Below are 56,202 nucleotides of genomic sequence, written 5' to 3'. Positions count from 1 at the left end.
AATGGCCGGCATGGTGGTGACGCGGCAACGGCCATCCACGGCGAGTGGCGTGATGTTCATGCTGCTGGAAGACGAGTTCGGGCTCGCGAATCTCGTCGTGTACACGCCGCTTCAGGAGCGCCGGCGCGAACTCGTCCGTGGCACGCCCTTCGTCATCGTTCGCGGCCGCATCGATAACGAGCAGAGCGGCTTCCCGAACATCATCGCAGAGGAGTTCCATGCCTGCCCATTACCAGGGCATATTGAGAAGATGGATTCGCACGATTTCGGTTAGGCGAGCCGAACGCGTGATCGACCGCCCGGTTCCTAGAGCATCTCCGCCATCACGTCGGCAATGACTCCTACCGCGTGCTCGATCGTTGCGGCATCCGCGGCAGTGAAGTTCATCCGCAGGGTCGCCGCACCCTCCTCTTCGTTCACGTAGAAGTACCGCCCCGGCACAAAGGCGACGCCGTGTTCGAGCACGCGTCGCTGGAGTTCTACGGCATCGAACCCCTTCGGTCCTTCGACCCAGACGAACATGCCGCCTTCCGGGTGGGACCAGGTGAAGTCTTCAGGCATATGGCGTTCGAGTGCATCGAGCATCGCCAGTTGGCGGGGCGCGTAAAGCTCGATGATCCTGGGAAGCTGCCGATCGAGATATCCGCCGGTCAGGTATTCGGCTGCCAGCGCCTGCGCGAGCGTGTTCGTATGGAGGTCGACGCCCTGCCGGGCCGTCACGAGCCAGCGTTGGATGAACTCAGGGGCGATGCAAACCCCGATCCGTAGCCCGGGCGCGAACGTCTTTGAGAGCGTGGTTGAATAGACCACGTGCTCCGGCGCGAGCGACTTGATCGGGGGGACGCGTTCGCCCGAGTAACGGAGGTCGCTGTAAGGGTCGTCCTCCAGCAGGAGGGTGTCGTGACGTTTCAGGATGTCGGCCACCTGTTTCCGCCGCGCCAGCGAAAGCGTGCGGCCCGTGGGGTTCTGGAATGTCGGGACGAGGTACACCAGCTTCACGCGCTGGCCCGAAAGGACACGCTCAAGCGATTCGGGAATGAGCCCGCCGTCGTCTGTCTCGATTTCGAGGTAGTGCGGTTCGTACGGGTTGAATGCCTGGAGAGCGCCGAGATAAGTCGGTGCTTCCACTGCGACATAATCACCGGGTGAAATGAGGATCTTCCCGATCCCGTCGAGCAGGCTCTGCGAGCCGCTCATGATCAGGACACCGTCAGCGGTGGTGGTCACGCCGCGGGCGGCCAGGTGAGGGACGAGCGCTTCGCGGAGCGGGCCCCAGCCCTCGCTGGCGTCGTACTGGAGGGCTTTGCTCCCGTACTTGCCGAGGACGGCACCCATGAGCTCTTCCATGATCTCCAGCGGGAAGCTCTCGGCGGCCGGAAGGCCCCCGGCCAGTGAAATCATCCCGGGGGACGAAGCGACCTTCAGGATTTCTCGGATGACGCTCGCCTCCATCAGGCGAGTACGGTCGGCAAGCAGCTGTTGGTAGTCCATGCAGCCAAAGCATAGCCGTGGAATGCACTGCTAAACGAGTGTCGAGGCGAACACCTGCCAGGCGAGGGCGGACTTCGCCGTGAGGCTGAGGAAGATGTAGACAGATTCTCCGAACAGGTAGTTCCGCCACGGCCCGATGCGCCGGTACTGCAACCACATGTTGAGGGCGAAACAGTTGAAGAAGATGAAAAGCGAGACGAATATCCCGTAGACGAAAGCTGGAGGCTCGGCAGCGAGCCCCGGGCTCCAGACGTAGATGCCGACCGCCAGCCAGGGGACCGCGCCAAAGAGGCATCCGAACCAGAACATCAGCCAGTTCGGGCGGCCAGGCTGCTCGTAGTGTTCCATCGCGAGCCCAAAGAGGATCATGGCGGCGTTCGCTGCGAACAGTCCGATGAGCGCCGCGATCTCGCTGATCCCGGTGAGCATCGCGATGAGGACGATCATCACCGAGGCGCTCACCGAGTACTCCACCCAGCGGGCATAGTTCCGCTGCTCGCGGAGGTTCGCCACGTACCAGCCGTAGAACGGCCCGGCGACCAGCCAGTGCGCGGCCGCGGAGATGAACACGAACGCCGCCACGCCCAGGGCGATGCGGACATCGAACAGGTGGCGGAGTGCGCTCTCGGTGCCAGGCGGCCCCTCCATGAATGTGCTTGTCACGGGGAGGACGAAGCCGTTTGCGAGCAGGAGGATGACGATACCCTGCCCGGCGTGGAGGAGGCCCATCAGAGCGTTGTACCGGCGCAGACGTTTCGCCTGGGCCTCGGTGACCGGGATGGTGCGATTCAAAGGGGGTTCTCCCGTGGTGGTGATACAGGTACGAAGCCACCGAAGCTTACGATCAGTCGCGGCGCTTGTTCGGAGTGCCTTTCGCCGGCTGCGGCCCGTCGTACGCCTGGGCGAACCAGCCGCCGCCGACGAGGTCGTGGTAGACGGTGAGTTTGCGGCCGTTTTCGAGTTCGACAGCGAAGTAGCGGCGGGCGATCTCTTCGCGCCACCACTCGTCGTCGATCCGCCAGCTATCCTGGATAGCGCGGACGCGCTGGAAGCGGCCCTGGACAACGACAGCGTCCGGCTCGCCATGTGCATTTGCTTCCACCGCGGCCGGTTTCGGCTGGTTCAGGAGCCGTAGGCCACCAGTGCCACCTGCCGTTCCGGGATTCTCGACCATGGTTGGACCTCCACGACGCGGTAGACCTGTGGTTCGCCGGCTCGCGTGTTCAGTTGTTCGATTGCGTCGTCGAGTTCGCGCTGGCGACGCGGGCCGAGCTGCCAGAGGTTTCCCTGGTGGGCGTATTCGCTGCAGAGGCCGGAGAGCGCAACGCCCAGGCCGACGGCTGCGGAATCGAGTGCGAGTCGTTCGATCTTCCCGCGGAGGACGAAGACCATCCGGCGCACATCGCTTGTGGGTTCGCGAAAGACCACCCGCCGGGTGACCTGCTCGCCGCTCTCCAGTGCGAGCCACCAATCGACCCGCCGGACCGTCTGTCCGCGTACATCCGCATGCCCGAGAGCCCGCTGGAGGAGTGCCTCGGTGCCCGCCACCAGTGGTTCGCTGGTGGCGGCGGGAGCCGGCAGTTCGATCTCCTCGGTCACGCGTATTTCTTCCCGCTCCGGGACAATGCGCGAGTGGTCTTCTCCCCGCGCGAGGCCCCTTGCCCGCGTGCCATCTGCCCCGAACTGCGCCTGCATCGCCGAAATGGGTATCTCTGCCACCTGGCCCAGCCACTCCAGCCCAAATAGCCGCAGCCGCAGGTGCATAACCGGGTCCACAGGCAACACATCCACGGGTGCCGTTGCGAGAAACTCCCGCTCGCTCCCGCCCGGTACAAGCGTCCAATTTCGGATTGTGGATTGTGGATTGACGATTGATTTCGCGGCGCGCAGGTTGCTCCCTCGTTCCCGAGCCTGGGGAAGGGGGCCTGGAGGTGAGGGCTTGAGCGCTGCCACATGGGCTGCGAACACGCTCCTTGCTGCGCCCAGGTGCACCGGCAGGCGGGTGCGCGCGGCAATGCTCTCCTGGAACTGCTCCAGGTACTCCTCGTCACTGAGGCCCGCCAGGCGGGGGAGGCCGCGGACTTCGAAGTGCAGGTGCCCCGGGCCCACGGATTCGACCAGCGGGCTGCGGTCGCGAACGAGTTCGGCGAGGACCTGGGCTTCGGCGCGCGCAAACCCCTCCTGCAGCGGGAGGAAGACGGCGTCCGAACAGAGCGCCAGCGCCCGGCGGAGCGTCGTCCCCACGGTGACGCCGGCAGCCGCGGCTTCGGGCGAACAGGCGGTCACTGCCGCGTGCTCTTCCGGGGCGCCGCCAACCACCACCGGGCGTTTCGCCAGCTCGGGATGTTCGCGGCGGGCCAGTGCCACGAGGAAGTTCGGCACGATGAGGCAGGCCACATCCATGGGATCTGGGAGTATAGAACAAACGTTCTATAATGTGGAGAGCCATAACGTGAAGATTGCCGCCCACCACACCGCTCCCCTCTACGATTGGACAATGCACAACGCCGAGTTCAACGATGCCAGGTGAAGGCGCCGAAGCCATGGTTCTCACCACGAGTGGCACTTCAGTCCAGCGGCGGGGACGCCGCCAGCGCTCCGGCAATCTCCCGGTGTTCGCCGTCCTCTTCAGGCATCGGTCCAAGCCCCGCGGCTTCCAGCGTCGCCTTGAACGAGGCGATCGCCACTTCGATCTGGCCGTCGTCGGGGACCTTCGTGGTCAGTGCCTGGAGCGCGATGTTCGGGACAAACATCGCATGTACGAACCAGTTCCCGCCAAAGCGCGCGCCGATGCGAAGGATCTCATAGCTGATGCCTGCGACGATCGGCATAAAGACGATTCGTGAGGCCGTCCGGACGATGAGCCCCTTGTCGACGAGCAGGTCGAAGATGAAGAAGGTGATGAGGGCCACGAAGACGACGACGAGGAGGAAGCTCGTGCCGCAGCGCGTGTGCTCCTTCGGGAACGGGCGAATCTCGGAGACGATGAGCGGTTTCCGCGCCTCGTAGGCGTGGATGGTCATGTGTTCGGCGCCGTGGTACTGGAAGACGCGGCGGATATCCGGCACGAGGCCAATCAGCCAGATGTAGCCCACGAACAAGACGAGCCGCACGACGCCTTCGACCGCGACGATCACGATGCGGTGGGCGTCGACCATCTCGAGCAGGTTCGCGAGCAGGATCGGCCCGGCGAAGAAGATCCCGACCACGAACACGAGTGCCAATGCCATCGTCCCGAAGAACACCTTCTCCGGGAACTCGGCCGGCTCGCCGTTCTCGTCCGTGTCTTCTTCGAAGGCGATGCGCGAGGAGTAGTTCAGCGCGCGCATACCGAGGGCCATCGTTTCCCAGAGGACCACGACGCCCCGCATCAGCGGGATGCGGCGCGAGCGCCCGGTGTAGATTCCGCCGAGCTTCTCGGAGTGCGTGACGATGTGGCCCTTCGGGTGGCGGACTGCCACGGCCATGTGCTCGGGCCCGCGGATCATGACACCTTCGATGACGGCCTGGCCACCGAAGTAGACGTTCGCCGGTGGGGCCGGTGGGTTTGCTGCCGCCATGAATCCGCCTAACGTGGGCCGCCTCCCGCATGGAGGGGCCTTCTTGTTGAACTGCCATTGTCGTCAGTTTGCGCCTTCGCGGCCAGTTCATGGTGAGGACGCTTCACCTGGCAGGTGAAGATCTGCTAACACTCCGATCGCAGACTGTTGCAATACCGTTAATGCTCAGGAGTCAGTCTTCCGCAGGTGCAACACGTCATCCCAGGACGCCGAGTGCGAAAACTGCCCTGGAAAGAGTGGGTGCTATTCCTGGCGTTCGTTTCACCGAACCTGGTCCTGCTCGTGCTTTTCACCTACAAGCCACTCCTCGAAACATTCCGTCTTTCGTTCTACAACTGGGACTTGATTTCGCCCACCAAGACGTGGGTTGGGATGGACAACTACACCGACTATTTCTCGGACGAAACTGACCGCTACATCATTCGCAACACGTTTGTATTCACTTTCGCGACCGTTTGCTCGACGCTGGTGTTCGGGTTGATGCTTGCTCTCCTGCTGAACCGGAGGCTCCGGGGCAGGGACGCTGCGCGCACGGTGCTCTTTGCGCCCTACGTGGTCAGCGGGGCGGCCATCGGCATCGTCTGGCTCTTCGTCTTCGATCCGCGTTTCGGGCTGGTCGCAGCAATCCTCGATCGGCTCGGAATCGCATCGCCGAACTGGTACAACGACCCGAACTACGCCATGCCGATGGTCATCATCGTCTACACGTGGCGGAACCTTGGCTACGCGGTCGTCGTGTACCTCGCCGGGCTCCAGACAATCCCGCGCGAACTGTACGAGGCCGCCCGGGTCGATGGCGCCGGGTCGTTCACACGGTTCCGCCGGATCACCCTGCCGCATCTCTCTCCAGTCACGTTCTTCTTGCTGGTCACAAGCATCCTGGGTTCGATGCAGGCGTTCGACATCATCCGGGTGATGACTCAGGGCGGCCCGCTCGACTCCACCAAGACGATGGTCTACCAGGTTTACGAGCAGGGATTCGTGAACTATCGCGTAGGGGCAGCGTCGACCGTGGCCACGGTGCTGTTCGTCTTCCTGCTCGTTGTAACGGTGCTGCAGGTGCGGTTCCTCGAACGACGGGTGCACTACTCATGAGGGTCGAGTGATGACAGTGATCAACCGGCAGCCGCTTCCCGCCGGCGCCGCCCGCTCTCGCCGGATGCCCTGGCAGTCGTGGCTGGGATTAGCGGTGCAGTACGCGCTGGTGGCCGGCGTCGTCCTCCTGATCTGCGCCCCGCTCTTCTGGATGCTGACGGCATCGGTGAAGACTCGCCAGGAGATCTATACGCTCCCAATTTCCTGGCTTCCGGAGACGTACGCCTGGGAGAACTTCAGACAGGCGTGGACCGCCGTGCCGTTCGAGCGTTACTTCGTGAACAGCATCGTCACGACGTCGCTCGGGAGTCTTTTGAAGGTAACCAACGGGGTGCTGACTGCCTACGCGCTGGTGTTCCTCGACTTCCCGAAGAAGAACCTGATCTTCCTGGGCATCCTCGCCGCGCTGATGGTGCCGGAACAGGTCACGCTCATCCCCAACTACGTCCTGGTCTCGGAACTCGGCTGGGTAAACAGCTACCAGGGGATCATCATCCCGGGCGGGGGCGTTGCCTTCGGCACGTTCCTTATGCGCCAGCACTTCCTCACCCTCCCGCGCGAGGTCATCGAGGCCGCGCGGATGGATGGTGCGGGCAATTTGCGGATGCTCTGGAGCGTCGTCCTTCCGATGTCGCGGCCGACGCTGGTCGCATTTGTTCTCATCACGGTGGTGGAGAAGTGGAACGACTACGTCTGGCCGCTGCTCATCGCTACAGATGACACGGTGCGCACGCTGCCCCTCGGTCTGCAGCAGTTGCAGAACTCGGAGGGCCAAACGCAGTGGGGCGTGGTGATGGCGGGAGCGGTGCTCGTCATTGTGCCGGTCCTGGCGCTCTTTGTGTGGGCCCAGAGGCACATCGTGGAAGGCCTGACGGCCGGGTCCGTGAAGGGGTGATTCCCGCCCTGGTGGCGGTGCACAGGCAATTCGAAACAGGGGAACGGAGTACTTTCATGTCCAAACTCACGAGAAGGCACCTCCTCGGCATGGCCGGCGGAGCTGCGGCTTTGGGCCTCGTCGGCTGCGGCGGCGATGACGATGACGACACCACCGGCGGGGACCCGGCGACCACCGGGCCAGCTTCGACGGCCGGCAATTCGGCCAGCCCGGCGACGACCACGAAGTTCGGCGGCGTGAAGCCGGCCGCCCAGATCACCTTCTGGAGCGTCCATCCGGCCAATTCCAAGGCTGTGGAAGAAGAGCTGATCAAGCGCTTCGAGGCCAAGAACCCGGACATTAAGGTCAAACTCGAAACCGCCGGCGCCAACTACGCCGAAGTGTCCCAGAAGTTCAATGCCGGCCTGGCAGCGAAACAGATCCCCGACGTCGTCATGCTCTCCGATGTCTGGTGGTTCAAGTACTTCCTCGCCAAGACGATCACGCCGATGGATGACCTCTTGAAGGAGCTTAAAGTCGAGACGGCGGACTATCAGGACACGCTCTTCAAGGACTATCAGTACGACGGAAAACAGTGGGCCATGCCGTTCGCCCGTTCCACGCCCCTCTTCTACTACAACAAGCAGAAGTGGTCGGCGGCCGGCCTCCCGGATCGCGGCCCGAAAACGTGGGACGAGATGGATGAGTGGGGAGCGAAGCTCCAGGCCAAAGCCGGTGCAAACGAGTACGCCTTCACCCACGTGAAGGGTGACAGCTACGCCGCATGGACCTTTCAAGGCATCATCTGGCAGTTTGGTGGCCGCTACAGCGATGAGCAGTTCAAGATGCTCCTCGATTCTCAACAGGCGATCGACGCCGGCAACTACGTCCGGAGCCAGGTCTTTTCGAAGAAGTACGCGAACGTGACTGCGAACAGCGAGACAGCTGACTTCGTCGCCGGTACCACGGCCTCGATGCTGTCGTCCACGGGCGGCCTCGCCGGCGTCCTCCGGGACGCGAAATTCGAAGTGGGGACCGCCTTCTACCCGGAGAAGACGAAGTTCGGCTGTCCGACGGGCGGCGCCGGGCTCGGCATCCCTGAGGCTGTCCCGGACGCCAACAAGGTCGCGGCGATGACCTTCATCAAGTTCATCACCGAGCCCGAAAACACCGCCTACTACTCCCAGAACGTGGGTTACATGCCGGTGCGGAAGTCGGCGGTCACCGGGCCGATGGCCGAGTTCCTCAAGTCGAAGCCTCAGTTCAAGACAGCCATCGACCAGCTCGCAAAAACTCAGCCGCAGGACTCCGCGCGCGTCTACATCCCCGGCGGCGACGCCATCCTTGGCAAGGGCCTTGAGCGCATGATCCTCAACAACGAAGACGCCAAGAACGTCTGGCCCGACGTGAAGAAGGAGCTCGAAAAGGCCTATGAGAACGATGTGAAGCCGAAGCTGAAGGCCTGACCTTCGGCTTTCGGTCCAAGGGGCGGGCTCCCCCCTCCGCCCGCCCCTTCTTTCCTGCGTGGAGTAACGGAATGACGGTTGAAATTGATTCGGTGAGCAAGCACTTTGGCAACGTCCGCGCCGTCGATAATCTCAGTCTCAATGTGGCTGAGGGGGAGTTCCTCGTGCTTGTTGGGCCGTCCGGGTGCGGCAAGACCACTGCCCTGCGCATGGTGGCGGGTCTCGAAACGCCGACCTCCGGCGTCATATCCATCGGTGGCCGCGATGTGACTTTCGTTGAGCCTTCCCAGCGAGACATCGCGATGGTCTTCCAGAGCTACGCCCTCTACCCGCACATGACCGTCTACGACAACCTGGCGTTCGGCTTGAAGCAGCGGAAGACATCGCGCGAGGAGATCAAGGCACGGGTAGTACAGGCGGCCGAGATGCTCGCCATCGGCGGACTGTTGGAACGCAAGCCGCGCGAACTCTCAGGTGGCCAACGTCAACGAGTCGCACTGGGGCGCGCCATCGTGCGCCGTCCGAGCGCCTTCCTGATGGATGAACCGCTCAGCAACCTCGACGCCCAGTTGCGGCTCAAGATGCGGGCGGAGATCAGCGCGCTCCATCGGCGGCTCGAAGCCACGGTGATCTACGTGACTCACGATCAGGTGGAAGCGATGACGATGGGCACACGTATCGCAGTCCTGAAGGACGGCCTGCTTCAGCAGGTTGCCCCGCCCCAGGAGCTTTACGACCGGCCGGCGAATGCGTTCGTCGCGACATTCATCGGCAGCCCGGCGATGAACCTCATCCCGGGCGAAATCGTGTACCTGGGTGAGTCAGTAGCGTTCGTCAGCAAGAGCTTCACCATGCCGCTCCCGGCTGACAGTGTCCCTACGGACCTGAAGCCCGGTCCGGTCCTGCTGGGAATTCGCCCCGAGCAGTTTGACCGGCAACCCGCAACCGGTGGCGGCGGTCTCGCGGGCGAAGTGCGGCTCGTAGAACCGCACGGTAGCGACCTCTTCGTGACGGCTGAGACCGGTTCGGGCGATGTGACCGCGCGGCTCGACCCGGCGTGCCTCGTACGCGTGGGCGAGACTGTGGTGTTAAAACCTTCCCTGAGTTCCGCCTACCTCTTCGACCCAGGGACCGGCCAGCGGCTCTAGCGCCGGACGGCTGGGCTGAGTGAAGACAGAAAGGGCGCCCTGTGGGCGCCCCTCTTGGTGTTGCCTCTGTTCTGGCTAGTTTCCGCTGCGGTTGAAACGGCGGTTGAAGCGTTCGACGCGGCCCGCCGTGTCGATGATGCGCTGCTCGCCCGTGAAGAACGGGTGGCACATGTTGCAGACGTCCAGGTGCATCGCCGTCTTGGTCGACCGGGTCTTAATCTCATTGCCGCACGAGCAATGGATGGTGGCTTCCTGATAGTTGGGGTGGAGTCCCGCCTTCATCGTCCTTACTCCTGGCCTGCGGCCGCGTAGACACTGATCTTCTTGCGCCTGCCCTTGGCATAGGGCTCGAACTTCACTTGCCCATCGATCAGCGAGTAGATGGTGTAGTCGCGGCCGAGGCCGACGTTCAGGCCCGGGTGGAACCGCGTCCCCCGCTGGCGAAGGATGATCGAACCGGGCTTCACCACTTCGCCATCGAAGTGCTTCACACCGAGCCGTTGGCTCTGGCTGTCGCGGCCGTTCTTGGAACTCGAAACGCCCTTCTTGTGAGCCATCTGGCCTAACCCTTCGAGATGGACTCGACGACGAGCCGAGTCACTTGCTGGCGGTGCCCGAACTTGCGGCGGTAACGCACCTTGTTCTTGTACTTCATGAAGACGAGCTTCGGAGCGCGGCCGTGCTGGGTAATGCGCGCTTTCACCAAAGCCCCGGATACGAGTGGAGTGCCGACGGTCACGCTGGCGCCATCGAGCACCATCATCACATCGAGGTCCACCGTGTCCCCAGGTTCACCCGCAACGCGGCTGATCTCAAATTCTTGCCCCTCTGCAAGGCGCAGTTGGCGCCCATCGGCGCGTACGATCGCTTCCATACTGATCTCCCGGGAATTCCGTGGACGGTCTTTCCAGTCTGAAACCCGAGTCCGGTTCCGTCAATAACGGAGCCGTTCCCGGGCTTCGGCTGGGGTTGCTCCCGCGGCTACGCGGGTGTGGGCGGTGTTAGCTGGCGTCAGTCCGGCTCTGGCTCCCACCTTCCCAGGCGAGACCGGCTGCCGGCTTCGGCTCGAAGGCTGGGCGCCGCGGCTGCTCTTCAGCGGCCGGGGGCGGCGGAGCCTGGTTCTTCGATTCCAGGTCGGTTGGTGGCCAGGGCTCCTTCGGGTCGCTCGAGAGCAGCCGCGTCAGGGTTTCGCCCTCAAGCGTCTCTACTTCCATCAGGACGTTGACCAGCTTTTCGAGGATGTCCCGCTTATCGCGCAGCATCTGCCGGGCACGTTCCTGGGCTTCCTCGATGAGCCGGCGAACTTCATCGTCGATCTCTTCGGCGATCTTCTCGCTGTAGTTGCGGGTCTCGGCGATTTCGCGTCCCAGGAAGACCATCTCCTCGGTCTTGCCGAAAGTCCGCGGCCCGAGGCGGTCGCTCATGCCCCAGCGAGTCACCATCGCACGGGCGATCCTTGTCACCTGTTCGATATCGTTCGAAGGGCCTGTGGATGCTTCACCGAAGATAAGCTCCTCCGCCGCATGTCCGCCGAGCGCGCTGACAAGCTGGTCTTTGAACATGCTCGGCGTGCGGTAGTGCGTCTCTTCATCCGGGAGGAAGCGGGTGTAACCGCCGGCCATTCCGCGAGACACGATGGTCACCTTGTGGGGCGGGTCGTGATGATCGAGGAAGAAGGCGCAGACCGTGTGGCCGCCTTCGTGGTAAGCGGTGAGGCGCTTCTCCTTGGGTGACATCACGCGGCTCTTCCGTTCCGGGCCGGCGATGACGCGGTCGACCGCCTCCTCGAACTCCTTCATGGTGATGATCTTCTTGTTGCGCCGCGCCGCGAGGATGGCCGCTTCGTTCACGAGGTTGGCCAGGTCGGCGCCGCTGAAGCCAGGGGTCGACTTCGCCAACGTCGGAACGAGGACGTCATCGGCGATCGGCTTGCCTTTGGCATGGACGGCGAGGATGGCTTCGCGTCCCTTCACATCGGGCGCATCGAGGATGACCTTGCGGTCGAAGCGTCCCGGACGAAGGAGCGCCGGGTCGAGGATGTCGGGCCGGTTCGTGGCGGCGATGACGATGACATTCGTCCCCGTATCGAACCCGTCCATTTCGACCAGAATCTGGTTGAGGGTCTGTTCGCGCTCGTCGTGGCTGCCGCCCAGACCAGCGCCGCGCTGGCGTCCGACTGCGTCAATTTCGTCGACGAACACAATGCACGGCGCGTTCTTCTTTGCCTGGTCGAACAGGTCGCGAACACGGCTGGCGCCGACGCCGACGAACATCTCGACGAATTCCGAACCGGAAATGCTGAAGAAGGGGACACCCGCTTCGCCCGCGACCGCGCGCGAGAGGAGCGTCTTGCCGGTGCCGGGAGGGCCCACGAGGAGCACGCCCTTCGGGATGCGGGCGCCAAGCGCCGCGAACTTCTCCGGGTACTTCAGGAACTCGACCACTTCGGCCAGTTCTTCCTTCGCTTCATCCACACCGGCGACGTCCGAGAACGTGACCGTGACCTTACTGCCGGTGAACAGGCGTGCGCGGCTCTTGCCGAAGCTCATTGCCTGGGAGTTCGAGCCCTGTGCCTGCCTCATGATGAGCAGGAGGAAGAGGCCGAAGAGCAAGAAGGGGAGGACGTTCAGGAGCAGGCCCAGCCATGGGCCAAAGCCCGAGGAGTCCTTGTACTCGAGGTCCAACGCGGGCTGTGTCGGGGCCTGGTCGCGGCTGAGGGCCACACCGTTTTCCGTGAGCAGCGTCTCGATATCGGTATTCGAGCCCATCTTCGAGCTCTTGACGATCGGCTTGTCGTCGTCACCCTTGGTTGCGTAGGTGACGGTCAGGTTCCGTCCGTCGACTTCGATCTGCTGAATCTGGTTCGCCTGGGCGTCCTGGATGACCTGGCCGAAGGCAATCTTGGCGTGATCCGGACCGCTGTTGAAGAAGGCGAAAACGATGGCGATGACCGCCACGAGGATGAGGAGATAGATGAAACTGTTGCGAATCCAGCGGGAATACAATGCAGCGCACTCCGGGATCGCGGGTTGGGGAAGTCCGCGTCCTATGTTTCGAGTATAGCAGACCGATCCAGCCTTACCTTGACCGACGGGTAAGCGGGCCTATACGGCCTGCCGTCCCCTCCGAACGTCGGCAACGCTCTCCCCAGTAATAACGCCCGCGCGGGCCGATCGCCGCAGGGTGTCGCCCGCGTTCTCCCCCGGAAATTCCCCCAGATCCGAGGCGCGTCCCGGGCCATCGCCCGGCAGCCGGAAGCCGGGTAGGCTTTACCCGATATCTGCCCCAATGGAGTCCACATGAAGCTTGCGTTTGTCGGCGGTACTGGCCCGGAGGGCCTCGGGCTCGCCATGCGCTTTGCGAAGGCCGGCCACGAAGTCGCTATCGGTTCGCGTTCGGCTGAGCGCGGTGAAGAGGGCGCCGAGCGGATCCGCGAAACCGTGCCTGGCGCCGTCGCCTCGGGCGGCGATAACGCTTCAGTTGTTGGCGATGCCGATGTCGTCTTTCTCACCTTTCCCTACAGCGGACAGCAGGCGACGCTGGACGCGCTTTCGGGCGCCCTCGCAGGCAAACTCGTCTGCAACGTGGTCGCTCCCCTGGAGTTCCAGCAGGGGGTCGGCGCGGTCGCGCTCAACGTCGCCGGCAGCAGCGCGCTCCAGGAAGCCATCGCGCAGCTGCCCGCTAGCCGCGTCGTCTCGGCTTTCCAGAACATGAGCGCCGAGGAGCTGCAACATCTCGATCACCAGATCGACGCCGATGTCCTGGTCTGCGGCCGCGATGCCGAAGCGAAGCAGTTGGTCATCGGGTTGGCCAACCAGATCGAGGGCGTCCGCGGGATCGATGCCGGCGGGCCCTCTCAGAGCCGTTACGTCGAGATGCTGACGTCACTCCTCATTAACCTGAACCGAAAGCACAAGACCCAGTCTTCAATCCGCATCGTTGGGCTCTAAAGGAGCTCGCCACTCGCCGGGACGGAACAAGGAGCTCGCCATGGCAGGACTTTCTATCTTCGGGATCCACGGGCTCCCGGAAATCACGGCCGGGACGGACCTCGCGGCATCGATCTTCGATGCCGCTACGGCCTCGGGCACACCGCTCGCCTCCGGTGACATCCTCGTAATTACCTCGAAGATCGTTTCGAAGGCTGAAGGCCGTGTCGTCCGGCTGGAAGACGTGGCCGTCTCACCCTTCGCTCAGCAGTATGCCGAACGCACCGAGAAAGACGCCGCCGTCGTCGAGTTGGTGCTCCAGGAGTCGCGGCGTGTGGTGCGCCAGGTCGGCCCGATCATGATCACGGAGACGCGCCACGGCTTTATCTGCGCCAATGCCGGGATCGATCAGTCGAGTTCAGGCGGGCACGGGCTCGCCGTGCTGCTGCCGGTCGACCCGGACGCATCCTGCGCGAAGGTCCGAGCCGAGTTGAAAATGCGCGGCCTCGATGTCGCGGTCATCATTTCAGACACGTTTGGGCGGCCCTGGCGGGAAGCACAAACGGACATCGCCATCGGCATCGCCGGCATGCAGCCGGTCACCAGCTACATCGGCCAGGTGGACCCGCATGGGCATGAGTTCCGCGTCCAGGCGCTCTGCACCGCGGACGAAGTGGCGGGCGCAGCCGAACTTGTGAAGGGCAACCTCTCACGCGTCCCCGCGGCGGTGGTCCGTGGCCTGCCCTGGGAGCGCGACGAGACCGCGACGATGCAATCGATCATCCGCGATAGCGAGCGTGACCTGTTCAGGTAGGCCTATACCCTCGGGCGCTGTGTTTCGACGACGGCGCTTCCCCGCTGCAGCTGGCGGGGGTTCAGGGTTACGAGGGTGTCGCCGAGCGTCTCCGCGACCGCAAAGTAGATCGCGTCACTCCCCCGCAGCTGGTGTTCGGCCGCGAGTGTTGCCGCCCGGTCGGCCAGGGGCAGTGCGATGGGGAGGAGTTCAAACAGCGGTGAGTGCCGGACGTGGGTCTCAACATCCCGGGCGAGTTGCTTCGCCCCGGTGCCGGCGGCGATGGCGGCCGAAACTTCGGCGAGTGCGGTGACCGGGGCCCGAAGTGGTTCGCCGTCGGCGACTGCCTCCCGGAACCAGGCGACCGTCTGGGCGTGCGACCGGTCGCGGCTGTTGAAGAGAGAAATAAGGACACTCGAGTCGATAGTGGCCACGGTCAGCCCTCCCTCCGCGCGCGGGCCGGCGCGGGTTCCTCTCCGTCGCCGGCGGACCCGGCATCCAGCCATGCCTCGCCGACGGCGCTCGCCAGGCGTTCGATGGCCTGGAGTTCGGAAACGGCTTGCCCGCGCTCCATCCCGGCGATGTCACGGTCTGAGTATGGCCGCAGGGTGGCCACCGGTTGGCCGTTCACGGTGATGACGTACAGCGCATGCTGTTCCTTCACCGTCCGGACAATCTGGGTTGCCTCGTTCTTGAGTTGACGGACGCCGATAGTCCTCACCCGGCCAAGCTCCGAAAAGAAAGTAGCCACATAGTGGCTACGCTTGCATAACCAGTCAACTGGCAGCCGGGATTGCCCACCCTCCTCCGGCGGCGCATCCTGTCGTCCATGCTTGAGACCATTCGCGTCCAACTTCTTCGGCCAGGCGCACGTCTCCCTTTCCGGGCGACGGAACAGGCCTCGGGCTACGACATTCACGCCTGCCTCGAAGGCGGCCCCGTCGTCATCGGGCAACGCCCGGTCGTCATCCCCACCGGCCTCGCGATGGAAGTGCCGCCGGGGCTGGATGCCCAGTTCCGTCCGCGCAGCGGACTGGCGCGGCAGGGCATTCTTTCGACTTTCGGCACGCTCGATTCGGACTACCGCGGCGAAATCATGATCACGTTGTACTCGGTCGCGCCCGACATTTCCCACACGGTCCAGCACGGCGACCGGATCGCCCAGCTCGTAGTCACGAGGCTGGCGGAGATCGCCTTCGAGCAGGCGCTGGTGCTCTCGGAGACGATCCGTGGTGCCGGCGGACACGGGAGTACCGGGCGCTGAAGCGAACGTGCGGCCTTCGCCGCAGTGGAACATAAACGGCGATCCGCTATCGTTAGCAAGTTACGCCCTCAAAGGTTGGCTTCTCATGGCTTACGAACTCGATGCGCTCGCCCTCACCGGCCAGCGCTCTGATATTCCGGATTTTGGCAGCGGCGACACCGTCCGCGTCCACGCAAAGGTCGTCGAAGGCGACAAAGAGCGCATCCAGGTCTTCGAAGGGGTCGTCATCCGCAAGCGGATGAAGGGCCTCGTCTCCAATTTCACGGTCCGCAAGATCGCGAGCGGAGTTGGTGTCGAGCGCACGTTCCCGATGAACAGCCCGCGCGTCGACAAAGTCGAGGTGATGCGACGCGGCAAGGTTCGCCGCAAGAACCTGTATTACCTCCGCGGCCTCACCGGTAAGGCCGCCCGCATCAAGGAGAAGCGCTTCTAATCTGCGCATCCTGGTGATTCACATTGAGAGCGCCCCGGCCGCACGGCCGGGGCGCTTTCGTTTTGTTCGGCTGGTTCTAGTGGCCCACTGCGCCCGGATTCGGCTCCGGCGCAGCGACTGCAGGCGCACTCCCGGGCTGTGGCCCCGGTGGTCCGCCGGAGACCGTCTTCCGGAGCGGCAGTTCCTTCATGAAGATGGCGCACAGCGCACAGGCGATGGCGGCCAACACGGCGCCGTAGAAGATGCGCCGCACGGCGACCACGACGCTCTCACCGAGGGCCAGTTCAGCGCGCTCCAGGATCGCGGCGCCGTCAGGCAACGAGCCGACTTGTTGTTCGATGGCGGCGTATTGGCGTTCGTTCAGCCGGATAGTGGGGTCGTCCAGCGCCTCCACAAAGGCCGGGTTCACCGCTGCGACGGCGGCACGGTCTTCCGCCGAGAAGCGTTCGGCGAACTCATCGTGGTAGGTGTTCGCCAGGATCGAACCGAAAATGGCGATGCCGAGGACGCTGCCTATCTGGCGGAAGAATTGGCTCGAAGAACTCGCTACGCCGATGTACTGGTAGCTGACCGCGTTCTGGACCACGAGCGACATCGTCGGCAGGACCAGCCCGAACCCAAGTCCGAGGATGAACATCGTCACGCTGATGTGCCAGAGCTTCGTGTCCAGCGCGATCGTCGTCAGCATCGCCAACGAAACCGCGATGAGCAGGGTGCCGAAGACTGTCTGCCATTTGTACCGCCCAACGCGGGCGATCACCTGGCCACCGAAGATACTGGTCGCGAGGACACCGAGGCTCTGGGGCGTGGAGATGACGCCTGACGTCGTCGCCGAAGCCTCCAGTGCCGTCTGGATGAAAATGCCGAGGTACTGGAACGCGCCGAAGACTCCCATCCCGAACGTGAACACAATCAGGTTCGACATCAGGAAGACGCCGTTCTTGAACAGGTGAAGCGGCAGTATGGGCTCGGGGTGCCGCAACTCCTGGATGATGAACCCGGCAAGCAACAGTGCTGCGCCGCCGAAGAGCCCAAGGATCTCAGTCGAACCCCAGGCGTACTTATCCCCGGCCCAGACGAGTGCCAGCAGCACCATGACGGAGGCCGCCGAAAGCAGTGCCGCCCCAACGAAGTCGAGCTTGGGCTGGAGGTGGCGCGCCTTCGACGGCAGGTTGAACCAGATGGCCGGCATCGCGATCAGGCTCACCGGCACGTTGACAAAGAAGACCCAGCGCCAGCTCAAGTGGTCCGTCAGGGTGCCGCCGACAGTCGGCCCCAGCAGGCTGGCAAGGCTGAACATGCCCGTGAAAAGGCCGACGTACTTCCCTCGCTCGGCGGGAGCGAAGAGGTCCCCCATCGTCGCGAACACCGAAGCGAAGATCATGCCCCCGCCGAAGCCCTGGATAACGCGCATCCAGATCAGCATGGGCATCGAGGTGGATGCGCCGCAGGCCGCCGAGGACACCATGAAGATGCCAACGCCGCCAATCAGGAAGAATTTGCGGCCGTAGATGTCACCGAGCTTGCCGACGAGTGGGATGACCACCGTGGAACTCAGCATGTAGCTGGTGAAAAGCCACGAGATCATCGCGAACCCGCCGAGGTCGGCGAGGATCTTCGGCGTCGCCGTGGAAACTACGGTTTGATCGAGCGCGCCCACGAACAGGCACGTCATCAAGCTACCGAGGAGGAGCCACTTCTGCCGGCTATCAAGGGTGTCGCTGAGGGGTGTTTCGGGGCCGGCAGGCTGCATGAGGTCTCCTCACCTCCAATTCGGGAGGAGGTGCGACGAGACTACATAGTTCGCATGAAGCGAACAATCCGCGAAGGCGACTATTTCTTCGCAACTACCCCTTCGTACAGGTGACCACGATGTCACGGGCCGGCCCGTTCGGGCGCCAGGGTCACCCTTATTGGACGGTGCAAGCGGCTCCCTCGCGGCCAGGCCTCAGGCGTCGCGCCACTGCGGCTCTCGCTTTTCGAACCAGGCCTGCCGGGCCTCGGCGGCGTCTGCGGTCTGGGAGGCGAGGATCTGGTTCCGGTTTTCGAGCTTCAGGGCGGTTTCGAGCGGTATGCCGTTCACGGTCTCGTTCAGCACCTGCTTCGTGAGCCGGAGGCCGAGCGGGCTCGCCTTGCGCAGGATGCCGTCTGCGACGCTCAGCGCGGCCGGGAGGAGCTCCTCCTGCCCGACGATTCGTGAGAGCAAGCCCATCTCTCTGGCCTCGGGTGCATCGACGATCCGGCCGGAATAGAGCATGTCCGCCGCGTGGGAGGCCCCCACGAGCTTGGGCAGAAAGTACGACGAGCCGACATCGGCGCCACCAAGACCGAGATTGAGGTACGAACAAGCAAACCGCGCGTGCTCTGTCCCGATACGCATGTCCGAGGCGATGGCGATCGAAAGACCGCCCCCGGTCGCAGGGCCGTTGACCGCGGCGATGAGCGGTTGCGGGCACTCACGCATCTTCACCATCAGCTCTGCGATGTCCTCCTGGAACGTGAGCGAATCGGCTACCTGTCCGACGCCCGGTTGCCAGGCCGAATTTCCCGCCTTCAGGTCGAGCCCGGCGCAGAATCCCCTGCCGGCGCCTGTGATGACGATGATGCGGGTTGCGAAGTCCCGCTTTCGCTCGTCGAAGAAGGCGCGAAGCGCCCTCAGCATCTCGTGGTCGATGGCGTTCAGCCGCTCGGGACGGTTCAGCGTGAGGATGCCGGTTGGGCCGCGTTGCTCGAAGTCGATTGGGGTTTGCATGCCCGCGATTCTACAAGTCCCGCGAGACGCCGTTCATGCGGCGAAGCGCTCGATGGTGTCCCCCGCCACGCGGTCGCGACCCTGGCGCTTGGCCACATAGAGCAACTCGTCGGCTCGCCGGATGGCCTGGTCGATGGTCTCCAGTGGCCGGACTGCCGTGCAGCCGACCGACACCGTTGTCGGCGTTGTCGCGGCGACCGCCCGCCGGATCGACTCGCCAATCACGGCGGCCTGGTGGGCATTTACTCCCGGGAGGCCGACGATGAACTCCTCCCCGCCAAACCGGCCAGCGATCGCACTGGCCGGGATGCTCAACTGAATCGCCCGGGCTGCAGCTTTGAGGAACTCGTCCCCTTTGATGTGGCCGAACTCGTCGTTGAGGTGCTTGAAGTGGTCCAGGTCGAGCATCAGGATGCTCAGCGGCGCCTGGGCGGAGTCTTCCAGGCGCTCGAAGAACGTCCGGCGGTTCACCAGGGCAGTGAGGGAATCGGTTTCGGCGAGAAACCGGGCGCGCTGTTCGGCTTCTCGCCAGCTGTCGGAAATCGTGTAAGAGAGGGCCATTACCGCCAGCGCGAGCACCACCATGACGAAGAACTGCTCGGGATGGGGGTTCCCAATCGCAAGCCAGCCCACGAGGAGATTGGTGATCGTGTAGCCAGACACGGCGACGAAGGCGATTCCGCCGTAACGGCGCGAATAGCCAATGAGCGCGTAGAGGTAGGCGGCCCACACCGGGGAGACCGGATCGCCCAGGGCGATGTAGACCGAAGTAACGCAGGAGATGTCCAACAGGGGGATGAGCGGTTCGATCCACCCCACCGTGCGGCCCCGAACGCGGTACTGGAAGGAGTAGACGGTGACGCAGACGTGGTAGAGCCAGAGCCAGAGGGAAGTGATTTCGCGAGCGGGTGAAGAAACGTCGAACAGCCCGGTGTATGCGCCGGCGATGTACGCCGCCGCGACTGCCGTCTGGAGGAGGACGATCGTCGCCTCGGTGCGTGCGAGGCGGCGCTGCGCGAGTCTCGGATTGGCCGGGTTTTCGTAAAGGAAATCAGGGTTTATCCCGGTCATCGTGCTAGAAGGTTCGGCAGGTTCTTCCTGCAACGCAGTGCTACGTCTAGCGTTCCGCAAGTACCGTCGTACCGGCGATGCGGTCGTGAAAACCTCGATGGTCTTCCGTAAGGAACAGTGCCCCCGGGATCGCGGCGGCCCCGAACTGGGCGGCCATGAACAGGAATCCAGCCCCAGACCCCAGGGTCATGCTCCAAAGAGAGAACACGATCGCGAGCGGGAGCCAGCAAACCGCCCAACGTATCGTCGTGCGGCGGAACCCCGGCGGTCGGCCATCGGGGCCAACCACCCGGAGCCTCAGTCGACGCTTCGCGAAGTGGCAGCCCGTGCGTGCCGTTGGAATCGCCTCGATCGCGAAAACCGTCAGGATGAGCCCGATGAAGGTGCCCCAGGCCACAGCCGGTGCAACGCTTTCCACGCGCTGCCATGTCAACGTCCCAGATGGATCGGCGACCTGTCTTACGGGGTCCGGGAAGTACCAGGCGTCCAGGTAGAACCCCGCGATGGACCAGAGTGTCCCGGCCGCCAGCCAGACACATGCGTCGATGATCCGGGCCGTGAGCCGTTCCATCGGCTCGGCGAGGCGCGGCTCGTCCGACTTGTGGGAGTCCAGCTCGTGGAGCAGGGCCGCCGCGCGGTCCGTCAGGGGGTCGTGTCCGGGAGAAGCGCTTCCGCTCACTCAAGCAAGGTAGCATTGCTGTCAAACGATGAGTGACCGCTGCGAGTCGCTGGAGAGTGCCTACCTCAACGCGGAGTACGAGGTCGATTTCCGGCACGGCAGCCTCGTCTTCACAATCGGGGAGGCCATTCCCCAGCTCACCGGGCGGCCATTCGCCCTGATCACGGCCTACAACCCCGGGCACCACCGACCGACCCCCGAAGCGAACGAAGCCGCGAACCAGCGCCTCGCCGCCGAACTCGCCCGCGCCGGGCACGAAACCGCTACTGCCCGTGCGCGAAGCCGCGATGGCTCCCACTTCGAGCCTTCGTTCGCCGTCTTCGGCATGGCGCTCGAAGAGGCGGTAGCCGCCGCCGGCACCTTCGGACAGGCCGCCATCGTCTGGTTCGATGGTACCGTTGCCCGGCTCGTATGGGTGCCGGAAGCAATCCGCCGGTCCGCACCGTAGAATCCGGCCACTTCTCCTCGAGGTGCCAGGATGCCGACCGATGCCCGCGTGGTGGTAGTCCCCGAAACAACCGGCGACCCGTTAAGGGTCGAAGCCGTACGTATTCCAGACCCCGGGCCATACCAGGTCGTGGTCAAGCAGTACGCCTCCGGCGTCTGCCACTCGCAACTGCACCAGATCCACCGGCCTCGTACCTCGCCGGTCATCCTGGGACACGAGTCAACGGGCGTCGTGGTCGCCAGAGGTCGTGAGGTCACCCACGTCAAAGAGGGCGACGACGTCATGGTCACGTGGGTGCCGCGGGATGGCGAGCATGCCAGCCGCCGCCCGGATGGCGTGGACCTCCAGCTCGCCGATGGCTCCATCGCAAAGACGACGAGCTCGTTCACCTGGGCCGACGTGACCGTGGCCGACGAGCAATACGTGGTCCGCACTCCCGGGAGTCACAAGAAGGACGTTACCGCGGTCATCGGTTGCGCCGTCATGACGGGCGCCGGCGCCGTCTACTACACCGCCGGCGTCCAGAAGGGTCAGAGCGTTGCCGTTTTCGGTGTCGGCGGAGTGGGGCTGAGCGCGATCGCCGCCGCGAAAGTCGTCGATGCCGACCCGGTCATCGCCGTCGATCTCGATGACGAGAAGTTGGCGTTCGCGATGAAGTTTGGCGCGACTCACGGCGTCAACGCCTCCCGCGTCGACCCGATAGCCGCGATCCGCGAGTTGACCAGGAAGACCGACGGCGCCGGCGCACCGATCTTCGGAGCGGACTTTGCCTTCGATTGCATCGGCGTCCGGAAGACGATGGAGCAGATACTCCCGGCAGCCAGGAACGGAGTGCTCGGAAGCCGCACGGGTGGCACGGCCGTGCTCGTCGGCGTCCCGACCACACCGGTCGAATTGGATGCCCGCGACCTCTTGATCAACGAGAAGAAGTACCTGGGCAGCATCGGCGGCAGCTGTCGGCCTGACAGGGACTTCGCCATGTTCCTGCGCTGGTACGCCGAAGGCGATCTGGACCTCGATGCACTCGTGACCCGTCGCTTCAAGATCGACGAGATCAACGAAGCCGTCCACGCCCTCGAGAGTGGACAGATTACCGGGCGAGCCATCCTCGAGTTCTAGCCTGCCTGCGATCTCCCGGCTTGCGGCGTGCTACATTCCGGGCACCAAATCTCGGAGCCACCGCACGATGACACTCGCCCAGGCCCGCACCTACGAAACGACCACGGACCAGATCCTCGCCGAACAGGATGGCCACATCCTCACACTGACGTTGAACCGCCCGGAGCGCCTGAACGCCATCAGCGGTCCGATGCTCGCCGACTTCTCCCGCCTCCTCACCCAGGCCAACCGGGACCCGGAGATTCGCTGTGTCATCCTGACCGGTGCTGGGCGCGGGTTCTGTTCTGGCCTCGACCTGGTCGACAACAACCCGGATGCACGCTCCGGCAGGACACCCGCCGCCCGAACACTGTTCGACCTGCGGAACTCGCCGCCAACAGTCCTCTGGAACATGGACAAGCCCGTCATCTGTGCCCTGAACGGCGCCGCCGCCGGCTACGGTATGGACCTCGCGCTGCTTTGCGACATCCGCATCGCTAGCGAGAACGGCAAACTCGCCGCAGTCACTGCGCGGCGCAACCTGCTCCCCGAAAGTGGCGGTTCCTGGCTGCTTCCGCGGCTTATCGGCTGGGCGAAGGCTTCAGAGATGTTCTTCCGAGGACAGACGTTGAACGCGCAGCAGTGCAAGGAAGTCGGCCTCGTGAACGAAGTGGTCCCGCACGACCAGCTCATGTCCACCGCGAAGGCATGGGCCGAAGAGATCTGCGTGAACGCCCCCGCCGCCGTCCAGGCCACCAAGCGCATGATGCGCCAGGGCCTCGAAGAGTCCTACGAGACGACGGTCGATCACCTGATGGTGCATCTGCAGGCCCTCTTCGCGATGGACGACTTCAAGGAAGGCGTCGCCGCTTTCCTCGAAAAGCGAACTCCGCACTTCACGGGCCGGTAGCACAGTGGGCACGCTCATTCCCGAGGAGACGCTGGCGATGATCGGCCAGCGTCTCAGCGAGCCGGTGACTGGCACGATCACTTCGCGCGATGCCCAGCGGTTCGCGCTCGCAGCGGGCGACAGAAACCCGCTCTACTTCGACGAAGCGGCGGCTCGCGCAGCGGGCTACCGCACGACGCTGGTGCCGCCCGTGCTGCTCGCCTGGGCGCTCAATCCGCCCCGCCCCCTCGATGATCTGCGCGCCGACGGGCTCTACCGCGGTGAAGGGAAGCGCGTGACCCTCAACGTGAAGCGCGTGATGTTCGGCGGGGAAGAGTGGGAATTCCTCGAACCGGTCTTCGCCGGTGACACCATTACCTCGGAGACGCGGCTGAAGTCACTTGAAGAGAAGTCTGGAGGCTCGGGGCCGTTCGTTCTTCAGATGACCGAGACCACCTACACGAACCAGGACGGCGCTGTCGTCGCCCGGGCCGTGGGCCGGAGCATCGCCCGATGACGGCGCAGCGCTACCTCGAAGACGTGTCCGTAGGGGAGGCAATGCCGGCGATGGTGAAGAACGCCAGCCGCGCGCAACTCTTCCTCTTCAGCGCCGCGACCAACAACCCGCACCGGATCCACTACGACCGCGAGTATGCAGCCGTTGAAGGCCACCCCGACGTGCTCGTGCACGGCCCGCTCCAGGGCGCGTGGCTTTCCCAGTTCGTGGTCGATTGGGCCGGACCGGGAGGGCGGCTCGTCGCGATGGGTTGGCAGAACCGCGGTCGCGCTTTCCCTGAAAGCGACCTGACCTTCCGAGGCAAGGTCACCTCAATCAGCGGCGATGAGGTCTCCCTCCAAGTTTGGGAGGAAGACGCCGCTGGTACCGTCCTGATGCCTTGCACCGCCCGGGTCCGGTTGCCGCGCCGGCCATGAGCGCAAATCCGGCGTTGGGCGTCCACGGCCCGCACCTTCCTTCCGAGGGGCGCGTCCGGGGGTGCGGCCTCACGCTCGCCTACCGCGAGTGGAACCCATCGAGCGACGGGCTCCCGATCGTCCTTCTCCATGGCATCACTGGTTCGAGCGCGGACTGGCAGCGGACGGCTCTCCATCTCGCCGGCCGCCGCCTCCTCGCGTTCGATGCGCGCGGGCACGGCGATAGCGATTGGGCCGCTGACGAAGCCTACGGTGGCGATCAGCACTTCGCGGATCTCGCCCTCGCCCTGGACGCGCTGGGGGTGGACCACTGCCTACTGGCCGGGTTCTCAATGGGTGGAGGAGTAGCCACGATCGCCGCCGCCGCCATGCCGGAGCGCGTCGCCGGGGTGGTCGTCATCGATGCTTACCCTCACGCCGAGATGACGCCGGGCTCGCGACGGATAGCCGGCTGGGTTTCGCGCTATCGCGAAGGAGGCGCCTGGTTCGACCCGGCAATCGCCCGTCACTTCTTCGAACAGCTGGCCGAGGGTCGCGACGCCCGCCTGGACCTGTGGTCGCTCTGGGAGGCGATCACCTGCCCGGTGCTCCTCGTGCGAGGGGAGTCGAGCGATGTCCTCACCGCGGAGGCTGCCGCCGAGATGCTTGCACGGCTGCCGCACGCGCGGCTCGAAACCATTGGCGGCGTTGCCCACCAGATTCCCTCTGCCAGGCCACGGGAGGTCGCGGAGGTCCTCGCCGCGTTCGCAGACACATTCGACGCGCGTTGAGCGGTCGCCGGGGCCGGAGGGAACTTGCCGGCGACCTTGCGGCAGTTGTACCCCGCCGTCACCGATGCGACGATTCGACTCACCTGAATCACCAGCGTGGAGGCCCTACCACCCCGTGAAAGTTCCCGTCGAAGAAGGCTACTTCCGGATCCCGCCGGAGGCGGATGCAGCGCCCGTGCTCCTGGGCTCCTACAGTCCCGCCGCCAGCACATACTTCTGGCCGCGGCGAAAGCGATGCCCGATCTCCCTTGAAGCTGTCGAAGACTGCGAACTCTCGACCGAGGGCGAGATCTATTCGTGGACGTTCGTCATGCTGCCTTGGCTCGGCAGCATGGAGATGGACACCGGTGGCGGCTTCGGCGCCGTCCAGGTGGACCTGCCGGAGGGTGTGCGCATCCAGGCCCCACTTGAAGGCAAAATGGGTGACTGGAAGATTGGCCAGAAGGTCCGGCTGGTGACCCGGTCCGTCGGTAAGGACGATCAGGGGAATGACCTCTGCACGATCGCATTCCGCGTCATGGAGGGCTCGAAGTGAGCATGGGACGGGATGTCTATGTCGTCGGCGTGGGCATGCACCGCTATGGCAAGCACGATGTGAGCCGGCGCGACATGCACTACACCGCAGGCATGGCGGCACTGGAAGACGCGAACCTCTCCTTCCGCGATGTCGGCGCGCTTTACAGCGGCTACATCGGCGGCAACATGCTCGACGGCGTGACCTTCGCCAAGGACTTCGGCCTAACGGGGCTCCCGGTCGTCCACATCGAGAACGCCTCGGCCACCGGCTCCTCGGCGTTCCGAGAGGCCGTCATGGCTGTGGCGGGAGGCAGCAGCGAAACGGCGATGGCGATCGCCTTCGACGGCCGCCTTGGCAACATGGCCGCAGCGGGCGGACCCCGCCGCCCAACGATGGACACCAACTTGCTGCCCGCCGCGTTCTTTGCGTTCTGGGCCGTCCGCCGCATGCACGAGAACGGCACGACGGTCGAAACCTTCGCGAAGATAGCGGCGAAGAACTGGAACCATGCCCGCTTCAACAAGTATGCCGAGCGCCAGGCGGACAAGGAGATCACACCTGAAACCGTCCTCGCCTCGCCGATGGTTGCCTACCCGCACACCGCCATGATGGCCTGCGGCGCCGGGGCTGGCGCGTCCGCCGCCATCGTTGCAACCCGCGAAGTCGCTCTGCGGCTGGCAAACGGGCGCCCGCTCGTGAGGGTCATCGCCTCCCAGATGCAATCCGAACGCTACCAGCCCGGCCATGTCTTCCTCGGCGCGATTGTCGGACCTTCGGAGTCGACCCGGATCACCGCAAACCTTGCCTACGAAGAGGCTGGTGTTGGTCCGAACGACCTGAGTCTGGTCCACGTCCACGACGCGTTCCCGATCGAAGAGCTGATGTACTACGAACTGCTCGGCATCTGTCCTGACGGCGAAGGCGACCGGCTGGTTGCCGAAGGCGCCACGACCATCGGCGGGCGAATTCCGTTCTCTACGGATGGCGGGCTCATTGGCCGCGGCCACCCCGGTGGGCCCACCGGGCTGGCCCAGATCTGGGACGTGACGCAGCAGCTGCGCGGCGAATCCGGCGTGCGCCAGGTCGAAGGTGCGCGGCTTGGCCTCGCCCACATGATGGGCGCGGGCTCCGTCTGCGTGGTTCACATCCTGCAAAAGGAATAGCCGGGTCGCGCCTGTCCCCGGGACTACATGCGCCCGGCGCGACGCGCCTCACGCTATTCCGCAGCGCCCCGGTTCTTCCGCAGCTCGTAGTTTTCGAATGCCCTCTGGACCATTGGGCGGCGCTTGCCGCCCGGCTTCTTCAGCGCGTAGCCCGGGTCGGCCTCGCCCGTCGACGAGAGCATGTGGAGCGCATGCGCCCCGTAGATGTGGCTCGTGAAACCCTGGGCCTCCTGCGCCTGGTTGATCGCGAGCTTGATCATGCGCAGCTGGAACGGGTCGTTCTCCGCGACCCGACCGGCATAGGCGGCGACCTCCGCGTCAAGGGCGGAGCGCGGGACGACCCAGCTCACGAAGCCGAGTGCCTCAGCCTCCTCCGCATCGACGAGACGGCTTTCGAAGAGGATCGCTTTCGCCTTGCGCGGACTGATATCCCACGGGACGGAAAAGTACTGGAAGTTCGTCGGCAAGAAGAGCGCGTCGTCCGCTGCGATGATCACATCGCAGGCTGAAGCCACCATCCAGCCCGCGAAGATACAGTAGCCCTGGATCGCCGCTATCGTTGGCTTTGGCACGTTTCGCCAGCGCAGCGTGGGGTCGATGTTCATGTCCCACGAGCGCGTATAGCGGCCGCGAAGACCTTCGCCGATGGGCCGCAGTTCCCGGTCCGCCAGTTCCTCAGGGCTGCCGAGGTCGTGCCCTCCTGAGAAATTGTCGCCTGCGCCCTTGAGCACGATGACCCGCACGCCGGTGTCTTTCGAAGCTCGCTCGAAGGCGCTGTCGACCTCCTCAATGAGGATGCGGCTCTGAGCATTGCGCGCTTTTGGCCGGTTCAGCGTGATCGTGCCAATACCGTCGGCGACCTCGTACAGGATCTGGGAGTAGTTGCTCAATGATTTCTCCTAGTCTGGCGGCCCTTCGCCGCTGATGCCCGCCGCCACAAGCCTCTCGTATTCTTCTTCCGGCATGCCCAGCAGCTCGGCCAGCACCTCGGCGGAGTGTTGCCCGAGTCGCGGGGCCGGGCGGACCGGCGGGTTCTGAATGCCCGAGTAGCGCCACGGGATGACGGCCTGAATCCACTCGCCTGCTTCCGGGTGGCGGACGGGAGCGATGACGCCGCGCTCATGAAGAGCCGGGTCGCGGGCGACCTCGATCCCATCGTGCACCGCCGCCGCTGGCACCTGGGCAGAGCAGAGCCGCGCAGCCAACTCCTCGCAGTTCTCCGACCGAGTGGCTCCTTCGATAGCAGCATCGAGGGCGTCTTCGTTCGCCTTGCGGAGTGCTTTGGTTTCGAACCGGCCATCGCTGAGGGCGACCGGCGAGCCGAGGGCTGTTATGAGTCGCGTCCACTGAGCGTCGCTTTCGCTCGCAATAGCGATCCACTTGTCCTCGCCTGCGCAGCGGTAGATGCCGTGCGGGGCGAACTGCGGGTGGCGGTTGCCCATCCGCTCTCGCTGACGTCCGGTGCGGAGGAATTCCAATGCTGCCTCGCCTGCGAACGACAGGTTCGCTTCCTGCATCGAAAGGTCGATGTACTGGCCTTCGCCGGTGCGGTTGCGATGACGAATTGCCGCCATGATCGCCGCGAAGGCGTTGAGGCCTGCGACAGCATCGGGGTACATCATCCCCGAATTCATTGGTGGTCCACCCGGATACCCGAGCAGCGCCGAAAGACCGGAGGTCGGCTCGATAGTCCCGCCGATTCCGGGGATGTTCGCCCAGGGGCCATCGTGGCCGTACGCCGAGAGGCTGCAGAGGATAACCCCCGGCCGGACGGCAGCCATCTGCTCGTAGGAAAACCCGAGGTTGCCCAGCACGCGCGGCGAGAAGTTCTCGACGACGAAGTCCGTCAACGGCAGCAGCCGGCGATACGTCGCCGCGCCGGCCTCCGTCTGGAGGTCGAGCGTCAGGCAACGCTTGTTGAGGTTCACGGAGTTGTAGAGGTAGTTGCAGTTCCATGCCTCACGGGCCGTTTCGACCTGCCGAAGCCGCTCGGCGAGCGGTGCGTCGTAGGTCCCGCGCCATGAATCGGGGCGTTTCCGCACCTCCACCTGGATGATGTCGGCGCCCATGAACGCAAGCAGTTCGGTGCAATACGAACCCGCCCACGCCTGGGTGAGCACGATCCCTCGCATGCCCGTGAGCGGCCCGGTCATCCGGCGGGATCCCGGGTTGCGGCGTTCGGCCTCGGCCGGGAAGGAAGGACCCAGGGGGTCGCCGACAGCTTGAACGGTGCGCCTGGTTGTGTCACTCCGTCGAGTTCGGTCCAGAAGCCGCGCTCCGCCAGGTGCGGGTTGGTGCTGAGTTCGTCCATCGTCAACACAGGTCCCGCGACGACGCGCCGGGCAGCGAGTTCCTCGAACAGGTCGGCTTTCGACCACTGGCGCATGGCGTCACTGACTCGCCCCGCGTATTCCTCTCTGTGCGCCTGGCGGTACCAGCTCGTTTCCCAGCGCGGGTCCTCGGCGAGGTCGTCTAGCCCGAGGACGTTCATGGCGTCGCGCCAGAAGTGCGCGCGCGAGATTGTCAGGGCGAAGTGGCCATCCGCGACCGGCACCGGCCCGGTCGTGATATCGACGCCATCCCGGCGCGGCGTCGAACGGCCCGTGTATTGACCGCGCAAGACGTTGGGCGAGCCAGCGGAGACCATCGCGTCGAGTTCGGCGATATCGATTTCCTGGCCACGCCCGCCGCTTCGTTCGCGCTCGATGACAGCGCCCACCACCGTGGCGGCAGCGAGCGTGCCAGTGCACATCGCCACCTGGTGGGCCACTGGCCGCAGGGGCGCGCGGGCGGATTCTCCGTTGAGCGCTGCCCAGCCGGAGAGGGCAGCCACGGTGAGCTCGTTCCCAGGGAGCGCCGCGCGTTCGCCAGTCATCCCGTATGGCGTGATATGGACGACCACCGCGTTTCCTTGGCCGAGTTGAGATGGCTGCAGGCCCAGTGCTTCCCATTCGTGTTGCCGGAGGCTGGAGACAACGACGGGGGATTGTTCCGAGAGCGCCAGCAGCCGTCCTGCCGCCCCGTCGGCATGCAGGTCGAACACGGCGCTGCGCTTGCCAGCCAGGAAGTAGGCGCCCGGAATACTCTCACCGGACGAATCGAGCGGCGCCTCGTGCCGCATTGGGTGTCCCGCCGGCCCCTCGAGCATGACGACATCAGCGCCGAAGCCGGACAACATCCGCGAGCACCACGCCCCGCTCGCCGAGGTCGAGATATCAATGACGCGGATGCCGGCGAGCGCCGAGGCCAAGAAATGCCACTCCCGGTGCGTTTGAGCAGGACGCAAGATACAGGCTTCGGCGTTCAGCGTCTGGGCGCGGCGTCCGAGCGGAGCCTTAGCGTTCGCCTGCGCGGGCGAAGAACGCCCGGGCCCGTTCCACCGCGCCCTCCGGCGCAACGATTGGCGAGGGATAGTCGCGGCCAACGAGGCAACCCGATGCGGACTGTACTTCGTCCGGCATCGTCCATGGCTTGTGCAGGAACCGCAGTGGCACCCTGCTGAGTTCAGGGACCCAGCGCCGAACGTACGTGCCATACGGGTCAAACCGCTCGCCCTGTAGGACAGGATTGAAAACCCTGAAGTAGGGTTGTGCGTCGGTCCCGGTGGAGCTGGCCCACTGCCAGCCGCCGTTGTTTACGGCAACATCGCCATCCACAAGGTGGCGCATGAAGAATCGTTCGCCGTTCCGATAGTCGATGAAGAGGTTCTTTGTCAGGAACGAAGCCGCAACCATGCGCGCCCGGTTGTGCATCCATCCGGTCGCCACGAGTTGCCGCATCGCCGCATCGACGACCGGGAAGCCAGTGCGGCCGCCTTCCCAGGCCGCGAGAGACTCCCCGTCCTCACGCCATGGAAGGCCGGCGTACTCCGCCCGGAACGGGCTCCGCAGGACCCGCGGCCGGTGCCATGCGAGGTGCGTGTAGAACTCGCGCCACGCCACTTCCTTGACGAACTTCGGGTCGTCGCAGTTCTCCGCGAGTGCGAGGACCTGGTTCGGCGAGACCAATCCGAAGCGCAGGTCCTGGCTCAACCTCGACGTCCCTTCCAGGTCCAGCCGGTCCCGATCGCGCGAATAGTTCTCCAGTCCGTCGCGGGCCCAATTGTCGAGGCGCTTCAGGGCCGACGACTCGCCTCCGCTGAGCAGCGTGCCGTCGGGTCGCTCCGGCCTCCAGTCCTGGAGTTCCGAGGAGAAGGGCGTGACGGCTGTTGCGATCCGCCCTGGCGCCGGCGCCACCGGGCGGCGCGCGACCTGGGCCCATCGCCGGTAGAAGGCGCCGAAGACCGAGAACGCTCCGCCGTTCGGATGCGTCACATCCTCAGGTTCGACGGCCAGCAGCCCCGGGAACTCCTCCAACCCGATCCCAAGCTGGTTGAGCGCCCGCCTTGCCATCTGGTCACGGTTCCGGCCGAAGGGGCTGTAGTCCCGGCTGATGACGACGGTCGAAGCGTCCACGCTCTTCGCAACGGAAACGACGGTCTGCTCCGGCCGCCCGCGGACGACGACCAGCTCCCCGCCGCGCGATGCGATCTCGTTCGCGAGCGCTGTCAACGATTCCTTCAGGAACCAGGCCCGATTGGGCGAACTCCCCCTGCCGGAGAGCAGCCGTTCATCGAGGACGAACAGGCAGACGACCTTGTCGTGGCTGGACACGGCCGCAGTCAGCGCCGCGTGGTCGTGGAGGCGAAGATCCCGCCTGAACCAGACGACCGCTGGCGAATGGGTTGTCATCACGATGCTCCCGGTGGCCCTAGTGCCGCGGTGTTGTGGCGGTTTCCCCGGGCGTGCGCCGCGGTGGTCGAGGGATGAACGAACTGGTCCTCGCGATGTACTCCTCGTATCCGGGCCGCCGCCGGACGATCGTCTTTTCGAGGAGCGCCACTCCCGAGACACGCACGAGCAGGATGGTCATGACGATTGGCCCGACGATCGCCCAGAGGTGAGTGGGTTCGCTCGCCGCGACCACGAAGATCCCCCACCAGACCAGGCTGTCACCGAAGTAGTTGGGATGGCGAGTCCAAGCCCAGAGACCTCGGTCCATCACCTTGCCGGCGTTGGCGGCGTCGGCCTTAAAGCGCGCAAGCTGCCAGTCGCCAATGCTCTCGAACAGGAGCCCCGCCAGCCAGACGAGCGCCCCGGCTCCGTCGAGCCAGGTCAGGTGGTCTGGGCCGGCGGCTTGCGCCACCTGGACAGGCAGCGAGACCACAAACATGAGGGCTCCCTGCAGCGCGAAAACCGTGAACAGGCTAATGAGTCCGAATCGCGGTCCGTAGTGCGCGCGCATCCGCTTGTATCGGAAGTCCTCACCCGCTCCGGCGTTCCTCAAGAACAGGTAGATCGACAGGCGGAGTCCCCAGGCGGCGGTCATTCCCGTGATCAGCGCCTTTCGTGGGCCGTATCCATCGCCGAAGGCGAAGCCAATCACCGCCACGAGAACGAACCCGAGGCCCCAGATGATGTCGACGATGCTCGCATTGCGCAGCAAGAGGCTCAGGACCCAGGTCCCGAGCATCAGGGCCGCGATGCCGGCTGCGGAGAGAGCGAAGAGTTCGAGCAAGGGTTTACTCCAGGTTCAGGATGTGGGTGCCGGGCCCACGGTTGGCCGCCCGGCGCGGGTCAACCCGCGGTGCCGTCGCCGGTCTCAGCGACCGTCGAGTTTCGTCGTTTCGGTTGGAACTCCCGCGTTGCCTGGTCTGCTGCTGCGACCGGGTCGCCGTCCAGGTGGCGCCATCCAGTCGCTTCCACGGCTGTGCCGGAAGTCGCGCCACCGAGGGCGGTCGCCGGTCCTGCATAGCTCTTGAGTTCCGGGAATATGGGTTCGTAGGCGCGCCAGTCCGAGGCGTACAGCACCGCTAATTCGGGTGCGAGCTTCCTGCTCGTCGCCGTAATGTCTGCGATCGGCGTATTTGCACCAAGGAAGGTGATCCTCCAGCCGCGGCGACGAAGGGCGAGGCCAAACAGCACCAGCGAGACGTCGTGGTGTTCGTCCGGAGGACAGGCCAGGAGCGCCCGCGGACCAAAGCCCCTGGTCCCAGCCCCGCGCCAGCGCCATCAGCCGCGCCCTCAAGACATTCACGGCGAAGTGCTCCTGTGCCACGGAGACGGTGCCGGCGGCCCAGTCATCGCCGATGGCTTTCAGCGCCGGGATGAACACGTCGCGGATAGCGGTGTCGAGGTCCAGCGCCGCGAGGACCGCATCGATGGCAGCCTCCAGGGCGTGGTCGTCGAATCCGCGAAGTGCCCCGTGCAGGCGTCCCTGGAGTTCTTCGACGACCGCGTTGGTTGATGGCAGGCTTCCGTTCGCTGCCGCAGGAACGCTCGTCTCCAGGATGTGCCGTGCGGCGTCTCCGGCGGAAAGCCCGCCTGAGAGAAGTGAGACCATCGTCCGCACCCGCTGAACGTCGTCGTCTCCATAGAGACGGAACCCACCGGCCGTGCGTTGGGGCGTGAGGAGCCCATACCGCCGCTCCCAGGAGCGCAGGACATCTTCGGAGACGCCGGTCGTCTCGCTTAGGGCACCAATCCGGATCAGCACGACGCTACCCTAGCACCTTCGACAAACATTTGGCAAACTCTTGACAATCTATCGAACATCCGTCCAGAATTTGTCCAGTGATTGACGGTCCGGGCGCAACGGTGACCCGGCTGACAGGAGACCTCTCATGCAGACTGTTAAGCTCGAAGACAAACAACGCCCCGTGGAAGGAGTCACTACAATGCGTGTCGCAATTACCGGGGCCTCGGGCCTCATCGGGACGGCGCTCGCCACGCGGTTGAAGAGCGAGGGCCACGATGTCCGCCCGCTCAAGCGCGGCGCCGCGGCGGACTGGGACCCGGCCACGGGATGGATACGTCCCGGAGCCCTCGAAGGTATCGATGCCGTCGTCCACCTCGCCGGTGAGTCGATTGGCAAGGGCCGGTGGTCGCCGAAGCGGAAGCAGGAGCTCCGATCGAGCCGTATCGACTCGACCAGGCTGCTCGTTTCCGAAATCTCGAAAATGGCCAGCCCCCCGGTGTTCGTCGCCGCCTCCGCCATCGGCTACTACGGCAACCGCGAGGACGAGGTCCTCGATGAGACGAGCGCCCGCGGGGAGGGCTTCCTCGCTGACCTGGTGAGGGACTGGGAGGCTGAGTCGATGAAGGCCGAGGACGCCGGCGCTCGCACGGTCCTCCTCCGGTTCGGTGTCATCCTCGCGAAAGAGGGTGGTGCGCTGCCCCAGATGATGCTGCCCTTCAAGTTCGGGGCCGGCGGCCGCCTCGGCAGTGGCCGGCAGTGGTTCTCCTGGGTGGCGCTCGAAGATGCCGTCTCGATTCTCATTCGAAGCCTGACGACTGACATGTCAGGTGTCTACAACGTCACCGCACCGGAACCTGTCACAAACCGGGAATTGACGAAGGCACTATCGAAGGTGCTGAAGCGGCCCGCCATCTTCCCCGTGCCTCCCTTCGCCCTGCGCATCGTGCTCGGCGAATCGGCGAATGAACTCCTTCTTGCCGGGCAGCGCGTTCTCCCGCGTCGCCTGCTCGATGCTGGATACAGTTTCCGCCAGACGGAGATCAGCACCGCGCTCGAATCCATCGTGAAAGGTTCCTGACCATGCGCCTTCATCGCCTCGCATCGCGACAACTTCTGCCGATTCCCCTCGAGGAAGCGTGGGCATTCTTCTCGGACCCTCGCAACCTCGCGACGATCACCCCGCCTTCGCTGAACCTGAAGCCGACCTCCGCGCTCCCCTCTGCGATGCACCCCGGGCTCATCGTGACCTATGACGTCGTCCCCATGGCCGGTTTGCGGGTCCTCTGGGTCACCGAGATTACCCACGTCGTCGACGGTGTCATGTTCGTCGATGAGCAGCGTGCGGGGCCCTACCGGTTCTGGCATCATCAGCACCACTTCAAGGCCGTCCCCGGAGGGACCGAGATGCGCGATATCATCCACTACGCGCTCCCGCTAGGCGTGCTGGGCGACCTCTTCGGCGCACGCATGGTCAAGCGCAAGGTCCAGGGAATATTCGACTACCGGCGAGAGGTGCTCGAAGAGAAGTGGGGCCGGATGGAGTCCGCCCGCCCGACCGGGCCGAACTCCAACGGGCTCGCGGCCGGGTTGACACCGGCGTGAACCGGGAGGAGCCGTGGCGGCATGAATCCTTCGGCCGCGCCTGGCTCCGCCGTGCCATCACCGTCCCGTGCTATTCGGCCGCGGCGCTGGGTCTTCTGATCCTGACTCCTGCTTTGTTGCCGGTCTTGCTCGTCACCGGCGTCGTGCTGCGGCGCGGCCTCGTGTTCGTTCGTTGCCTCGTCCTTGCGAATGTCTACTTCCTGGCAGAACTCGGCGGCATCCTGGTGAGCGGTTACCTGTGGCTGCGCCACTCCGGCTGGCGCCGCTCTCCTTCCGAGGCCTACCTCGCCGCGAACTTCCAGCTCCAGGCCCGTTGGGCGAGAGTGATCTTCGCAGGTGCTCGCTGGTCCTTCGGGCTCCGCGTCCAGGTCGAAGGAACGGATCAGGTGCCTCCTGGACCCGTCATCATCCTCGGGCGGCATGCTTCCCCCCTCGACAACCTGGTCCCCGCAGTCTTCGCAGCAGCGCGCCACCGTCTGCGCCTGCGCTGGGTCATCAATCGTTGGCTGCTCCGCGATCCCTGCCTGGACATCGTGGGCAACCGTCTGCCGAACGTCTTCGTCGAAACAGGAAGCCAGGAGCCGCGTGGCCAGTCCGCCCGCGTCCACGCACTGGCCAGCGGACTCCGGGCAGACGAGGGCGTCCTCATCTTCCCGGAGGGAGCGCTCTTCAGCCCGGGACGCCTCGCGAGGGCAAGGGCGAAGCAAGCCGAATCGGGCGCTCCGCTACCGGTCTACCGCCATGTCCTTCCGCCGCGCGGCGGTGCGGTGCTCGCCGCGCTCGCCGCGCTTCCCGGAGCGGACGTGGTTGTCTGTGCTCACCGCGGGCTCGATGCTGCGGCGGACTACCGCTCCCTGCTCTCAGGCGGGCTTGTCGGCCGCGAGGTTCTCATCGACTTCCGGCGAATCGCCCGGGCAGACGTGCCTGCACTGCCCGAAGACCAGCTCCGCTGGCTGTCGGGAGTCTGGGCGGAGCTCGATGCATGGATCGATGCGGGCGCTGAAGCTCCGCAGACCGAATAGCCAGGGGCGTACCACTCTACGGTTCGCCGCTGGTCGCCGCCGCCCCGCCCTGGCCCGGATAGACAGCAGCTGGGGACGCGTGGCGAATACCGACGCGCAAAGGACCAGGGTGGTGACTCCCAGTGCAGGGACCAGGAGTGCAAGACCGAACTGTTGTCCGGCAAGCCCGATTGGCGCAGTGCAGAGGTTCGCGAAGCCGAGCGTGAACGGGAACAGCCCCATCACTCGACCCCGCACGTTGTCTGCGACGGTGTGTTGCACGATCGTCGCCGAGACCAGCGACGTCGCCGTGAAACCGAACCCAAAAAGGAAGTCGAATACGGCCGTCACCGGGACGTAGCGGGAGAGACCGAAACCAACCACGCCAACGCCGAAGGCCAGCGTCATCGCGGCGAGCGTATCTCCGCGCAGGGTGAGCCAGCGAAAGCGTGCTAACAAGAACGACGCGGCGAGCGACCCGAGCCCCCAGGTCATGCCCATGAAGCCGACCTGGGCGGTGGTGAAGTCCAGGACCTCGATCATGAAAACCGGTCCCAGCGGCGTCGCGACGGGCATGCCGGCAAACTGGACCACGACAAGCACGAGAAGGATCCCGGAGATGGCGGCGCTCGCTCGGGCGTAGCGGATCCCTTCGCGGATGCTGGCGACCATCCCCACGTCGCGACCACCACCGCCGATGCTGTGATAGCGCAAAGCAGCGATCATCGGGAGGATGCCGGCCCACACAAGCAACGACCCCGCATAGACCTGTCCGGGATCGAAGAGACCGTTCAACACTCCCACCATCGAAAGGGAGATCGGCATCGTCACCTGCGTGATGACCATGGAGAGACCCATTGCACTCGCGAGGTTCTCCATGCCGACGATGGAGGGCATGCTCGCGCTTCGTGCCGGCCCGTCGATCGACATCACGCCGGACGAGGCGAACGTGCAGAGCGTCACGGCGGCGACGGTTGCTTCGCCGACGGGGCTCGCGATCATCAGGAACGCAATCACCGCGTTCACGAGCAGCGACGCGGTCTCCGTCGCCAGCAGGATTCGCCTCCGTTCCAGCCGGTCGGCAATTGCGCCTCCGACGAGACTGAAGACCACCATCGCCAACCCGCGGCTGGCGGCGATTAACGAGGCATAGAGGGTCGCGTGGTCCGGGTATTCCTGCTGGAGCCAGAAGACCTGGGTAAGGAACTGGAAGGGCGCCGCCAACTGCACCAGAGCCAGCCCGCCCAGGAGGAACCGGTAATCGCGATACGCCAGCGGCCTGAGAGAGGGGTGGCGCTCGAAGTAAGCAGACGACATTCGCCCGTACTATGGACTGCCGCGCCGGCCCACCGGGATGACTCCCATCATAGGTTCGTGATGGCTGCTCCGCGCCCGTTTGGCGCCCCTCGCCCGCCGCAGGTCTGGCGGCGAGGCGCTGGAGGCATAACAATGCGGGCGCCCCGGTTCGCAGGGGCGCCCAGGAGGAACCGCGTGACGTACGAGAACATCCTTTTCGAAACCGATGGACGGCTTGCCTTCATCACGTTGAACCGGCCGGAGAAGCTGAACGCGCTTTCGAACGACCTTCGCGGTGAACTCTTTCATGCCCTGAAAGAGGCGGAAGCCGACCGTTCTGTGGGCGTCATCGTCCTCCGCGCCAACGGCCGGGCCTTCAGCGCCGGTTACGACCTCTCGCCCTCGCGTGCCGCTCGCGACGGGTCGACCTTTGTGCATCCGCGCTCCGGACTGCCCGATACCGGTACCACCCATCCGGCGCACTACGATTGGTCGCGCCACGTCTTGCTGGGCAACTGGCTGCTCTGGGAGCTTGCCAAGCCGGTGGTCGCCCAGATCCAGGGGTATTGCCTGGCCGGAGGCACCGAACTCGCGAGCTTCTGTGACTTCCGCATCGTCGCCGAGGACGCGCAGGTCGGCTATCCGCCGGTGCGGGCGATGGGCACGATGGACATCATGTGGGCGCCCTGGCACCTCCCGATGACGAAAGCCCGGGAGTTCGCCTACGTCGGCGATTCGTTCTCGGGGAAGGACATGGCGGAGATGGGCTGGGCGACGTACGCCGTGCCCCCTGCCGAGCTCCCGGGGTTCACCGAACGCTTCGCCCGGCGCATGGCAAACATCGACAACGACATGCTCATGTACTCGAAGCGTGCCGTGAATCGCCAGTACGAAGCCATGGGCATCCGCACCGGGCTCATGTCCGGCACCGATGTCGAGGCCATGAGCAAGCATCGTCCGGCAGCACAGGAATGGAATCGCCGCCTCCGGGAAGAAGGCCTGAAGGCAGCCCTCGAGTGGCGCGACGGCCCTTTCCGGGACTTCCGCGGCGCCCGCGCAACCGCCCCAGCGAGCCGGCCCGTTGCCGGCAGCGACGCGTAGCGAGGCCCGGCTCCTGCCTGACGCACCCCGGCGTTCCCGGCCGGGGCGAGGTAGCTGACTTGCGCGCGAATCCGCTTAGCGCTTGACCGAGAACTTGCCGGTGACTTTGACCTTGTAGGTCTTGACCGTTTTCGAGTCGACGCCCTCGACTTCCTTGCAGGTGAACTCACCCTTCAGTTCTTTCGTGCCGTCCTCGGCCGTCACCGTGCATTCCTTGCCCCACGAGCCCGCGGTCGAAAGCTGGGTCGCGGTAATTGCCACGCCACCCGGCTCTTCCTTGGAATCCACCTGGAACGTGAGGATAACGGTGGCATCGTCGTTCGCGAAGGTGAGCAGCGTGAAGCCTCCCATCGTTATTCCGTTGCCCTCAGCGTCGAGCTTGAAGTCCTTCTGTCCCGACACTTCGATGTGGACCGTCCCCTCGTCGAAGGCTCCATCCTTGATCGTCGGGACCTTGGCTGTGTTGTTCGAACCGCGGGTCGCCCCGCCGTTGTTGGCAGACGGTGAGGACGATCCTTCGTCTGCGTCGTCTGAGACATCGGCGTCGTCGTCCGATCCTCCGCAAGCGCCAAGGATGGCGAGAGCCGGGATGAACGAAAGGAGAGATCGTCGAAAAGAGAACACGTGGGCACGCCCTTTGAGGTTGTTGCTCGCGGCGAGGCGCGTGAACGATAGCACCCACGTCAACCCAAACAGCCTCGCCGGGCACCCGACAGCGCGGCCGGGGTTGTCACCGTGGCCGAGACGGTTCACTGGAACCGCTGGTCATTTGGCGCCTTCGACCGGGTTCCCGGCGAACAACTAGCCCGCCGGGGCCTTTTCGAAGTCGCAACGTATCCACCGGTCGCAGGGGACTGGCTGCCACTCGGCACCGAGGTGCTGAAGGTGGCCATAGCCTCCGGCGAATCCGATCCACTTGACCATGCCAGGCTCGAGCTCGTTCGCCCCGCTCCAGTCGCTGTACTGGAAACCCGCCCATCCGTTGTAAGAGACGAGCTGGTTCGGCTTAACGGAGGGGGAGATCTTCACGCGCACTTCGAACGAGGCGAGGTCGTTATAGATTCGGATGAGGTCGTCGTCCTTCACTCCCCTGGCCGCCGCATCGCCCGGGTTCACTTCCACGAACGGCTCCCCGCGGTGCGTGCCGAGGATCACCTCGTTCGCCTGGTTCATGGTGTGGATGCTCCAGCGGTTGTGTCCCGAAGTCATCCCAATTGGGTAGTCCCCGCCCATGTTCGGGTTCGGCTTCCAAACCGGGAGTTCTTCGCCCGCTTCCAGGAACCACGGGTGGTCGATGTAGAACTGGGCCCGCCGGGCGTATGTCGGGAAGGGGTCGCCGCGCTCCGTGTGGTCGCGGAAGGGGACGTGCGTCTTGTTCGGCACCAGCGGCGACGCCTGGGAGAGGCCCATCGGCGCGAGCCCCCAGTCGATGAAGCGGACGTGCCCTTTTTCCCGCATCACGCGGAGGTTTGTGCCCATGGGCAACGTCCCCGCCAGCGCCGAATCGCGGATGATCTCGTCCAGTCGCGAGTCCTCGTTGTCGAAGTACCCATTCATCGAGTACACACGCGCAAGCTCGTCATAACGCCGAGGGACGCCATTGCTGGCCGTGTAGCTTTCCAAACCGCGCGACTCCGCGACCTCGGCGATCTTCCGGATCAGGTTGTGGAAGATCGACCACTCATCCTTCGCCTCGCCTGGCGGTTCGGCGGCTTTGTCCCCGAGGGTGAGGTTCATCACGTGCGGCGTCGGCATGCCGAAGGTGATCTTTTCGTAGTGCTGCGCAACCGGGAGGAAGTAATCCGCATAGAGCGCAGTCTGGCTCATGCGGAAGTCCATGGTGACGATCGTCCGGAGCTTGGGCCAAAGCGTCGGCAGGAGTGCCGCTTTGCCGCCGCGCGTGCGGCGCAGCGTGTTGCCACCGCATTCGATCAGCACACGCGGTGGGTTCTCCGGCCGAGGCTGGTCGAGGCCCTGCCACCAGCCCTTTTCCAGCGCTTCGTTGAAGTACTCGTCGAATTCGCGCGGAAGTGACTCATCGCCCCACTCGCGGGTGTTCCAGCGCTCTTTGTATCCGGCTTGCCAGTACCACCAGAACGCGGGCGGGGCCGATGAGCCGCCGCCGACGAGCGTCTGGTCTGTGCGGTTGATGCCCCCACGTTCCTGTCCGGCCATCTTCTTCGCAATTTCACGCACGGCGATCTCCGTCGTGGCGGTTGGGTCCATCTTCTTCCAGGCGGCGACCGCGGCATCGCGGGCCGCGAGGACGATCTCGCTGTTGGCTGCCCCCGGGCCCGGCTTCGCCATCGCGATTGCCTGGCCGTCATTCATGGCCGCGGCCCAGCACCGGATGCCCGTCCCGTGCTTCCCCCAGTTGCCGCTCGCCGCAAGCACGAGCGCCATCACTCGCTCGATGAGGTCTCCGTGGTAGAACTTGCAGGCGTTGTAGCCGAGCATGATGTTTGTCCGCTTCGTCGCGATCTTTCGAGCGAGCATGCGGATGGTGTCCGGGTGCACGCCGCTGATGGCCTGCTGCTTTTCCGGGGTGTAGTCCGTATCGAGGCTCTTCTTCAACAGCGAGTAAACCGGAGTCACCTGGACCGTAGTGCCATCCGCGAGGGTGACGTCGAAGACTCCCTCCAGCGCGATATCCACCCCCTTGAGGAACATGTTCGCCCGGTCCGCCAGCTTCAGGCCCTTGTTCGGCACCCACTGATACAGCTGGTCCTCCCGTCCGCCCTGGCTCTCAAGGTCCGTCTGGCGCAGGTAGCGCTTCGTGTCGAGCCGCACGAGGTATCCCATGTCCGTCTGTTCCTTCAGGAACTTCCAGTCCGCAATACCCTCTTCGAACATCACCTGGACCAGGGCGAGCCCGAACGCCGGGTCCGCCGCGCCGTTGATCGGCACCTGGTAGTCCGCATGGGTATGTGAGGCGTTGATGTCGGGTGAGATGTTGACGATTTCCGCCCCGTTGTACCGCGCCTCGGCAAGGAAGTGGTACAGGGAGATGCGCGTGAAGACGGGGTTCATGTGCCAGAACAGGATCAGTTCGGACTTGAACCAGTCATCGGCCGACGACGTGGGGCTGAACTTGCCGAAGGTCTCGTAGAGGCCGATCGAGAAGTCATTGAACGAGCCCTGGAGGTCCAGGATGTGAGTGCCGACAACCGACCGGAAGCGGCCGGCCCCCATGCTCCCGCCACCTTCGGGCGTGCCTTCCTGCACGATCGAAGCGGAGCCTTCGTTTTCGATGGCATCGACCATCGATGTAGCGATCTCCGTGAGCGCCTGGTCCCAGGAGATGCGCTCCCACTTCCCCTCGCCGCGTTCGCCTGCGCGCTTCAGCGGATACTGGACTCGATCGGGGCCGTAGAGCGACTTGCTCCACGAAGCGCCCTTCTGGCAGCCCATGGGGTTGAAGTCGGGCACGCCCTCTTCGACCGTAGCGATCGTCCCCGATTGCTCTTCGCGGACGACCTTGCCGTCCTTCACGTACACGCGGATCGGGCAGTCGCCCGGATAGCAGTCAACGCAATGCGTGCCCCAGTGAACGGAATCCCACTCTTGCCGATCACGGTAAGGGCCACTCACGTTCGCTCGGCGGGGGTTGGTTTCGATCGAAGTCACGGGCACACCTCTTGAAGGATGTACGTGACTTATGGCTGCTATAGGAGCAACCCGTCAATGATCGCCGTCATATACTGCGAGTCGCGGATCGCCCCTGAGGAAGCGACCGGTCGGGCCAACCTCTCCGAAGAGTCGGTTCCACCCACAACTCACGTTGCGAAACCTTCGCTGACCAGGAGTTCGACGAGCTTCCTGGCCATCTCATCGCCAGCACCGCCCATTGCCTTGGCGCCCCGGTTGGTTACGCCTCCCGACATCAACTGCTTCAGGCGCTGGGCCGGATTGGCGCCCGCCGAAGGCTGAAGCAGGTGGCGAGTCAACGGCTTCGCTGGGCCGTATCCGATGACTTCAATCCCGGGTGCGTCTCGTTTCGGCCCGTCGACACTCACGCAGGGGATGCCGGTCTTTCGGGCCGCTATCAGGTCGGCTACCCGTGGGTAAAACGCAGGCGCCGGCATCCGCGCCGCCGCCACCACGATCGCTGCCTCTGTGCGGCAGTGCAGCCGCCGGCCGCCCTCGCGGCGAACGGCGAAGGCGGTGGCCGCACCTTCGGCAACGACCCCGGTCACTTCGCCTCGGTACGGCCATCCCAGGTTCTGCGCAACCGCCGCCGGGAGCAGGCCGGTACCGTGGTCACTCGAGGACTCCCCGCCGATGACGAGCCGAGTGCCGCAGGCACGATTTCGGCGATGGCCTGCGCGACTGTCAGCACGTCGGCGCCGCCCATCGCGTCGCCCCATCCTCGCCAGACTTCGTCACACCCGAGGACGAGGGCATTCCGCAAGGCCGGCTCCCACTCGGGCGGCCCGATCGCGACCCCGGCAACCCGTCCGTCGGGCGCGGAGCTGCGCCACTGGCGCGCGAGACCCAGGGCAGCCTGCGAGGAGCCGTCGAGGACGTAGGGCCCCTCGTACGTGCCCCCGCCCACGGAGGCATCGAACACGGCTCGGAGCAGGACCACCGCCTTCATCCCAGAGCTCCCGCCAGGACGGCGGCAACGGGCGAGACGCTCGTCCTCCTGGAGAGTTCCTTGATCACAGATGGGACGATGTCGCGCACATCGCCGACGATGGCGGCGTGAGCGATCTTGAAGATGGGCGCCTGCGGGTCATTGTTGATGGCGACGACAAACCCGGACTCCCGCATTCCCATGGCGTGATGGATGGCTCCCGAGATGCCGCACGCGACGTACAGCCGCGGCGAAACCGTCTTGCCCGTCAGCCCGACCTGGCGCCGGTAGGGCGCCCATCCGAGGTCGACCGCCACGCGCGTCGCACCGACGGAACCGCCCAGAAGGGCAGCCAGTTCGCTCAGCATGGCGAAGCCGCCTTCCCCGACTCCGCGGCCTCCAGCCACCACGACGTCGGCCTCCGTGACATCCATCTCGAATGGGCTGAGCTGTTCCTCCCCAAGCACTTCGACCGGCTCCCCAGGTCCGATCGCACGAAGGGACTCGAACTCGAGCCCGCTGGCGGCATCTGACGCCGTCGCCCGCATCATGTCCGCGTGTGCGATTGCCACCAGTGGGGGCCGGGCGACTTCGAGTGTCGCGGTGGCGGCGCCGTATTGCGCCGGCCGGACAACACGCAGCTTCCCGCCCTGCAGGCGCAGTGAAAGCACGGGGGCTACGACCGGTGCTCCGAGCCGGACCGCGAGGCGTGCGCAAAGCTCGCGCCCAAACGGCGTATCTCCTCCGATGACGGCGAGGTACTCGTCGCCGTTCACAATCCCGGCGAGTTCGCCCGCCAGACCCTGGGGAGAACTCGCCTCAGATCGCCAGGCGCGTTGCCAGCGCCCGGACGGATGCCCGGGAAAGCCCACCACGACCACGTCCGCCGCGAGGCCCGCTTCGGACACGAGTCGCTGCGCGAGCCCGGCCGCAGCCAGCGCCCGCCGGTGCACGCCCGTTGCAGTCCCATCCACGACCGCGAGGACGCGGCCCGCCAAGGTCAACCTCTCCGCATTGGCGCGTTGAGCAACGGCTCGGTTGGTGCGCCTTCGAGCGAGCGCGCGGCGAGGTGACCGGTGTAGGTCGCCCTTTCCAATAGCCCCGGCCCCGCTGCATCACCGATGAACCTCACCCGTGGATGCTTCTCGGCAAGCTCCTCGCCGAGGCCGGTCTCGGAAACCACGTTGCAGGCGAGCACCACCGTATCCACCGGCCGCGTCTCCTCGTTCAGGCTGTAGAAGTGGTACAGGACAATGTGGTCCGCCCCGATTTCCCGTGCCCAGGTGGTCGGCGAGAGACGGACGCCGAGCTCGTTCACGCGCCGAAGCGTCGCCATTCTTGTGTTGGGCTCGATATGCGGCCCGACTTCGAACTCACGTGTTACGACCTCGACGTCTTTGCCCTGTGCCGCCAGGAGTTCTGCGACGTTGAGGCCCTGGATGTGGAAGTCGTCGTCCAGCACAACCACGCGCTGGCCACATTCGGCTGTGCCGTTGAAAACGTCCCACGCCTGGACAACGTTCGGGCGTCCGATGCCCTCGATGTGGTCCGGCACCCGCGGCCGCCCTCCCGTTGCGATAAAGATCTCGTCCGGGTTCAAGCCAAGCACCGCCTCGGCCGTCGCGTCCGTGTTCACGCGTACGTCGACGCCGAGTCTCCGCAGTTCGACGCTGAAGTAGCGCCCGACCTCCGCGAAGTCCGTCCGCCCGGGCCCTCTCGCCGCGATGTTGGTCTGGCCGCCGAGGGACTCGCCGCGCTCGAAGAGCGTTACCTGGTGTCCGGCGCCCGCCGCGACCCTGGCGGCCTCGCAGCCAGATGGCCCGCCGCCGATGATCACCAGCCGCCGCGGGTTGGTGGTACGGCGTGTCTCCCCCCAGGACTCTTCGCGGCCGATGACCGGGTTGAACGCGCACGTGATCGGTTGCGACTTTTCGACATGTCCCCAGCAGCCTTCGTTGCACCCGAGGCAGTGGCGGATCTCGTCCACCCGTCCTTCGCGCGCCTTGTTTGGCAATTCGGGGTCGCAGATGTTCGCCCGGGTCATCCCGACCATGTCCGCCTGGCGGTTCTCGAGGATCTGTTCCGCCATGACCGGGTCGTTGATCCGGCCGATGCAGAACACCGGGATGTCCAGCACCTCTTTCGCCATGGCGGCCAGGTAGACGAAGGCGCCGCCCGGGTAGTACATCGGCGCGATGATCGTGTCCTTGGACCGGTAGATCCCGACGCTGACGCTCAGGTAGTCCAGCTGGTCGTTCGCCGTCAGGTAGGGCACCATCCGCACGAAGTCTTCCGAGGTATAGCCGTCCTGCGTCATTTCGTCGCCCGAAATACGCATCCCCACGGTGAAGTCGCGTCCCACCTCGGCCCTGATGGCTTCCGTGATCTGGAGCGGGAAGTTCAGCCTCCGCTCGAAGTCGCCGCCGTACTCATCGTCTCGCAAGTTCGAAAGCGGCGAGAGGAACTGGGTTATGAGATACCCGTGGGCGCCGTGGATCTCCACGCCGTCCACTCCCGCTTCGCGGAGGACCGACGCGCCGCGGGCGTAGCCGGCAATGACGTCGCGCACCTCGGCCGTCGTCATTTCGTGGGGCACAGTCCAGCTGTTCGGCTGCGAAACAAGCGACGGTCCCCATGGAGCGCTGAACATCGCCGAGCCCTGTGTGCCGGGGTGCCAGAGCTGGCAAACGAACTTCGCACCGTGCTCGTGGATCGCCTCGGCGGCGTTGTGGAACTTCCTCACCGCATCCGGGTTCCTGAACAAGTCGCCGGATCCCTCGATGGAGTTGTGGATCGGGTGCACGTGCGACTCGACCAGCCCGATGCCGCCCTTCGCCTTCGCCGCCCAGTAGGCAATCTCGCGCGAACCCGGAAGCCCATCCGGGTCCGTGAAGAGCGGGTGATGGGGCGTGCTCACAATCCGGTTCCGGACGGTGAAACTCCCGATCTTGAGTGGACTGAACAGCTGCTTGAATTCGGACACGGGGCGTCCCTCTTTCTTCCGCGTTAGCGGCGAGGCGCCTGCATGGCCGAGCGTCACGATCCGTCCGGAGCCTTCGCCCAGGCACCACCCGCATCTTGGACGGGCATGATCCGGTCCACGATATGATCCAGATCACCCTCAGCATCCCCCGGGCATCTTGCGATGAGCATGACAATTGTCATGTCGCAGGTTCGCGCGGTGTGCGAGAAATGGCCCGATCGCACGCTCTCCCGGCGCCGAAGCCGGGGAGGCAGAGGAATTGCCCAGTGGAACTCAAAGAAGTCATAGGCCGCCGCCGGACCATCCGGTTCTTCCTGCCCTACAAGCCCGTGGAACGAGAAAAAGTGCAGAAGATGCTCGAAGCCGCACGGCGCGCGTCCTGCGCGGGCAACGTGATGAACGTGCGAGCCATCGTAATCTGGCGCGAAAAGGCCTCGGAGAAGGTGATCAAGGCCATCGCTCCCAGGATCGGCTATCAGCAGATGCACACCGCCCCGGTCTTCATCTTCTGGTACAACGAGGCGTCCGTGTACATCGGCGACGCGTGGCCGGATAGCGTCCTCCGCCTTGCTGATGCTCGCCGGATTGGCGTCGAAGTAGAGGCGACGAAGCAAGAAATCAACGAAAAATTGCGGCCCGGCTTCCTTATGGCCGGCAAGGCGATGGGCGTCGCCCCGCTCGCCTTCATGGACGTTGGCCAGGCCATCGCCCAGGCGACACTCGTCGCCTACGAGGAAGGGCTTGGCTCCTGCCTCATGTCGAGCCCGCGCCTCGACCGCGTCGCCAAGCTGTTCAACCTCCCCGAGACCGCGACGCCAGTCTGCGTGCAGGCGCTCGGCTATCCCGCGGAATCCTGGGAAGCCGGTGGCCAGACGCCGAAGCCGCCCCTCGGCGAAATGTTCTTCGAGATGGAGGTCGGTAACGCGTTTGCCTCCGACCCGAAGGTCGAACAGGAGATGAAGGACGCCAAACTGACCCAGGCCCCGGCGCCGCTCCCGTGGCGCGATGAAGAACTCAAGTACCTCACCCGTGCACTCTCCCTCGAAAACACGCTCTTGAACGAAGTCGACCCGTAGCGGGCACGCGTCGCCCGGCGTAGGACCTCGGCATCCACCCGGTGGCTCGAACCAGGTGACCTACGGTTACGACAACGCGAACCGCCAGTTTCGGATATGGGGCTCGCGCTGGCTGCAGCTATGGGTTTGAGGCGAGCCTCCGTGCCGGAGGGAGTTGTCTGATTCCCTTCCTCAACATCGAGACGGATATGTAGAGTGGCGTCCGGATGACGTGGACTCAGCGCCTCGACCCAGCCGTGCCGGTCTGCGCACTGGCGGCGCTGACTCCGCTCGTCGTGGCTCCGCCACTCTTCGATCAGGTCGTCATGCCACGGCTCGCAGCGACCTTCGTACTCACCGGGCTCGCGCTGGGCTGCGCGGCGGCCTCGTCTTTCCGTCCCTACAGAGATGTTCCAGCGGCGCCGGCGCGTGTTGCGGCGACGTTCCTGGGGCTCACGGCGCTGTCGACGGGGATCGGCGTTGATCCACGAGGCGCTCTGCTCGGGGAGTTCCAACGCTACCAGGGTCTGATTACGGTAACGGTCTGCACACTCCTGATGCTCGTGACGGGCGCCGCGGCAACCACCTCATCGAAGGTTCGATTCCTGGCCTGGAGCTTCCTGTTCGGTGGAGCTGTCGCCTCTCTCTATGCAATCCTCGACGTGGCTGGGCTGGACTGGATCGATTGGTCGAACGCCTCATCCCGACGAGCCGGCGGGCTTTTCGCACAGCCCAACGTCCTCGCGACCCAGCTCGTTGTCTGTGCCCTCGTCGGAACCGGTCTGATGTCGCACGAATCGGGTTGGCGCCAGGCGGTTGCTGCGGCGGCGACGGGTGCGATGCTTGCCGTTCTCGTCCTCACGATGAGCCGCGGAGGATGGGTTGCGGCGGTCATCGGCGCGTGTGCATTTGTCTCCCTATCGCAACGCATCACGAGGGCGACGCTCTTAGCCGCTGCTGGAGTGGGAGTCTTGAGCCTGGCCGCTGTCGCCGCCATTCCGCAGAGCCGTACCGTTCTGGATTCCGCCGTCGCCCGCGCTGACGCGGGAAGTGACATCGACAACCAATCAACTCGTCTGAGCCTTTGGCGTTTGGCATTCGAGATGTGGGAAGATCACCCCGTCCTGGGAGGCGGTCCGGATAGCTTTTCGACTCTGTTCCCGAGCTACCGCGAACCTGATCAGCCGGGAATAGGCACGGCGAATGTACGCCCCGAAAGCGCCCATAGCTTTTTCTTTGACCAACTCGTGGGCCTCGGCGCGCTCGGTGTAACCGCGTTCGTGGCTCTGGTGGCTCTCGTCCTCTTCCCCGCGCTACGCTCCAGAGGAGGAGGTCCGCTCGAACCAATCGCCGCATCGTTCGCAGCTGCCATCGTCGCGTACTTCATCGCAGTGGCGTTTTCCTTCAGTGAAGCGATGACCGGCTGGATGCCATGGGTTTTGATGGGCGGGCTGCTCGGGCTGTCACACCAACGCTCCGGAGCTGGCGAACGCCGGCCAGTCGACCGCGTCGTTTCGTCTTGGACCAGGGGCGGCCTCCTGGCCGCCGGTCTGGTTGCGATTTTGTCGGGGTGCTTGCTTGTGCTGGCCGACTGGAACGCGGGGCGTGCTGCCACGCGCAGCGACGCAAATGCGGCTGTCGAGCATGCCCGGTTCGCCAGCCGGATCAATCCGTTGCTTCCGGGCTATCTTCTTCAACTCGGCGAACTCGAAATTGCCGCCGGCAGGTATGACGAGGCAGCTCACCACTTCCATGAGGCGAATGTTCGCTTCGCCCCAACAGCGTATAGCCTCATCGCAGAAGCGGACGCCCTTTTCCTGGTCGATTCGGAGCGAAATAGGGAACGCATCCTGGCGCTGTTGGTCGCGGCCGAAACGCTTGATCCCCATAATGAACCCGCCGCGGCGAGTATCGACGGAATCCGCCAGAGCATCGAGGAAGCGAATTAGCGACAAAATTCTTGGGTCATTATCCGCGCTTCAGCCTTGAATCGCGGTTCTTGAAAGCATAGCCTCCGCAGCGCGAGCCCGGCGCCAGCAATAGTCCGCCGGAGAGAACATGAGATGGTCGCTGTTGCTCGGTTTCTTGGTCTTTATTGGTACCCTGTCGATCGCGGGCGCAGGACTTGCTAACGCACAGGATGGGCACGGCAACGGACGCGGTGAAGGCGTGCTGTCGGCGCCGGGGCAGATGAGTCACCCGGGCAAAGGGCATCCTCCCGGTCAGCTCAGTCCGCCCGGTCAAATCAGCCCTCCGGGATACCTTAGTCCTCCGGGACACGTCAGTCCTCCGGGGAACGTCAGTCCTCCGGGTCACGTCAGTCCTCCGGGACACGTCAGTCCTCCGGGACGTCAGTCCTCCGGGACACGTCAGTCCTCCGGGACACGTCAGTCCTCCGGGACACGTCAGCCCTCCGGGTAAGATCGCCCCGCATGGCCTTTTGAAGGAGCTGCTGGATCGTGTTCAGTCGTGGATGCGATCTCCGGACTTCCGGTTAACGTTGGCTAATCGCTAACGAGCCTTTAATTTGGGTTCGGGACCACCCGGAACATCCAACACGCGGGTCAATTTGCTGCGGCGCGCTCTGGTGCGGCCGGGATTCCCGCGTCGGCACTGGTTCAGACACGAACCTTCATCGCTTGCCCAGCCATCTGAGCCTCCTCTTGGACACAGGCATAACGACCGGGTGTAGTTCCCACGGGGTTTGTTGACTGGGAGAGGACTTCCCTGTTGGTTTGCGGTTGCTAGGACCCAGACCGAAAGGAGGACCCTTCTCCCATGGCTCATGCTAATGCGAAGTTGAACCTCTACGGACGGCGGCTGGCGGATCCACACTCGGGAAGGGCGTTCAGTTCCTCCGTCTCCCCAGCGCCGTTAGGAGTCTCGGGTCCGTCGGTTCGATGTCGAAGCCCTCCGGAAAGGGCGGACGCGGCGGCTCGCCGAGGGCTGCCAGCACCGTGGGGTGTTGGTAGTAGGCGAGGTAGACGTGGCGCAGCAACGCTCGCACCGAGGCAGGATCGAGGGCCGCCAGCGCCTCAATGAGGGGTGCCCGCTCGGCCGCGGCGAGGCTGGCGAAGCCAGGCGTCCGTTCGCGTAGCGCCTCGAGGGCGGCGACGATGGCGGGTCCCGCCTGCGCATCGGCGGCGATGGTTTCCGCAACTGCCGACTCGATGCCGATCGCGCCTGCTCCGGGCATGGGCGTGCCCCGGCCGGCTGCAGGGATGAGGGCGTCGAGGAGCGCGCTCAGGAAGGCGGCGTCGTGGAGCAGAGGTGGTGTCGGGTCGCTCATGCGAACAGCTCCGCCACATTCTTTTTGATGGAGTCGGCGACATAAAGGGCAAGGGCCTGGATGGTCGAAGTCGGGTTCACGCCGGCGGATGTCACAAAGATGCTGCCGTCGATAACGAACAGGTTCTTCACGTCGTGCGCGCGGCCCCACTCGTTGACAACGGACCGCCCGGGGTCGGTGCCCATCCGGGCAGTGCCCATCAAGTGCCAGCCGGCGGTGCGCATGAGCGGTTCGGCGATCACGTCGATCGCTCCGGCGGCTCTGAGGGCCTCGGTTCCGCGGTCAACCGCGTGCGCCAGCTGGCGGCGGCTGTTCTCGCTCAGCGTGTAGGTCACTTTCGGCGCCGGGATGCCGTCGCTGTCCGTGAGGACTGGGTCCAGCGTCACACAGTTGGCCTCGTCCGGGAGGTCTTCGGTGATGGCAACCATACCCGCGACGTGCCCGTTCAGCCTCGCGAAGGCTTCGTGGTGCGCCTCACCCCAGGGCACGCGGCCCGTTGCCATGCCCCAGAGCGCGGTCGTCGCCGGGCCGCTGCCGCGTGTGCCTTCGTATGAGTAGCCGCGGACGAAGCCGCGCGAAGGGTCGGTCTTGTAGAACTGGTGGCTCCAGAAGGTGCAGCCGCCGGGGCCGCGTCGCCCGTTGAGCTCTTCATCGAAGACGCCGCGGATGAGCGCGTAGGGGTGGAACATGAGGTTCTTCCCGACGAGCCCGCTGCTGTTGGCCAGGCCGTCAGGATGCTGTGCACTCTTCGAGTTGAGCAGGAGGCGCGGCGTCCCGATCCCGTTGCAGGCCAGGACGACGATTTCGGCTTTCTGCTCCTGGAGGACGCCATCGGCGTCGTAGTAGAGGACGCCGTCGGCCGTCCCGTCGGGCCGGACGGTTATCTGCTTGACGCGGCAGTTTGTGCGCAGTTGGACACCCTTGCGCTGGGCGAGTGGCCAGTAGGTGATGTCGGTGCTGGCTTTCGCGCCCTGGCTGCAGCCGCTTCCGCAGGAGCCAAGGTTGATGCAGGGCGACCTACCCTCGTACTCGCGCGAAATGATGGCGCTGTCGGAGGGCCACCAGTGCCAGCCAAGCCTCTCGAAGCCACGAGCGACAATGTTGCCGGTAGCGCCGAGCGGGATGGGAGGGAGGGGAGGCTCGTGGTGCGGGTAGGCAGGATCACCGGCAAGGCCGGAGACGCCCATGATGCGGTCGTTGGTGGCGTAGAACGGTTCGAGCGTCTCGTAGGAGATGGGCCAGTCGTCGGCGACTCCGTCTTCGGTTCGAACGCGGAAATCGCCGGGAGTGAAGCGGGGGAAGTGGGCGGCCCAGAGGATCGTGCTGCCGCCGACGGCGTTGAACATGAGGGGCTGAATGGGAGAGTCCGAATCGTTGACCGGGTAGTCCTGGGCAAGTCGCCGCACGTTGGGGTTCGTGGCGAATGGCCCGAGAGAGCGGGACTCCCAGTCGATGAAGTTGGTGGGGTAGTCGCGCTGGTGCATCCATGGGCCCTGTTCGAGGCAGAGGACGCTGGTGCCGAGGTCGGCGATGCTCCAGGCGAAGGCGGCGCCGGAGGCGCCGGCCCCGATGATGAGGACTCCCACAGGCTCGTTGGGCATGGGCGAGATGATACAGGAGGCCCGCCGCTGCAGGGACCTGCCCTCATTGCAGAACGCCGTTTCAGTTCTCTCGCCCACGCCACTGGCAGTTCCAGGGCCGCCAACGGCACCCGTGTACACACGAACCGCTCTTCGTGCGTGCGACTCGAGTCTCAATAGGCCTTGTTGCGGCGTGTACCCCCCCCCGGGCCCCCCCCCCCCCGGGGGGGGGCCCGGGGGCCCCCCCGAGGGGCCCGGGGGGGGCCCCCCCCGGGCCCCGGGGGCCCCCCGGGCCCGGTGGGGGTCCAGTGGTTCCGGGGTTTCGTGGGGGTGCGGGGGGTGGGGCGCCCCGGGGCCCGGGCGACAAATTTGCCCTTTGGTACGTGCCGGCTCCTGTCTGGCACCGCCGGCCGTCCTGGGGCAAAATGCCGCTCATGGCAAACGGTGGTTCCGGCGGCAGTTCCGGGGGTTCTGGCGGGAACGCGAACAAGGTCGGCGCTCTCCTCCTCGGTGCGGGCTTGCTCGGGCTCATCATCCTGGTCGGTCCCGGGCCCTTCGACGGCGACGACGGTGGTGATGCGCCACCCGCCACAACCGACGGCAGCGCGGCGTCCGGGGACGGCGGCCCGCCCCCCACCTCCGCGCCGGCCCAGCCGACAGCGCGCGGCGCTTCCACAGCGCGGCCATCGGCCACCCTCGCGCCGACCGATGAGGTCGTACTCCGAATCGTGGCTTACGGATTGCCAGCGAGGGTATCCGCTCACCTGCGGCCCGGCGAAGAGGGCATGCGGACTTATTTCCCGAAGTCCTGCGCGCCGGAAGAAATCTTCCCGGACCCGTGCGTCGCGGAGTACACCGTCAAGAAAGGGACGACCGTGGTCGTTTCCGCCGGCGATGCGCTGGCAGGGTACTGGCCCGGGCTGAAGTCGTTGAAGGGCCCGGGTTGCGACATCGTGGGGCCCGTTCCCCGGGATCAGGAATGCACCCTCACTCTCGTCGGCGATGTCGAGCTCGTGGCCGTGTACGTCGGGAGCGAAAGCCCTCCGGCCAGGGAGTTCCCCTACCCCGAGTGCCCGCACAGGCCTGGCAACAACCTGCCCGCCTGGTTGAGTCGGTGCAAATAGGCCCGTCGGCGCCGTTGGCCGGCTCTAGCGTGCGGCCTCTGCCAGCTACTAGGTGCGGACGGCTGCCTTCGGCCCGCCCGTCAGACGCGAAGAAAGGGCCCTCGTGGGGCCCTTTCGCAATGAATGCATTTGGCTGGGGACGAGGGAGTCGAACCCCCACATACAGATCCAGAATCTGCTGTCCTACCATTAGACGAGTCCCCAGTAAGACCGCTTCAGCGTACCACGGCCCCGCCTGTAGGCTCTACTGCATAGGCCTCGCGCCGCCCGGGGCTAACCCACGCGCAGGCGGGCAGTCCGAATCCGCTGGAGGGCGCGCTCGCGCCCGAGCAGGACGATCGAGTCGAACAGCGGGATACCCTGCGGACGCCCCATTTCGGCAACGTAGAGCACCGAAACAAACTTGCGCAGCTTCAGGTCGAGCGCGCCCTCCATGCCGCGGATGGCTGCTTCGACATTCGGGACATCCCATGCCGAGTCGGGGACTGCGTCCAGGCTGGTCAGCGCCACGTCGAGCACGCGGACAGCGGTGGCCGCGTCGCCGGCCCGTTCTATCAGGGTCTCCACGGGGAACTCCGGTGCGTCGTAGCTGAAGAGGAACTCGACCATCGGCGCGATGTCGGCGAGCTTCGCGGTCCGCTCCTTCAACAGCGGTGCGACCGATTCGATGACGGCGGGCTCAACCGGGCGCTTCACCGAATCCGGCAGGTCTTTCTCACACCACTCGGCGATGGTCCGGCGCCAGCGGTGGTCGTCCATTTCGCGGATGTAGTGTCCGTTGAGGTAATTCAGGCGGTCAATGTCGAAAACCGCCGGGTTCGCCACCACGCGGGCGAGGTCGAAGTGCTGCTTGAATTCGTCGATCGAGAGGATAGCCGTGTGGTCATCGAGCGACCAACCGAGGAAGGCGAGGAAGTTGATCATCGCTTCCGGCAGGTATCCGTTCGTCCGGTAGTCGAGCAGGGCGGTGTCGCCCGAGCGCTTGCTCAGCTTCTTGTGGTCGGGCCCGAGGATCAGTGGAAGGTGCGCCCAGACCGGTGGCTCCCAGCCTAACGCCGCGTACAGCTGAATGTGCTTCGGTGCGCTCGAAATCCATTCGTCCCCGCGGATGGCATGCGTGATTTCCATTTCGGTGTCATCGACGACGACCCCAAGGTGGTACGTCGGGTAACCGTCGGACTTCACCATCACGAAGTCGTCCTGCAGCTTGTTCTCGAAGACCACCTCCCCGCGGATCATGTCCGTGAGGATCGTCTGGCCTTCCCTGTCCATTGCGAAGCGCACCACGAACGGCTCGTGCCGGGCGCGGGAGGCTGACTCCTCCGGAGAGAGCCGGCGGCATGTGCCGTCGTAACCTGGCGGCTGCTTGGCTGCGGCCTGGGCGGCCCGCATCTGGTCCAGCCGCTCGGAGGTGCAGAAACAGCGGTATGCACGGCCCTTGTCGATTAGAGAGGCGGCAGCCTTCTGATAAAGGGGAAGGCGTTGGGACTGGAAGTAGGGCTCGTGCGGGCCGCCGATTTCCGGGCCCTCGTCCCAATCGATGCCGAGCCAGCGAAGACTCTCCATGATGGCGCCCAGCGAAGTCTCCACCAGGCGGTTCCTGTCCGTGTCCTCGATCCGTAGGAGGAAGGCGCCACCATTGGCCCGGGCATAGGCCCAGCTGAAGAGCGCCGAGCGGATATTCCCGACGTGGGGGTCGCCGGTCGGCGAGGGGGCGTAGCGGGTCCGGACAGGGCGCGAATCAGCGGTCACTTGGCAACGTCACGAATGGGAGTCGCCGTCCGGTTCTAGCTTTGGTTCGACGGCGCGAGCGTAGTGCAACGCTAGCGTCTCCGCGCCGATGGCGCGAACGGCGTGGTCGAAGTCGGCCGGGATCGGCGCCGTCACGGTCAGCCGGCCGCCGGCCGGGTGCGGGATCGAAAGCTGGTAGGCGTGGAGGAGTTGACGGCCACCCGGCTCGCGCTTCCCGTAGACCGCGTCGTCGCAGACCGGGACTCCCACAGCCGCCAGGTGCACGCGGATCTGGTGCGTGCGGCCAGTTTCAGGGCGGACTTCGAGCAACGCCCGGCGGTTGTCGGTGTACAACACTTCGTAGGTGGTGCGGGCTTCGCGTCCGCGCTTCACGATGGCCATCCGCATTCGGTCCCCGGGGTGGCGGTCGATGGGAGCATCGATGACCGCCTTGGGCCGGTCGGGTACGCCTTCGACGAGGGCGAGGTAGGTCTTTTTCGTTGTGCGGGCTTCGAAGGCGCCGCTGAGGGCTGCCTGTGCCTGCGGCGTCTTCGCGAGGATGAGCACGCCGGAAGTGTCTTTGTCCAGGCGATGGACGATCCCCGGGCGTTCCACGTCGAATGCCGTCGCGGCGTCTCCAAGCTGTTCGAGCCACCAGGCGGCGACGCTCGGGCCGGTATCCCCCGGTGCTCCGTGGACGGCGAGGCCGGCCCGCTTATCGATGGCGGCGAGGGCGTCGTCTTCGTAAAGCACTTTGAGCTTGAGCCCGGTCGGCACGCTCTCATGGGGAGTTTCGGGGACATCGAGTTCGAGCTCGGCGCCTTCGAAAATGGCAAGCGCTTTATGCGCCGTGGAGCCGTTCACGCGTGCGTGTCCGGCTTCGATCAGGCGCTGAACTCGTGCGCGGGAGAGGTCATCGAACGCGCCCGCGAGCACGGCATCGAGCCTTCCCGCGGCAGGAGCGGTCAGTCGCCGGGTTGCGAGGGCTGGGGTTCCCGGAGCATCGCCCATACCAGTACCAGTACTCCAATCGTTATCGCCGAATCCGCGACGTTAAAGGCGGGGAAGTTCGGCACCTTGACGAAGTCGACGACTTCGCCGTCCTTTACCCGGTCGATGAGGTTCCCCACCGCGCCGCCGAGCATCAGGGCGAGGCCGAGCCGCATCAGGGGGTGCGCGAACGACGGGTTGAAGAGAAAAACGACGATCGCGATCATCCCCAGGATGCTCGTCATAACGAGCAGCGGCCCAGCGCCCTGGAACATGCCGAAGGCGGCGCCGCTGTTCGTCACGTGGACGAGCTTCAGCGGCCAGACCACTGCGAGCGAGTCGCCGCGCTCAATCGTCTGGCGGATGAGCCACTTCACCGCCTGGTCGGCGCCGATGACGGCGAAGGCGAGCACGAGGAACCAGCCATCCTGGGGGCGGATGGCGGCGCGTTGCCGCGGTGCCTCGCGAGTCGGTGCGCTCTCCATCCAGCCAGTGTACCTTCCTGCCCCGTTTCGCATCGAAAGGGCGTCTTGTCCGGGGCAAATGCGAGCCGCTACCCTGAATAGGGACGGCGGCGATGGACGCACTCAGGAGACTCCGACCTATGACTCAGCAAGCGACCAGGGAACTTCGGCCCGATGGCAAGCTCCGCCTGCCCCCGGGGCAGCACCTCACAACAGGTTGGCCCGTCCTGCACTACGGCTCGGTCCCGCGCATCGACCTCGATTCCTGGCGCTTCCACGTCTGGGGTCTCGTCGAAGAGGAGAAGAGCTTCACCTGGGAGCAGTTCGCCGCGCTCAGGAAGACCACCGAGTTCAACGACATCCACTGCGTCACTACCTGGAGCAAGTACGACAATACCTGGGAGGGCGTCCCGTTCTCGGCCCTGCTCGAACAGATCAATCTCAAGCCCGAGGCGAAGTACGCAATGCTTCACTCCTACGGTGGCTACACGACGAACGTGCCCCTCGCAGACCTGATGCGC

58 protein-coding genes, 1 tRNA gene and 1 pseudogene (2 of these 60 only partly in view) are annotated in these 56,202 nt (G+C 65.1%); 26 read left to right on the top strand and 34 right to left on the bottom strand.

Going from position 1 to position 56,202, the window contains the following annotated elements; all coding sequences use genetic code 11:
- Positions 1–274 carry the 3' portion of an error-prone DNA polymerase gene (locus tag IPG14_RS02365; protein ID WP_343390773.1) on the top strand. It extends 3,110 nt beyond the left edge of the window, so 274 of the gene's 3,384 nt are visible here — the last part of the coding sequence; the start codon falls outside the window, past its left edge; its stop codon occupies positions 272–274.
- Between the two features lie 32 nt (positions 275–306).
- On the opposite strand, the gene IPG14_RS02360 is transcribed toward IPG14_RS02365, so the two are convergent.
- From IPG14_RS02360 to IPG14_RS02340, 5 genes are all read right to left on the bottom strand, one after another.
- Complete coding sequence (locus tag IPG14_RS02360) at positions 307–1,491, bottom strand: PLP-dependent aminotransferase family protein (protein ID WP_343384913.1); 1,185 nt, start codon at positions 1,489–1,491, stop codon at positions 307–309.
- A gap of 30 nt (positions 1,492–1,521) precedes the next feature.
- The gene (heR, locus tag IPG14_RS02355; protein ID WP_343390772.1) at positions 1,522–2,283 is read right to left on the bottom strand and encodes a heliorhodopsin HeR; all 762 of its coding nucleotides are present in this window, start codon (positions 2,281–2,283) and stop codon (positions 1,522–1,524) included.
- A 52-nt stretch (positions 2,284–2,335) separates the two neighbouring features.
- Positions 2,336–2,593, bottom strand: a complete 258-nt coding sequence (locus IPG14_RS02350) for a hypothetical protein (protein ID WP_343390771.1) — start codon at positions 2,591–2,593, stop codon at positions 2,336–2,338.
- A 20-nt stretch (positions 2,594–2,613) separates the two neighbouring features.
- Entirely contained in the window at positions 2,614–3,894 is a 1,281-nt protein-coding gene (locus IPG14_RS02345; protein ID WP_343390770.1) for a hypothetical protein, read from the bottom strand.
- Positions 3,895–4,058: 164 nt separating this feature from the next.
- Positions 4,059–5,051 carry a DUF1385 domain-containing protein gene (locus tag IPG14_RS02340; protein ID WP_343384909.1) on the bottom strand — a complete coding sequence of 331 codons (993 nt, stop codon included), beginning with the start codon at positions 5,049–5,051 and terminating at the stop codon, positions 4,059–4,061.
- A gap of 213 nt (positions 5,052–5,264) precedes the next feature.
- Here IPG14_RS02340 and IPG14_RS02335 point away from each other — a divergent pair, with 213 nt between their 5' ends.
- The 4 genes from IPG14_RS02335 (at position 5,265) to IPG14_RS02320 (ending at position 9,634) form a co-directional block, all read left to right on the top strand.
- The gene (locus tag IPG14_RS02335; RefSeq protein WP_343390769.1) at positions 5,265–6,146 is read left to right on the top strand and encodes a sugar ABC transporter permease; all 882 of its coding nucleotides are present in this window, start codon (positions 5,265–5,267) and stop codon (positions 6,144–6,146) included.
- 10 nt (positions 6,147–6,156) lie between these two features.
- The gene (locus IPG14_RS02330; RefSeq protein ID WP_343390768.1) at positions 6,157–7,041 is read left to right on the top strand and encodes a carbohydrate ABC transporter permease; all 885 of its coding nucleotides are present in this window, start codon (positions 6,157–6,159) and stop codon (positions 7,039–7,041) included.
- Positions 7,042–7,097: 56 nt separating this feature from the next.
- On the top strand, positions 7,098–8,486 hold the full coding sequence (locus tag IPG14_RS02325; protein ID WP_343384906.1) for an ABC transporter substrate-binding protein: 1,389 nt from the start codon (positions 7,098–7,100) through the stop codon (positions 8,484–8,486).
- A gap of 71 nt (positions 8,487–8,557) precedes the next feature.
- Positions 8,558–9,634 carry an ABC transporter ATP-binding protein gene (locus IPG14_RS02320; protein ID WP_343384905.1) on the top strand — a complete coding sequence of 359 codons (1,077 nt, stop codon included), beginning with the start codon at positions 8,558–8,560 and terminating at the stop codon, positions 9,632–9,634.
- Positions 9,635–9,709: 75 nt separating this feature from the next.
- Here IPG14_RS02320 and rpmE read toward each other — a convergent pair whose 3' ends face one another.
- The 4 genes from rpmE to ftsH form a co-directional block, all read right to left on the bottom strand.
- A complete protein-coding gene (gene rpmE, locus IPG14_RS02315) occupies positions 9,710–9,916 on the bottom strand; it encodes a 50S ribosomal protein L31 (RefSeq protein WP_343384904.1) in 207 nt (68 codons plus the stop codon).
- A 5-nt stretch (positions 9,917–9,921) separates the two neighbouring features.
- Positions 9,922–10,191 (bottom strand): 50S ribosomal protein L27, encoded by a 270-nt coding sequence (gene rpmA, locus IPG14_RS02310; protein ID WP_343384903.1) that lies wholly within the window; start codon positions 10,189–10,191, stop codon positions 9,922–9,924.
- Between the two features lie 5 nt (positions 10,192–10,196).
- A complete protein-coding gene (gene rplU / locus IPG14_RS02305) occupies positions 10,197–10,508 on the bottom strand; it encodes a 50S ribosomal protein L21 (protein WP_343384902.1) in 312 nt (103 codons plus the stop codon).
- Positions 10,509–10,635: 127 nt separating this feature from the next.
- Positions 10,636–12,639 carry an ATP-dependent zinc metalloprotease FtsH gene (gene ftsH, locus IPG14_RS02300; protein ID WP_343384901.1) on the bottom strand — a complete coding sequence of 668 codons (2,004 nt, stop codon included), beginning with the start codon at positions 12,637–12,639 and terminating at the stop codon, positions 10,636–10,638.
- A gap of 294 nt (positions 12,640–12,933) precedes the next feature.
- Here ftsH and npdG point away from each other — a divergent pair, with 294 nt between their 5' ends.
- Both npdG and cofE read left to right on the top strand, forming a co-directional pair.
- Positions 12,934–13,584 carry an NADPH-dependent F420 reductase gene (gene npdG, locus IPG14_RS02295; RefSeq protein WP_343384900.1) on the top strand — a complete coding sequence of 217 codons (651 nt, stop codon included), beginning with the start codon at positions 12,934–12,936 and terminating at the stop codon, positions 13,582–13,584.
- Positions 13,585–13,624: 40 nt separating this feature from the next.
- Positions 13,625–14,377 (top strand): coenzyme F420-0:L-glutamate ligase, encoded by a 753-nt coding sequence (cofE, locus tag IPG14_RS02290; protein ID WP_343387943.1) that lies wholly within the window; start codon positions 13,625–13,627, stop codon positions 14,375–14,377.
- A 2-nt stretch (positions 14,378–14,379) separates the two neighbouring features.
- On the opposite strand, the gene IPG14_RS02285 is transcribed toward cofE, so the two are convergent.
- Both IPG14_RS02285 and IPG14_RS02280 read right to left on the bottom strand, forming a co-directional pair.
- On the bottom strand, positions 14,380–14,790 hold the full coding sequence (locus tag IPG14_RS02285; RefSeq protein ID WP_343390767.1) for a PIN domain-containing protein: 411 nt from the start codon (positions 14,788–14,790) through the stop codon (positions 14,380–14,382).
- Between the two features lie 2 nt (positions 14,791–14,792).
- Positions 14,793–15,077 carry a type II toxin-antitoxin system Phd/YefM family antitoxin gene (locus IPG14_RS02280; protein ID WP_343384897.1) on the bottom strand — a complete coding sequence of 95 codons (285 nt, stop codon included), beginning with the start codon at positions 15,075–15,077 and terminating at the stop codon, positions 14,793–14,795.
- Positions 15,078–15,185: 108 nt separating this feature from the next.
- Here IPG14_RS02280 and dut point away from each other — a divergent pair, with 108 nt between their 5' ends.
- On the top strand, positions 15,186–15,620 hold the full coding sequence (gene dut / locus IPG14_RS02275) for a dUTP diphosphatase (RefSeq protein WP_343384896.1): 435 nt from the start codon (positions 15,186–15,188) through the stop codon (positions 15,618–15,620).
- Between the two features lie 85 nt (positions 15,621–15,705).
- The gene (gene rplS, locus IPG14_RS02270; protein ID WP_343384895.1) at positions 15,706–16,053 is read left to right on the top strand and encodes a 50S ribosomal protein L19; all 348 of its coding nucleotides are present in this window, start codon (positions 15,706–15,708) and stop codon (positions 16,051–16,053) included.
- A gap of 76 nt (positions 16,054–16,129) precedes the next feature.
- Here rplS and IPG14_RS02265 read toward each other — a convergent pair whose 3' ends face one another.
- The 4 genes from IPG14_RS02265 to IPG14_RS02250 form a co-directional block, all read right to left on the bottom strand.
- Positions 16,130–17,806 carry an MDR family MFS transporter gene (locus IPG14_RS02265; RefSeq protein WP_343390766.1) on the bottom strand — a complete coding sequence of 559 codons (1,677 nt, stop codon included), beginning with the start codon at positions 17,804–17,806 and terminating at the stop codon, positions 16,130–16,132.
- A gap of 195 nt (positions 17,807–18,001) precedes the next feature.
- On the bottom strand, positions 18,002–18,805 hold the full coding sequence (locus IPG14_RS02260; protein WP_343390765.1) for an enoyl-CoA hydratase/isomerase family protein: 804 nt from the start codon (positions 18,803–18,805) through the stop codon (positions 18,002–18,004).
- A gap of 33 nt (positions 18,806–18,838) precedes the next feature.
- Positions 18,839–19,876: a GGDEF domain-containing protein gene (locus tag IPG14_RS02255; protein ID WP_343384892.1), complete on the bottom strand. Its 1,038-nt coding sequence runs from the start codon at positions 19,874–19,876 to the stop codon at positions 18,839–18,841.
- 46 nt (positions 19,877–19,922) lie between these two features.
- Complete coding sequence (locus IPG14_RS02250) at positions 19,923–20,555, bottom strand: RDD family protein (protein WP_343390764.1); 633 nt, start codon at positions 20,553–20,555, stop codon at positions 19,923–19,925.
- A gap of 28 nt (positions 20,556–20,583) precedes the next feature.
- On the opposite strand from IPG14_RS02250, the gene IPG14_RS02245 reads away from it, so the two are divergent.
- The 8 genes from IPG14_RS02245 (at position 20,584) to IPG14_RS02210 (ending at position 26,373) form a co-directional block, all read left to right on the top strand.
- Positions 20,584–21,003 (top strand): DUF3293 domain-containing protein, encoded by a 420-nt coding sequence (locus IPG14_RS02245; RefSeq protein ID WP_343390763.1) that lies wholly within the window; start codon positions 20,584–20,586, stop codon positions 21,001–21,003.
- Positions 21,004–21,033: 30 nt separating this feature from the next.
- Entirely contained in the window at positions 21,034–22,122 is a 1,089-nt protein-coding gene (locus tag IPG14_RS02240) for a zinc-binding dehydrogenase (RefSeq protein WP_343384889.1), read from the top strand.
- 67 nt (positions 22,123–22,189) lie between these two features.
- Complete coding sequence (locus IPG14_RS02235; protein WP_343390762.1) at positions 22,190–23,011, top strand: enoyl-CoA hydratase-related protein; 822 nt, start codon at positions 22,190–22,192, stop codon at positions 23,009–23,011.
- Between the two features lie 4 nt (positions 23,012–23,015).
- Entirely contained in the window at positions 23,016–23,507 is a 492-nt protein-coding gene (locus tag IPG14_RS02230) for a MaoC family dehydratase N-terminal domain-containing protein (protein ID WP_343387935.1), read from the top strand.
- The gene (locus IPG14_RS02225) at positions 23,504–23,923 is read left to right on the top strand and encodes an acyl dehydratase (RefSeq protein ID WP_343390761.1); all 420 of its coding nucleotides are present in this window, start codon (positions 23,504–23,506) and stop codon (positions 23,921–23,923) included. The genes IPG14_RS02230 and IPG14_RS02225 overlap by 4 nt, the downstream gene beginning before the upstream one ends.
- Positions 23,920–24,693, top strand: coding sequence for an alpha/beta hydrolase (locus IPG14_RS02220; RefSeq protein ID WP_343384885.1), 774 nt, complete (start codon positions 23,920–23,922; stop codon positions 24,691–24,693). The genes IPG14_RS02225 and IPG14_RS02220 overlap by 4 nt, the downstream gene beginning before the upstream one ends.
- 115 nt (positions 24,694–24,808) lie before the next feature.
- The gene (locus IPG14_RS02215; RefSeq protein ID WP_343384884.1) at positions 24,809–25,228 is read left to right on the top strand and encodes an OB-fold domain-containing protein; all 420 of its coding nucleotides are present in this window, start codon (positions 24,809–24,811) and stop codon (positions 25,226–25,228) included.
- A 2-nt stretch (positions 25,229–25,230) separates the two neighbouring features.
- A complete protein-coding gene (locus IPG14_RS02210; protein ID WP_343391044.1) occupies positions 25,231–26,373 on the top strand; it encodes a thiolase family protein in 1,143 nt (380 codons plus the stop codon).
- A 53-nt stretch (positions 26,374–26,426) separates the two neighbouring features.
- On the opposite strand, the gene IPG14_RS02205 is transcribed toward IPG14_RS02210, so the two are convergent.
- From IPG14_RS02205 to IPG14_RS02180, 6 genes are all read right to left on the bottom strand, one after another.
- Entirely contained in the window at positions 26,427–27,263 is an 837-nt protein-coding gene (locus tag IPG14_RS02205; RefSeq protein ID WP_343387933.1) for an enoyl-CoA hydratase-related protein, read from the bottom strand.
- 9 nt (positions 27,264–27,272) lie between these two features.
- Positions 27,273–28,526, bottom strand: a complete 1,254-nt coding sequence (locus IPG14_RS02200; RefSeq protein WP_343390760.1) for a CoA transferase — start codon at positions 28,524–28,526, stop codon at positions 27,273–27,275.
- Positions 28,523–29,623, bottom strand: coding sequence for a CoA transferase (locus tag IPG14_RS02195; protein WP_343384881.1), 1,101 nt, complete (start codon positions 29,621–29,623; stop codon positions 28,523–28,525). The genes IPG14_RS02200 and IPG14_RS02195 overlap by 4 nt, the downstream gene beginning before the upstream one ends.
- 85 nt (positions 29,624–29,708) lie before the next feature.
- The gene (locus tag IPG14_RS02190) at positions 29,709–31,103 is read right to left on the bottom strand and encodes a deoxyribodipyrimidine photo-lyase (RefSeq protein ID WP_343390759.1); all 1,395 of its coding nucleotides are present in this window, start codon (positions 31,101–31,103) and stop codon (positions 29,709–29,711) included.
- A 19-nt stretch (positions 31,104–31,122) separates the two neighbouring features.
- On the bottom strand, positions 31,123–31,929 hold the full coding sequence (locus tag IPG14_RS02185; RefSeq protein ID WP_343390758.1) for a DUF1295 domain-containing protein: 807 nt from the start codon (positions 31,927–31,929) through the stop codon (positions 31,123–31,125).
- A gap of 59 nt (positions 31,930–31,988) precedes the next feature.
- A complete protein-coding gene (locus IPG14_RS02180) occupies positions 31,989–32,336 on the bottom strand; it encodes a hypothetical protein (RefSeq protein WP_343390757.1) in 348 nt (115 codons plus the stop codon).
- A 118-nt stretch (positions 32,337–32,454) separates the two neighbouring features.
- Between IPG14_RS02180 and IPG14_RS02175 the strand changes: the two genes are divergently transcribed.
- From IPG14_RS02175 to IPG14_RS02160, 4 genes and pseudogenes are all read left to right on the top strand, one after another.
- Positions 32,455–32,658: a hypothetical protein gene (locus IPG14_RS02175; protein ID WP_343390756.1), complete on the top strand. Its 204-nt coding sequence runs from the start codon at positions 32,455–32,457 to the stop codon at positions 32,656–32,658.
- 430 nt (positions 32,659–33,088) lie between these two features.
- The gene (locus IPG14_RS02170; protein ID WP_343390755.1) at positions 33,089–33,967 is read left to right on the top strand and encodes a TIGR01777 family oxidoreductase; all 879 of its coding nucleotides are present in this window, start codon (positions 33,089–33,091) and stop codon (positions 33,965–33,967) included.
- 2 nt (positions 33,968–33,969) lie between these two features.
- The gene (locus IPG14_RS02165; protein ID WP_343390754.1) at positions 33,970–34,491 is read left to right on the top strand and encodes an SRPBCC family protein; all 522 of its coding nucleotides are present in this window, start codon (positions 33,970–33,972) and stop codon (positions 34,489–34,491) included.
- Positions 34,416–35,276, top strand: a pseudogene (locus tag IPG14_RS02160) (1-acyl-sn-glycerol-3-phosphate acyltransferase); the annotation flags it as partial. The gene IPG14_RS02165 and the pseudogene IPG14_RS02160, both read left to right, overlap by 76 nt.
- 75 nt (positions 35,277–35,351) lie before the next feature.
- Here the strand turns inward: IPG14_RS02160 and IPG14_RS02155 are convergent.
- On the bottom strand, positions 35,352–36,809 hold the full coding sequence (locus IPG14_RS02155; RefSeq protein ID WP_343390753.1) for an MFS transporter: 1,458 nt from the start codon (positions 36,807–36,809) through the stop codon (positions 35,352–35,354).
- 174 nt (positions 36,810–36,983) lie between these two features.
- Between IPG14_RS02155 and IPG14_RS02150 the strand changes: the two genes are divergently transcribed.
- Positions 36,984–37,889 (top strand): enoyl-CoA hydratase-related protein, encoded by a 906-nt coding sequence (locus tag IPG14_RS02150; protein ID WP_343387923.1) that lies wholly within the window; start codon positions 36,984–36,986, stop codon positions 37,887–37,889.
- Between the two features lie 75 nt (positions 37,890–37,964).
- Here IPG14_RS02150 and IPG14_RS02145 read toward each other — a convergent pair whose 3' ends face one another.
- The 6 genes from IPG14_RS02145 to IPG14_RS02120 all read right to left on the bottom strand — a co-directional run bounded on the left by IPG14_RS02145 (position 37,965) and on the right by IPG14_RS02120 (position 45,448).
- Positions 37,965–38,576: a hypothetical protein gene (locus IPG14_RS02145; RefSeq protein WP_343390752.1), complete on the bottom strand. Its 612-nt coding sequence runs from the start codon at positions 38,574–38,576 to the stop codon at positions 37,965–37,967.
- A gap of 114 nt (positions 38,577–38,690) precedes the next feature.
- Positions 38,691–41,516 (bottom strand): molybdopterin-dependent oxidoreductase, encoded by a 2,826-nt coding sequence (locus IPG14_RS02140; protein WP_343384871.1) that lies wholly within the window; start codon positions 41,514–41,516, stop codon positions 38,691–38,693.
- 149 nt (positions 41,517–41,665) lie between these two features.
- Positions 41,666–42,085, bottom strand: a complete 420-nt coding sequence (locus IPG14_RS02135) for a hypothetical protein (RefSeq protein WP_343390751.1) — start codon at positions 42,083–42,085, stop codon at positions 41,666–41,668.
- Complete coding sequence (locus IPG14_RS02130) at positions 42,082–42,486, bottom strand: hypothetical protein (RefSeq protein WP_343390750.1); 405 nt, start codon at positions 42,484–42,486, stop codon at positions 42,082–42,084. The genes IPG14_RS02135 and IPG14_RS02130 overlap by 4 nt, the downstream gene beginning before the upstream one ends.
- A complete protein-coding gene (locus IPG14_RS02125; RefSeq protein WP_343390749.1) occupies positions 42,483–43,463 on the bottom strand; it encodes an electron transfer flavoprotein subunit alpha/FixB family protein in 981 nt (326 codons plus the stop codon). The genes IPG14_RS02130 and IPG14_RS02125 overlap by 4 nt, the downstream gene beginning before the upstream one ends.
- Positions 43,464–43,465: 2 nt before the next feature.
- Positions 43,466–45,448, bottom strand: a complete 1,983-nt coding sequence (locus IPG14_RS02120; RefSeq protein ID WP_343390748.1) for an FAD-dependent oxidoreductase — start codon at positions 45,446–45,448, stop codon at positions 43,466–43,468.
- A gap of 266 nt (positions 45,449–45,714) precedes the next feature.
- Between IPG14_RS02120 and IPG14_RS02115 the strand changes: the two genes are divergently transcribed.
- Both IPG14_RS02115 and IPG14_RS02110 read left to right on the top strand, forming a co-directional pair.
- Positions 45,715–46,524, top strand: a complete 810-nt coding sequence (locus tag IPG14_RS02115; RefSeq protein ID WP_343384867.1) for a nitroreductase family protein — start codon at positions 45,715–45,717, stop codon at positions 46,522–46,524.
- Positions 46,525–46,730: 206 nt separating this feature from the next.
- Positions 46,731–48,452 (top strand): O-antigen ligase family protein, encoded by a 1,722-nt coding sequence (locus IPG14_RS02110; protein ID WP_343390747.1) that lies wholly within the window; start codon positions 46,731–46,733, stop codon positions 48,450–48,452.
- Between the two features lie 899 nt (positions 48,453–49,351).
- Here the strand turns inward: IPG14_RS02110 and IPG14_RS02105 are convergent.
- Complete coding sequence (locus tag IPG14_RS02105) at positions 49,352–49,792, bottom strand: gluconate 2-dehydrogenase subunit 3 family protein (RefSeq protein ID WP_343390746.1); 441 nt, start codon at positions 49,790–49,792, stop codon at positions 49,352–49,354.
- Positions 49,789–51,393 carry a GMC family oxidoreductase gene (locus IPG14_RS02100; RefSeq protein WP_343390745.1) on the bottom strand — a complete coding sequence of 535 codons (1,605 nt, stop codon included), beginning with the start codon at positions 51,391–51,393 and terminating at the stop codon, positions 49,789–49,791. The genes IPG14_RS02105 and IPG14_RS02100 overlap by 4 nt, the downstream gene beginning before the upstream one ends.
- A 413-nt stretch (positions 51,394–51,806) precedes the next feature.
- On the opposite strand from IPG14_RS02100, the gene IPG14_RS02095 reads away from it, so the two are divergent.
- Positions 51,807–52,496: a hypothetical protein gene (locus IPG14_RS02095; RefSeq protein ID WP_343390744.1), complete on the top strand. Its 690-nt coding sequence runs from the start codon at positions 51,807–51,809 to the stop codon at positions 52,494–52,496.
- Between the two features lie 130 nt (positions 52,497–52,626).
- On the opposite strand, the gene IPG14_RS02090 is transcribed toward IPG14_RS02095, so the two are convergent.
- From IPG14_RS02090 to lspA, 4 genes are all read right to left on the bottom strand, one after another.
- A tRNA-Gln gene (locus tag IPG14_RS02090) sits at positions 52,627–52,700 on the bottom strand.
- Positions 52,701–52,769: 69 nt separating this feature from the next.
- The gene (gene gltX, locus IPG14_RS02085; RefSeq protein WP_343390743.1) at positions 52,770–54,248 is read right to left on the bottom strand and encodes a glutamate--tRNA ligase; all 1,479 of its coding nucleotides are present in this window, start codon (positions 54,246–54,248) and stop codon (positions 52,770–52,772) included.
- 9 nt (positions 54,249–54,257) lie between these two features.
- Positions 54,258–55,238, bottom strand: coding sequence for an RluA family pseudouridine synthase (locus IPG14_RS02080; RefSeq protein ID WP_343390742.1), 981 nt, complete (start codon positions 55,236–55,238; stop codon positions 54,258–54,260).
- Positions 55,193–55,702: a signal peptidase II gene (gene lspA, locus IPG14_RS02075; protein WP_343387908.1), complete on the bottom strand. Its 510-nt coding sequence runs from the start codon at positions 55,700–55,702 to the stop codon at positions 55,193–55,195. The genes IPG14_RS02080 and lspA overlap by 46 nt, the downstream gene beginning before the upstream one ends.
- 119 nt (positions 55,703–55,821) lie before the next feature.
- Between lspA and IPG14_RS02070 the strand changes: the two genes are divergently transcribed.
- Positions 55,822–56,202 carry the 5' portion of a sulfite oxidase-like oxidoreductase gene (locus IPG14_RS02070; protein WP_343384859.1) on the top strand. It continues 213 nt past the right edge of the window, so only the first 381 of its 594 coding nucleotides appear in the window; it begins with the start codon at positions 55,822–55,824; its stop codon lies off the right edge, out of view.

Source organism: Candidatus Amarobacter glycogenicus (assembly GCF_016704105.1).
Lineage (GTDB): Bacteria > Chloroflexota > Dehalococcoidia > Tepidiformales > Tepidiformaceae > Amarobacter > Amarobacter glycogenicus.
Note: the sequence above shows the minus strand (reverse complement) of the source record. Positions and strands in the feature narration are given on the sequence as shown.

Bases quoted from the DNA above. Each gene is read 5' to 3' on its own strand.
- IPG14_RS02360 (WP_343384913.1), bottom strand. From the start codon at position 1,491: ATGGACTACCAACAGCTGCTTGCCGACCGTACTCGCCTGATGGAGGCG.
- IPG14_RS02345 (WP_343390770.1), bottom strand. From the start codon at position 3,894: ATGGATGTGGCCTGCCTCATCGTGCCGAACTTCCTCGTGGCACTGGCC.
- IPG14_RS02340 (WP_343384909.1), bottom strand. From the start codon at position 5,051: ATGGCGGCAGCAAACCCACCGGCCCCACCGGCGAACGTCTACTTCGGT.
- IPG14_RS02330 (WP_343390768.1), top strand. From the start codon at position 6,157: ATGACAGTGATCAACCGGCAGCCGCTTCCCGCCGGCGCCGCCCGCTCT.
- IPG14_RS02325 (WP_343384906.1), top strand. From the start codon at position 7,098: ATGTCCAAACTCACGAGAAGGCACCTCCTCGGCATGGCCGGCGGAGCT.
- IPG14_RS02320 (WP_343384905.1), top strand. From the start codon at position 8,558: ATGACGGTTGAAATTGATTCGGTGAGCAAGCACTTTGGCAACGTCCGC.
- rpmE (WP_343384904.1), bottom strand. From the start codon at position 9,916: ATGAAGGCGGGACTCCACCCCAACTATCAGGAAGCCACCATCCATTGC.
- rpmA (WP_343384903.1), bottom strand. From the start codon at position 10,191: ATGGCTCACAAGAAGGGCGTTTCGAGTTCCAAGAACGGCCGCGACAGC.
- rplU (WP_343384902.1), bottom strand. From the start codon at position 10,508: ATGGAAGCGATCGTACGCGCCGATGGGCGCCAACTGCGCCTTGCAGAG.
- npdG (WP_343384900.1), top strand. From the start codon at position 12,934: ATGAAGCTTGCGTTTGTCGGCGGTACTGGCCCGGAGGGCCTCGGGCTC.
- cofE (WP_343387943.1), top strand. From the start codon at position 13,625: ATGGCAGGACTTTCTATCTTCGGGATCCACGGGCTCCCGGAAATCACG.
- dut (WP_343384896.1), top strand. From the start codon at position 15,186: ATGCTTGAGACCATTCGCGTCCAACTTCTTCGGCCAGGCGCACGTCTC.
- rplS (WP_343384895.1), top strand. From the start codon at position 15,706: ATGGCTTACGAACTCGATGCGCTCGCCCTCACCGGCCAGCGCTCTGAT.
- IPG14_RS02265 (WP_343390766.1), bottom strand. From the start codon at position 17,806: ATGCAGCCTGCCGGCCCCGAAACACCCCTCAGCGACACCCTTGATAGC.
- IPG14_RS02260 (WP_343390765.1), bottom strand. From the start codon at position 18,805: ATGCAAACCCCAATCGACTTCGAGCAACGCGGCCCAACCGGCATCCTC.
- IPG14_RS02255 (WP_343384892.1), bottom strand. From the start codon at position 19,876: ATGACCGGGATAAACCCTGATTTCCTTTACGAAAACCCGGCCAATCCG.
- IPG14_RS02245 (WP_343390763.1), top strand. From the start codon at position 20,584: ATGAGTGACCGCTGCGAGTCGCTGGAGAGTGCCTACCTCAACGCGGAG.
- IPG14_RS02240 (WP_343384889.1), top strand. From the start codon at position 21,034: ATGCCGACCGATGCCCGCGTGGTGGTAGTCCCCGAAACAACCGGCGAC.
- IPG14_RS02235 (WP_343390762.1), top strand. From the start codon at position 22,190: ATGACACTCGCCCAGGCCCGCACCTACGAAACGACCACGGACCAGATC.
- IPG14_RS02225 (WP_343390761.1), top strand. From the start codon at position 23,504: ATGACGGCGCAGCGCTACCTCGAAGACGTGTCCGTAGGGGAGGCAATG.
- IPG14_RS02220 (WP_343384885.1), top strand. From the start codon at position 23,920: ATGAGCGCAAATCCGGCGTTGGGCGTCCACGGCCCGCACCTTCCTTCC.
- IPG14_RS02210 (WP_343391044.1), top strand. From the start codon at position 25,231: ATGGGACGGGATGTCTATGTCGTCGGCGTGGGCATGCACCGCTATGGC.
- IPG14_RS02200 (WP_343390760.1), bottom strand. From the start codon at position 28,526: ATGACCGGGCCGCTCACGGGCATGCGAGGGATCGTGCTCACCCAGGCG.
- IPG14_RS02190 (WP_343390759.1), bottom strand. From the start codon at position 31,103: ATGACAACCCATTCGCCAGCGGTCGTCTGGTTCAGGCGGGATCTTCGC.
- IPG14_RS02170 (WP_343390755.1), top strand. From the start codon at position 33,089: ATGCGTGTCGCAATTACCGGGGCCTCGGGCCTCATCGGGACGGCGCTC.
- IPG14_RS02165 (WP_343390754.1), top strand. From the start codon at position 33,970: ATGCGCCTTCATCGCCTCGCATCGCGACAACTTCTGCCGATTCCCCTC.
- IPG14_RS02155 (WP_343390753.1), bottom strand. From the start codon at position 36,809: ATGTCGTCTGCTTACTTCGAGCGCCACCCCTCTCTCAGGCCGCTGGCG.
- IPG14_RS02130 (WP_343390750.1), bottom strand. From the start codon at position 42,486: ATGAAGGCGGTGGTCCTGCTCCGAGCCGTGTTCGATGCCTCCGTGGGC.
- IPG14_RS02110 (WP_343390747.1), top strand. From the start codon at position 46,731: ATGACGTGGACTCAGCGCCTCGACCCAGCCGTGCCGGTCTGCGCACTG.
- IPG14_RS02105 (WP_343390746.1), bottom strand. From the start codon at position 49,792: ATGAGCGACCCGACACCACCTCTGCTCCACGACGCCGCCTTCCTGAGC.
- IPG14_RS02100 (WP_343390745.1), bottom strand. From the start codon at position 51,393: ATGCCCAACGAGCCTGTGGGAGTCCTCATCATCGGGGCCGGCGCCTCC.
- IPG14_RS02095 (WP_343390744.1), top strand. From the start codon at position 51,807: ATGGCAAACGGTGGTTCCGGCGGCAGTTCCGGGGGTTCTGGCGGGAAC.
- IPG14_RS02080 (WP_343390742.1), bottom strand. From the start codon at position 55,238: ATGGGCGATGCTCCGGGAACCCCAGCCCTCGCAACCCGGCGACTGACC.
- lspA (WP_343387908.1), bottom strand. From the start codon at position 55,702: ATGGAGAGCGCACCGACTCGCGAGGCACCGCGGCAACGCGCCGCCATC.